The following is a 57,259-nucleotide window of genomic DNA, read 5'->3' as shown; positions in this document are numbered from 1 at the left end:
GTCACCGGTCTGCCCCGCAAGCTCGATCATCTCGGCAATCAGCACGTCGTCGAACCACGCGTCCTCTTCAGACATGAACCGCTCGACCTTTTCATCCAGCTTTTCGGCCTGCCGCAGCGCGCCGTTGGTGGTATCCGCCTCGATCTTGATACGCCGGATATCGAACAGCCGCGCGGGGCTCGACATGTCATAGACCGAGTTCACCAACTCGCCCGCCACCGCATCCCGCGCGGTCAGCGCGAACAGCGCCGGCTCGTTCTCCTCGATGAACTGCTTGAGGATGCCGCGCGATGTCGAAAACTGCGCATTCAGAAGCGGCGCGCGCTTCTGCTCCGTGGTCAGCAGGATGAACTGCCGGTTCACCCCCGCATGGTTGAGGTAGAGGTCATCGCCCAGCTCATGCCCAACCTCCGGCGAATAGCCCGAGATATCGACGTAGAAATCCGTCAGGCTGGTGGTCTTGCCCGTCAGATGCTTCAGCGCGCGATTATACCGCTCCACCAGCGCCGGGCTCGCCACATGCACCAGGTTGCCGAACATCAGGCCGGATCTGATCAGACGTTCCATGCACCACCTCCGTAGGGTGGGTTTCCAACCCACCATCCCCGGCCCGTCACAAACACCCCCGCGCCCCGGACCCGATCCGGGGCCTCTTCGCGGCTGCGAGTGTGAGATCCCGGTTCAAGCCCGGGACGGGTGCCTGAAATAATTGCACGCGCGTCCATCAAGCCTCTCCCCGCACGATATCGCGGTCCCGCAACCGCTCCACGCGCTGCGCCAGGCCCAGCCAGATGAAGACCAGAACCGGACCCCACACCACTACTGCCGCCAGCGAGGTCCGCAGGTACATCCACGCTACTGCGCCCTGCCCGGCAAGCGTCTGCCCACCCAGCAGGCTCCGCTTGTCGAAAAGTGCGAAAACAACCGCGCTCAGCCCCAGCATCAAACCCGCCGACGCTACGACCGACACCAGAACCCGGCCGTGCGACCGGGTTTCCCGCGGCGTGAATAGCCACGGCAACAAAGCCGCAAACCCGCCTATGATCAGCAGAGGCAGGCCCGTGTTCATCAATGTCACGCTCGTATCGTTCATGCCGTCGGGCGCGTGTTTTCACGCACCGCCCTCCTTCTCCGCCAGGTACCGCCGCTTCGCCTCCTCCGTCCGACCGAAATCGCGCACCATGGTCTCGATTGCCACCTCGTCCGACTTGTCCGCATAGCGGAACTCGGAATCCGCGTACCGATTGATTTCCTGAACAACCATCTCGACCGTGATCGGCTGGCGTAATTCCTCGATCATCCCTTTCTTTTCCTCATAGGACTTGAAGAGGAACAGGTCGGGCTTCTCCATCCACTCGTCCGGCAATTCGAAATCCATCGCCCGCACCTTCACCGCGTCGGTAATGTTCTTGATCGCACGGCCCGTGAACCGCTCATCCGCCTCCTGGATACCCTTCAGGTACGTCCCCAGCTTGGCAATCGTGTCCAACTTGCCGATATCCTTCTCCACGCGCTCATAGACCCGGATCAGTCCCTCCTCATGCGGCCGCGCGTGGCTCTCGAACGACGCCGCCACCGCCTTCTTGATCTCCTGCGCGGCATAGAACTCGTGCTGGCCCAGCGGAATGTCGTGGTTCTTTCCCATCAGCAGGTAAAGGATATCGATGTAATCCTCCCGCGTCTGCGGCCCGTCCACCAGGAACCGCGCCCCCGCCCTCTGGCGCAGCGCGTCATCCACGTTCTCGGGGTAGTTCGAGAACATACCGAACGTGCAGTTCCCCCGGACCACCGTATTGGCCCCGGCAAAGCTCTCCATCAGCACGGCGGTGATCTCCAGCTGCCCGGCGCTCGATTGCCGGTCGCCGCGCTTGCCCGCCAGCTGGTCGATATCGTCGATCGTCCCGAACCCGATCACGCCCGGATCGATCACGGTGTTGATGAACGCCTTGGCATTCTGCGCCGACTTGCCCTGATAGCTGTCGATGCTCTCGGTGCTCAGGTTCTGATACCGGAACGGATAGCCTGCGTTGTCGCAATAGCCCTTGATCAGCCCCGCCATCATCTGGATCAGCGTCGTCTTGCCCGTGCCCGGCTTGCCATCCCCCATGAAGGTAAAGATGAACCCGCCCAGCTCCGCGAACGGATTCAGCCGCCGGTCGAAATCATAGGCCATCAGCATCTTGGACAGCTTCAGCGCCTGGTACTTGGCGATATGGTTGCCCACCACCTCGTGCGGCTGCTTGAAGGTCATGGTCAACGTGCTGGACTTGCCTTTGGCCGCCGGCTCGAACCCGCGAATGGTGAAGTCATCCGCCTCCACCCGCCAGCTTGCGCCAGTAAAGGCAGCCAGCCGCCCGGCATTCTGGGCGCGCAGCGCGATCTTCTCCATCAACTGCTCTGCAAAGGCGCTGACCGTCGCCACCAGCCGCGCATCGTCTCCGGCATGGGCGGCGATATCCTGGTCCAGCTCCCACAACGCACCATGCAAAGCCAGTTGAGAATTGTCTGTCAGAACCTCCTCAACCTCGCCCACCTCGACGCTCACCTCGCTGCCAAGCGGCGCCAGCAGGAACGCCGTCGCATTGGCGAAGACATGCCCCACCGCCAGCGCCTCGGCACCCAGAAGCTCGGTGAACTCGGTCTTGCGGTCCGCGCCCAGCGACCCGGCCAGGTTCGCCCGCCGCAAATCGGCCAGCCCCGTGGCGTCGGAAAACTGCTCGCCCACTGCCAGAGCAACGGCAATCGCCCGCCGCAAACCGTGCAGCACCGTGGCCTGCATCGGGCTGACCAGCGGGTCGTCGCCGTCGGCGGCCTCGATCCGCTCCACCAGGTGCACGCCCTCAGGCCGCGCGGTCGAGCGTGTCACCAGCCCCGGCGTCGTCGTCCGGAACCGCCGCCGCGTGCCCAACCCGGCCGATTTTTCCTCCTGCGGCGCGTCGCCCGGCTTGGCAATGCGCGGTGTGTGGTCGAACCCCGCCAACATCGCCGCCGCTGCCGCGTAATGCTTGGCGATATCCTCTTCGCGCAATTCCATCGTGTCTGCCGTCAGGCTCATCTTCTTCTCCCCAATGGTGGGTTTGAAACCCACCCTACAAATCTGGCGTAGGGTGGGGTTTCACCCCACCGCACATCAATACCGCAGCACCCGCCCCCCCGGGCTGACCACGTACTTGGTGACCGACGAAAACCCCGGCGGCGTTTTCTCGGCCAGGACCTGGTAGGGCCGCTCGGGCAGGATGATGCTGCGCTCCATCCGCGTTGCCCCGGTCTCCGCCCCCTGCCCCGAAAACGGGTCCAGCGCGAAGACCTCGCGCTCCACCGTCCCGAACCAGCCCGCGCGCTCCTCGATCACGCGCTCGCTTTCCAGCACCTCGTCCGTCCACGCCAGCGCCCAGTCCTGCCCAACGGGTGCGTCAGCCTGCGCCAACACCTCGCGCAGCGGCCCGCTCTGGCGGGTGAAGGCGTCGCTGTACATCGGGCCGACGTGAAACCGCCGCATCCGCTTGGGGTGCAGATCGTCGAAACTCTCGTCGAACCCCTTGGCGATGGTCAGCAGTTTCAGACCGCCCAAGCTCTGCGCCATCAGATGCGCCTGCACCTCCGGCCAGCGCCGCTCGTCCTTGCCCAGTGGCGCGCGACCGGTATCCTCGACCTCCATCAAGTAGATCGTCGGCAGGTTCACCTGGCTGTCATAGACCGCCCAGTGCAACAGGTAGCGCCGCCGCTCGTCCAGCCCGCTCACCCATTGGATCTGCGGATCGTTCTGCGCCCAGAAAAGGTGTCCGCGCAGCATTTCCTCGTAATAAAGCCTCTGGGAGAGCGCGAATTGCAGCCGCGTCGGGATCGTCCGTTCCGAGATGATCTGCTCGACCATCTCGCGCTTCAGCGTTCCGGTATCCGGCATCCCGTCCAGGTGCCGCCGCGCCTGCGCCGCGTCGTTGGCCATCACCATCAGTTCCGAGAACATGGGAAAACCGCTTTCCTCCACGTCCATCGCCAGAGAGCCGAAAAACTGACCGGTATCGCGCCCGACCAGCAGGTATTTCATGCTCAGCGCCTTGAACGTATAGGCGATCCCCTGAACATAGGTGGTCAGGACCTCGACCTCCTGCTTGCCAAGATTACCTTCGGCCTGCATCACGGCGGCCACGCGATTCAGATGCGCCGTGATCCGCTCGAACTTGGCGAAGTAGCGCCGCGACGCGAAGAGGTCGGTCAGCGCAGCGCGGTCAGATGTCAGGGCGTCGGCGGTCATTCACCTCCCCCGCCACCGTCACCCGACCCACCAGCTCCGTCACTATCAAAGCTGGAGTAGCCAGACCCGGCGCCGGGCTTCACGAAGGCCCAGACCGCCAGAACGATCATCCCGATGACGCCACAGGCCATCATCTCGTCATGTCCCAACCTGTAGCCGCCCAGTGCCATGCCACCCGACACCACGATGCCGAAAAGTAAAACCAGGCCGGATATACGCTCTTTGGACATCGCACTCACGACCCGTTGCCACCATCGCGGCGCGACCGGCTGATCAGCAACAGACCCGCAACGCCGAATCCCACACCGACAAGGTTCACCCAAGCCGGAACGGTAAAGACAAACGACACCACGAGGCAGACGACCGACAGAACAATGGCAAGCGTTCCCAGCCCCATGCCTTAGCCGCCATACGCGTTGGCGTCGTGCTTCTCGATGATCTTGGAGAACCGCCGCGCGAACCGCTCGTCCGCCTTGGCCTTGGCCTCCAGCACCTCGCGGGCAAAAACCATGTGATCTTCGTGCGCCTCCAGCATGTCGGCCATCTTCTGATTGGTGGCCGCGCCGATCCCGGCCATGGCGCTCTGCGCCTCCTGGTCGGTCTGCACGCCGATCTCGTTGATCCGGTGTGCCACATCCTGCTGCTGCGCGGTTTTCAACGACTTGGTCAGCGCATCATACAGCACGACACGTTGTTTCGTGTCGGTCTGCAATTTGTTGATCAGCACCATCTGCGTCGCCGCCTGGTTCTGAAGGCTGTCGACCCAGGTCTTGCCCTTTTCGATATACCGCTCCAGCGTCTGCGACTTGGCCAGCTTGACCTGTTCCTGCTGCACCATCTCGTTATACTTGGCGTTCATTTCCGCCAGCTCGCTTTCCAGCTTGGTGCGGGCCGCTGCGTCGGTCTCGTTGGCGATCTTGTTCTCCAGCTCGATAATCTTGGGATCCATCCCCTGGATATCGGCGCGCAGCGTTTCCAGTTCGCCCACCGTCGCCTCGCGCTCGTCCAGCGTCTCGGTGAGGTTCGTTTCCACCTTCACCTTGTGCTCTTCCAGCGTGCGCAGCTGACCTTCCAGCAATTGCACGATGATGTCTGATTTCGAGATCAGGTCCTGCAACTTGTCGTCGATGCTGGCGGTGCGAATGCGGTCCTGGCGCATGCTGTCGGCCTTGTGCCGGCTGAAAATGCCGACGAAACTTTCCCAGCCCGTCTTGTTGCGCATCTCGTCGAAATCGCGCGAGAACCCTGCCGTCACGTCGTCCAGCCCCATGATCAGCTCGGCGATGTTTGCGTTCATCGTCTCGGTATGCGCGTGCACCTCGTCCAGCGTCGCGTTCTCGATATCGAGGCTCGCATCCTCGCCGCCCTTGATCTTGGACCGCGCGGTTTCGATCTTGCTGGTCAGTTCGGCAATCTTCGCCTGCGCTGATGCGACCTGTTCCTGACTTTCGCGCACCTGCGCATCCAAATTCGCCATCACCGTTCCCCTTCGCGTAAAGTTAATTACCTTAACATCAATATAGGTACGCCATGGCTGATTTGAAGGCGCGCCCGCTCTTTAGGGTTTTCGCAAAACCTTTGGCGCGGAGCAAGAAAGACGTGCGTGCTCAGGGCATCAAAACCTCTTTCCGCCCGAACGCCCCCGCCGCTGTGTCCAGATCATCGTAGAGAATTTCGATCTCGACGCTGTCGACCGACCCGGGCGGAAACGTCCGGTAGAGGACCGTTTCGCTGGTGATGGCGTTGGGTGTCGCAGTCTCGGTCTGGCAGGCCGGCATTTCCCAAACCTCCAGCGTACCGCCATTCACGTCGACACGCATCTGGTGCATCCCGCAGCGCCAGCTCAGCAAATGCGTCAGGTAAAGCCAATCCTGACCATCGTATTCTCGCACCGCGACCCAATTGCCGCGCGTCGCCTCGACGATGGGCTTGATCTCGGTCGCGGTGGTGAACTTGCCCGTGGGCGTCTGATCCTCGGCTTCGAAAGCGCTCGAAGACGGTGCCTCCGCCGATCCCGCCGAAGCCATTTCCTGCCCGCCGGGCTGCCCGCCCAGCGCCACGGCCAGGCCAATGAAAAACCAGTCGATCATCCGAAAATACCTTTCCTTTCAAAAATCTGCGCAACTGCCTCTCGCGCAACCGCACCGCACCGCCTATACTGCCCCGAAAGGGCAGTTCAGGCAGGCGTGACCGGATTATGGCCGCGACAAAAGCGAAAAACCAAGCGTTCAATATCGTGGTTGTCGGCCATGCCGGGCGGCTTCAATTCGAGGCCGTGCTCTTCGCCGCCTCCCTGCGCGCCCGCAGCCCCGGATTTTCCGGCCGCCTTTTCGTGGCCGAGCCTCAGCCCGGCCCTCTGTGGAAGAACGACCCGACCATGCGCGGCGACATCCGCGCCCTGCTGGAAAGCTATGGCGCCGAGATCGTTCCCTTCGAGACGAAGCATTTCGGCCACGCCTATCCCTACGGCAACAAGATCGAATGCCTGACCGCCCTGCCCAAGGACGAGCCGTTCGTGTTCTTCGACACCGACACTCTGATCACCGGCGACCTCTCCCGCGTGCCCTTCGATTTCGACCGCCCCACCGCCTCCCTGAAACGCGAAGGCACATGGCCCGAAATCCAGCTCTACGGTCCCGGCTACACCCAAACGTGGAAGTCGCTCTACGACAAGTTCGGGCTTGATTTCGAATCGTCGCTCGACACGTCGCTGCCCGACGAATACTGGCGCCGCTACCTTTATTTCAACGCCGGCTTCTTCTTCTACAAATGCCCGCATGTCTTCGGTCAGCGCTTCCTCGACTACGCGCTGGCGATCCGCGACGACTCGCCCCCCGAACTGGTCTGCCAGTCTCTCGACCCCTGGCTCGACCAGGTGGCGCTACCGCTCGTCATTCATTCCCTCGGCGGCGGTCGCGACACGCTGCCCGCCGGTTTGCTCGACGGCGAGGTGTCGTGCCATTACCGCCTGCTGCCGCTGCTCTACGCCCGCGAGAACGATGATGTCGTCACCCTGCTGGAAGAGATCAGCGCCCCCAACCCGGTCAAGAAACTGCTCAAGAACCACGACGCCATCAAGTTCATGATCTACCACGGCCGCGGCCACAAGGTGCGCGACCTCTTCGACCGCGAGAACATGCCCCGCAAGGAGCAGGCAATCCGAAACACCATTCGCCGCAACGGCTTCTGGATGCGCTGATGCCCCTCGGCCACGCCCCCGGTCTGACCCGCATCGCCCAAGTCTTCGGCCCGTCCGATGCGATGCTGGTGGTCGCCGCACTCGAGGGCGCAGGCTTCCGCGTCTTCGTGCCGGGCTTCCACACGCTTTCCAATGTGCAATATCTGTCAGTGGCCCTTGGCGGAGTGCCGGTCATGGTCGAGGCCTCGCGCGCCATCGAGGCCGCGGCCTTTCTCGATGCGCTCGAAACCGAGCAGGTCGAATTGCTCGATCCCGACACATTCGACCTCACACCCGAGGACGACCTGCCGCCCCCCCGCCCGCGCAGCCTCTTGCGACGCATCGTCGAAAGCGCTTTCTACCTGCTCACCGGCACCGCGCCCGCGCTAAGGGGCCGTTACGGGCGCACCCCCCGGGGCTAAAGCGTTTCGCCTTTGACCTGAGCCATCAGCGAAAGGCGAAACGCGTGCAACGATTGGCCGTTGTGCCGCGTTTCGCGATAAGTTGTGATCCAAGTTTATCGCAAAACGCTTTAGCCACGCCCCGGCTTTTTCTTGCCGTAAATACTCAATCCGTCCTAGGCCCCAATATGCGGCACCGGCCTTTTTCGCCCCGTCAGCGGCTGTGCCCGCATGGGCAGGCCACCCCCGGCCCGGACGCAATACGCTTGTCCTGCGTCCCGCCATCGCTTACCCAAATGACAAACGCCATAAGGGAGGCTTTCCATGTCCGACGACGACCGCATCCACCAGTTCGGCTTCGACACACTGCAAATCCACGCCGGCGCCCGGCCCGACCCGGCCACAGGCGCGCGCCAGACGCCGATCTACCAGTCGACCGCCTACGTGTTCCGCGACGCCGAACATGCCGCCGCCCTGTTCAACCTTCAGGAAGTCGGCTTCATCTATTCCCGCCTGACCAACCCCACCGTGGCCGTGCTTCAGGAACGCGTCGCCACGCTCGAGGGAGGCGCCGGCGCCGTCTGCTGTTCATCGGGGCACGCCGCCCAGATCATGGCGCTTTTCCCGCTAATGGGTCCGGGCAAGAACGTGGTCGTCTCCACCCGCCTCTACGGCGGTTCGGTCACGCAGTTCAGCCAGACCATCAAGCGCTTCGGCTGGTCGGCCAAGTTCGTCGATATCGACGACATGGACGCCATCAAGGCGGCCATCGACGATGACACCCGCGCCGTCTTCTGCGAATCCATCGCCAACCCGGGCGGCCACATCGCCGACCTGCGCGCCGTGGCCGACGTCGCCGATGCCGCCGGCCTGCCGCTGATCGTCGACAACACGTCGGCCACGCCTTACCTCTGCCGCCCGATCGAACATGGCGCGACGCTGGTCGTGCATTCCATGACCAAGTTCCTTACCGGCAACGGCACCGTCACCGGCGGTGTCGTGGTGGATTCCGGCACGTTCGACTGGTCCGCCTCCGACAAGTTCCCGTCCCTCTCGGAACCCGAACCCGCCTATCACGGCCTGAAGTTCCACGAGACCTTCGGCCCGCTCGCCTTTACCTTCCACGGTATCGCCATCGGCCTGCGCGATCTCGGCATGACGCTGAACCCGCAAGCCGCGCATTACACCCTGATGGGGATCGAGACGCTGTCCCTGCGCATGCAGAAACACGTCGAGAACGCCGAAACCGTCGCCGCCTGGCTGGAAAAGCACGACGCGGTCGAGGCGGTCACCTATGCCGGGCTCAAATCCTCGCCCTATCACAAGCGCGTCAAGACCGTCTGCCCCAAGGGCGCGGGCGGGCTTTTCACCGTCGCGTTGAAATCGGGCTACGAGGGCTGCGTCAAATTGGTGGACAATCTCGAGCTCTTCAGTCACGTCGCCAACCTCGGCGACACCCGCTCGCTCATCATCCACTCGGCCTCTACCACCCACCGCCAGCTGACCCCGGAACAGCAGACGGCGGCCGGGGCGGCGCCCAACGTGGTGCGTATCTCGATCGGCTGCGAGGATGCGGACGACATCATCGCAGATCTGGAACAGGCTCTGGCCAAGGCCAGCGCCTGACCGCCGGGGGTCTCCGCCGATCGCGAAATTCGTGATCGGTGTTTGCCTTTCCCTCGGCGGTAAGCTGCTGTAGAATCCAACGGCGGCAGGGGGAACCCCCTGCCGGGTCCGTGGTGCCAGAGCGTTGTAAATGAAACCGAATTTTGCCCTGACCCTGTCCTTTGAAGGCATCAGCCTTCTGCATCGTGCCTTCCCCGGCTGGCACATGGTGGGTGAGGTCAGCCTCGACAACACGGACCTGACCGGCGCGCTCTCGGACCTCCGCCAGCGAGCGGAAGACCTCGACAGCAATCCTATCCGCTCCAAGCTGGTCGTCCCCAACGACCAGATACGCTTTATTCAGTTCGACTCGGAAGGGCTCGAAGCGGACGAGATCGCCCCTGCCGTACACCGCGCGCTCAACGGAGCGACACCCTACGCGGTCGACGATCTGGCCTATGACTGGTCGATCTCCGCCGGGCAGGTGCATGTCGCCGCCGTCGCCCGCGAAACCCTGACCGAGGCCGAGGCCTTCGCCACCGAACACGGCTTCAACCCGCTTTGTTTCGTCGCTGTTCCCGAGGGCCGCGATTTCGTTGGCGAGCCATGGTTCGGCGAAACCAAAGCCGCACCCTCCCTTCTGCCTGAAGGCGGGCGCATCGACCGCGACACCGCCGCGATCCGCGTCATCGGCATCGCCCCCATGCCCGCCGCAACGGCGGACGCCGCACCCGAGGCCGACCTCGAAGGCGCACCCGAAGCCGGCGCATCGCCCGATCCGGAGGTGCCGCCAACGCCCGAACCCGACCTCCCGCCGCCGCCACGGCCCGAGGTACCGCCTGCGCCACAGCCGGACCTTCCGCCACAGCCCGAACCCGAGGTTCCGCCCGTACCCGGCACGCCCCCCGCGCCGGACCCCGAGATCGAGCCCGACACCGATCCGGTGCCTGACATCCCGCCCGAACCGACGCCGACACCGGACCCGGACATTCCCCCAAGCCCCACACCAGGGCTTGGCGACGAGGATGCTGTCACACAGGCCAGCCCCAAGGACACTGGCCCTGAAACGCAGAACGAAGGTGCCGAGGCTGTCGCGGAAAAGCCCGCCGACCCGCCCGCGCCCGATGCCGCGCCAGCCGTCGCCTTCAGCTCGATCCGCGCCCGGCGCGACGAGCTGCCCACGGTACCGCGCCGCCTGACCGGTGCAACACGCGATGCCGCGACCCCGTCCGCCGAAACACCAGCCAGCGAGGCGCCCCGCGCCGAACCCACGCTTACCGCGGCACCGCCCCCGACCGCCGACACCGCCGCCGCCAAGGTAACCGGCAGGCCTCAGGACGCACTGCCGGCGGACGCCGCCGCGCGAATCGGCGCATCGCTGCGTCCCTCCGACGACAGCCGTCTCGCCCCGGCGGATGACGACCTGCCTCAGGACGACGGAGTGGCGGCCGCGCCTGTCCCCGATGACCCTGACGATGGCGCCGACATTCCCCCGCCGCCGGCCTTCATGGCCGACCGCACCGACCCGGCGCCTTTCGATCTTCCCGATGATACGCCCAATGCCCCCCTCGCGGCACCCGCAGTTGCGAGGTCGTCCCCCTCCGCCGCGCCGCCCTCCGGCCCGCTCTCCTTCTTCTCCCGCCGAAAGGCCCCCAAGCCCGACAAGCGTCAAGCCGCGCGCACCGCCACGCGGCCCACTCCCGAGGCCCAGCGCGAGCAGGAACGCCAACGCATGACCGTCTTCGGCGCGCGCAAATCCGCCTCCGTCGGGGGCAAGCCGCGCTTCCTCGGTCTGATCCTCACCGCCGTTCTGCTGATCTTCCTCGTAGGTGTGGCCGCCTGGGCCTCGATCTTCCTCGAAGACGGCATTTCTCGTGTCTTGCGCGGCGATCCCGATCCCCAGGAACAGATCGCCGCCACCCCCGACGCCGAACTGCCGCCCGGCGACACCGCCACCGCGCCCGAAACCGAGGCCGAAGAGGACGGCGAAAGCGTTCTCGCCGCCTTGCCCGGCGTCACCTCCGACGGCGCAGAGCCAACCCGCGCCGACCCGCAGCCAGAGCCAAGCCCGGCCGAACTGACCGATCAGCAGGCACGCACCCGCTACGCCGTCACCGGCATCTGGCAACGCGCCCCGGACGCGCCCTCCGATCCCGGAGCACAAACGCTCGACGATTTCTACCTTACCTCGATCGATCCGAAAGTCGTCGAACAGGACGCCGTCGCCCTGCCCGCCCCCGAAAGCCTGCGCGGCGACACACGCCCCGACACCCCCGCCGATCCGGCCGCCGCCGACACCATGTTCACCATGGACACGCGCGGCCTCGTTCAGCCAACCCCCGAAGGCGCAACGAGCCCCGACGGCGTGTTGGTCTATGCCGGTCAGCCCGCGCTCGTGCCCCCTGACCGCCCGGCAGAAACCCTTGCTCAGCCGGGCGAGGACCCGGCCGAGGCCGCCGCGCGCATCGAAGCGCTTGAACGCATCGCCGCGCTGCGTCCCCGCGTCCGCCCCGGCGACCTTGCCGAAACCAATCAGCGCGAAACGCTCGGCGGTCGCACCCGGGACGAGCTTGCCTCCCTGCGCCCCCGCCTGCGCCCTCAAAGCGCCCAGCAATTGGCAGAACAGGCTGCCGCCGAAGCAGCTGCGGCGGCCACGTCAGAGGCAGTCTCGCCCGACCCCGAGGCGGTCAACGCCGCGGTCCAGGCCGCTGCCGCGGTTCCCGCCCCCGACCCCTTTGCCGGGGCGACGGCCCAGGCGGTCAAGGTGTCGGTCAAGCCCAACGTCCGTCCCCGCAACTTCGACCGCATCGTCCAGCGCAGCAAGCGCCTTGCCGAACAGCAAGAAGCCCGCACCGCCGCCACTGCCGTGCCCCGCAATCAGCGCATTTCGCCCAGCGGCCCTACGCCGACCACGGTCGCCCGCGCCGCGACTGAAAAGAACGCGCTGCGTATGCGCCGGGTCAACCTGATCGGCGTCTACGGCAGCAACTCCAACCGCCGCGCCCTCGTGCGGCTGGCGAATGGCAGCTACAAGAAGGTCAAGGTCGGCGACCGGCTCGACGGCGGGCGCGTCGCCGCCATCGGAACCAGCGAACTGCGCTACGTGAAATCTGGGCGCTCGGTCACGCTCACCATGCCGCGCGGCTGACCCCGTCCCCGACTGACAGTCGCATAGTTGGTTTGCCCGAAAAGCAAGGCACACCCGCTATTTTATATACTCTGAACATCGGCAAAAGGCGCACCGAATGGACCAGTGGCTAAAAAAACAGCGGCCACGTTCCGATCCAGTGCCAAGCCGTTTGCACAAGTGTCACCCGCAACGCATACTCTGACCGTGGCGGCGCGTCGCCCCACTCCCGAAAACTTCGCAGGAGTCCCATGGAAGGGTTTTTCTTTCAGGCCACCGTTTTCCTCGCCGCCGCCGTGATCGCGGTGCCGCTCGCCGCCCGGCTGGGGCTGGGCTCGGTTCTTGGCTATCTCGCCGCCGGTATCGCCATCGGCCACATTCCCGGCCTCCTGGGCGGCCACGACGCCGAGGAATTGCAGCATTTCGCCGAGTTCGGCGTGGTCATGATGCTCTTCATCATCGGGCTGGAGCTGGAACCCAAAGCGCTCTGGGACATGCGGCACAAGCTGATCGGACTGGGGGGCCTCCAGATCACGCTGACCACTGCAGCGGTGATGCTTGGCTGCATGGCGCTCGGCGTGGTGTGGTCCGTGGCGCTGGCCATCGGCATGGTCTTCGCGCTGTCCTCGACCGCCATCGTTCTGCAAACCCTGTCGGAGAAGGGCCTTATGCAAACCGGCGGCGGGCGATCGACCTTCTCTGTTCTGCTGACACAGGACATCGCCGTCATCCCGATGCTGGCTTTCCTGCCGCTTCTGGCCCTGCCCAAGACGCCGGACATGATCTTGGGCGAAACCCTGCAACGGCTGGCTGACGAGGGCCACACCGCCGAGGGCGACCACGGAGGCGCGCCGGTCCAGGTTGCGCAGTCCATGATTGACAGCCTGCCCGCCTGGGGCGTGACCCTTCTGACACTGGGCGCGGTGGCCGGCATCATCATCTTCGGCGTCTACGCCACCCGCCCGGTGTTTCGTTTCATCCATCACGCCCGTCTGCGCGAAATGTATACCGCGCTGGCGCTGTTGATCGTCGTGGGCATCGCTTTCGTGATGAACCTCGTGGGTCTCTCACCCGCTCTCGGCGCTTTCCTCGCGGGCGTCGTCCTTGCCTCGTCCGAGTTCCGGCACGAGCTGGAAAGCGATATCGAGCCTTTCAAGGGCCTGCTTCTGGGCCTCTTCTTCATCACCGTGGGCGCGGGCATCAACTTCTCGATCCTCTTCGCCTCGTTCTTCACGATCATGGGGCTGGCCTTTGCCATCATCCTGATCAAGGGCAGCATCCTCTACGGGCTGGGCCGGATCTTCGGCCTTAAGGGGCGCAACCTCTGGCTCTTCACGTTGGGCCTTGCCCAGGCAGGCGAGTTCGGCTTCGTGCTGATCAATTTCTCGGGTCAGAACAACGTGATCCCGCCCGAACTGCGCGAGACGCTGCTGCTGGTCATCGCCATTTCCATGCTAATCACGCCGCTGCTCTTCATTCTCTACGATTATCTGGCCCCCCGCATGATCGATCCGTCCGAGGCCCAGGAACCCGACGAGATCGACGCAAAAGGCCCCGTGATCATCGCCGGCATCGGTCGCTTCGGGCAGGTGGTCAACCGCATGGTCCGCTCCTCGGGGTTCGAGACGGTCGTTCTCGATCACGACCTTGCCGCGATCCAGCGGATGCGCCGCTTCGGCATCAAGGGCTTTCTGGGCGATCCCGGCCGGCCCGACCTGCTGCACGCGGCTGGTCTTGCCGATGCCAAGGTGCTCGTGGCCGCGCTCGACGACGCGGACGCCACCACCCGCCTCGTGGCCTTTGCCCGGCGCGAGCGGCCCGACCTGCATATCGTGGCCCGCGCCCGCGACCGCACCCACGTTTTCCGCCTTTACAAGGCCGGCGCAGACGACATCGTGCGGGAACTTTTCGACAGCTCCCTCCGGGCCGGGCGCTATGTGCTGGAAAACATGGGGCTCACGGAGTTCGAGGCGGCAGAGTTGCAAAAGACCTTCTACCACCACGACCGCGACTCTGTCCGCGACCTCGCCGCCTTGTGGGACCCCAACATTCCAACCATCCAGAACGGCGCCTATATCAAGCGCGCCAAGGAGTTGGAGGCGGAATTGCAGACCATGCTTCTGTCACAGCTCGAGGAGAAGGCCGCAGACGACATTTCCAACGACCGCAAGGAAGCATAGGCTGGCGTTTTACCTGCGCATACATGGTCATCAAATGCGATCCCGGACTTGATCCGGGATCTCTCCGATCAGCGCAGAAAAGAAAAGGCCGCACCCTTCGGCACGGCCTTTCCCTTCAATTTCCGATCCGTATCAGGCCGCGCGCGAGATCAAGACCTCGTCGACTTCCTTGGCCGCCTGCACCTCGTCGCCACCGCTGACGGCGGCCACTTCGCGGGTCAGACGCTCCAGCGCCGCCTCGTACAACTGGCGCTCGGAATAGCTCTGCTCGCGCTGGTCGTCCGTGCGATGCAGGTCGCGCACCACCTCGGCAATCGCGATCAGGTCGCCCGAATTGATCTTCTGTTCGTATTCCTGCGCCCGACGCGACCACATCGCCTTTTTCACCTTGGCCTTGCCTTTCAGCGTGGTCATCGCCTTCGACACCACGTCGGGGCTCGACAGGCTGCGCATGCCGATTTCGGTCGCCTTGTGGGTCGGAACCCGTAGCGTCATCTTGTCCTTTTCGAACGAGATCACGAACAGTTCCAGTTCGATCCCGGCGATATCCTGCTTCTCGATCGACATGATCTGGCCAACGCCGTGCGCAGGGTACACAACGTAATCGTCAGGGCGAAACTCGGACTTCTTCGATTTGCTCATTCAGGTTTTCCTCGCAAGCTTCCCAGTTCAAACTTGGCGGAGCATCTCCCGGGGCGGCGGGCCATCAGGGTCTGGCGTCAAGCACAAAGAAATCCACCTCCCATGCGTCAGCGCGGGCAGATGGATAATATATGGGCGGTGTCTACATTTGTAACGATAGTGTATCACAAAAAACGGGCCACAGAAAGCGGCCTCTACGCATCAGACTGATTACACCTGAAACGTCAGGGTGTTACAGCGATCTCTTCAGGCAAAACATGAGGCCCTGATCGTTTGATCAAACGAATCGGTTTAATCTGAACGAAGCACCTTCAGCCGCCTTCGCCCGGCGCTTCCGAGAAGTACTTCTCCAGCTTGCCCTCTTCCCCGTCGCGCTCGTCCGCCTCCGGCAGCGGATCCTTCTTCGTCACAATCACCGGCCACATTTCAGAGTATTTGCGGTTGAACTCCACCCATTTCTCCATGTCTGGCTCGGTGTCGGGACGGATCGCGTCTGCCGGGCATTCAGGCTCGCACACGCCACAGTCGATGCATTCGTCGGGGTGGATCACCAGCATGTTCTCACCCTCGTAGAAACAATCCACGGGGCACACCTCGACGCAGTCGGTGTATTTGCACGCGATGCAACTGTCATTGACGATATAGGTCATCTTTCGCCCCGGTCCTGATCTGTTCAGGGTCACGTAATCCAGTCCGGCGGATCATTCAAGCGCCAGACGCGCAATCGCGGCTCACGAACGCGTTTCACGATCCATCTTGCGTCGGTCCTTTTTCGTCGGGCGCCCCTTGCCCTCGTATCGCGGGGTGTGCGGCTCGGCCAACCTGTCCCGGGGCTTTGGCGGGTCAAGGTCGTCATACAGCGCCTGCGCCTCGGGCGCCGGGCCTCTGCGTTCGCCCACCGCAAGGATGCGGATCACGCGGATGTCGTGCTCTTTGGGAAAGGTCAGAACATCTCCGGGCCGTACCGACGCGGACGCCTTGGACACCCTTTGCGCGTTGACCCGCACATGCCCGCCGGTCACCAATTTCGTGGCCAGGCTGCGGGTCTTGAAAAACCGCGCATGCCACAGCCACTTGTCCAGCCGGATCTTCGGCTGGCCCGGATCGCTCATGTCAGGACTTGTCCTTCAGCCCCATAAGGGCCGCTGCGAACGGATTGTCGGGGTCGATCTTGTCTTTCTTCGCGGGCTTGGAAGAAAAGCTCTTGGCCCCCTCCTCACGGCGCGGCTTGCCCTTGGGTTTACCGCCTTTGGGACGGGGCTTGCCGCCCTGCGGCTTGCCGCGGCCCTCGCCCCGGGGTTTCGCCGCGCGCCCGGCCCATGTGAAGGTGTAAAAGACCTCCATCTCGGTCTCGTCCTTGGCAGCGTCCGGCACCTCGCCCAACGGCACTTCGGTTTCGGACACCTCGGGAATATCCGCCTCGACTTCCGGGTCTTCGGGCGGCACTTCCGTCACCGGCGCCAGCCCGTCCTCGGGAATTTGCTCGCCAGCATCCTCCGCCGTGTCCGCCTCCTCCCCGGCACCGGCCTCGGACGGCTCCGGCGCGTCGTCCAGCGCCGCATCCACCGGCTTGACCTTTTCACGCTCGCCCTGCTCCGCCTTGTAACCAAGGCCCTGCATCAGGTCGGCAAATTGCTCCAGCGTCATGCCGGTGATCGACAGCATGTCGGCGTTGGCCTCAAAGCCACCGCGACTGTCCTCGGAGCGCAGCATGTCCGCCAAACGCTCCAGCATGTCGATACGGATCGCCCGTTCACCGGCAGCGCGGTAGCCCGACATCGAATGATATCCGCCCGGCGCGCTGGTGCCCGCGGGCACCGTCACCAGCCCCGGCGGCGGCGCCTCGGGGAATTCCAGCAGCCCCATTTTCAAAGACCAAAGCACCAGCCGCAGGCGCGTCGGCGCGGGTTTCAGCAGAAGCGGCATGAAAATCGTGAACTGGCCAAAGCGCACACCGTGCTTGCGCAGTTGCCCACGGGCATCCTGATCCAGCGCCTTGACCTCGTCGGCCACCTCGCCGCGCGGGATGATCCCGAAATTCTCCACCAATTGGAACCCGAAGCCGCGCGCCAGCCCTGTCAGCTCCTCGTCGCGTTGAATGTTCAGCAACGGCTCGAACAGCGTCGCCACCTTGCGGTCGATGAAATGCTGCAACCGGCGCTGCACCTTCTGCATCACCTCGGGCCCGGCGGTGTCGTCCACGAACGCCTCGACCTGTGGCTTCAACGGATCGGCACCCGCCACCAACTTGCCCACGGCGCTTTCGCCCCACATCAGGCCGCCTTGTTCGGTGAAATCGATCTCGGTGTCGGGCGCGTTGTAGAACTTGTCCGCCCGCAGATGGAAATGCGGCGCCAGCGCCTGAAGGCTGGCCTGCGCGACCGCCTTGGCCTCCTGTCCGCCCGCCGTCTTGTCCTGGCGGAACCGGAACCCTTCCAACCGTCCGACGAATTCGCCTTCGACGGTCACTTCACCTTTGTCATTCACTTCGGCCACGATGGCGTCCTTCTGCTTGAGCCGGCGCATCAGCACGCTGGTGCGCCGGTCCACAAATCTTTGCGTCAGCGCGTCATGCAACGCGTCCGACAGGCGGTCTTCTACAGCGCGGGTCGTTCCGCGCCAATGGTTTTCGTCCCCGACCCAGCCCTTTCGCTGGGCAACATAGGTCCATGTGCGGATATATGCCAAACGCTTGGAGAGCGTGTCGATATCCCCGTCCGTCCGGTCGATCCGCGCCACGTGCCCGGCCAGCCACTCCTCGCTGACGCGGCCATGTTCATGCAGGTCACTGAATATACGCTCGAGCAGCCCCGCATGTTCCGCGTGGCTGATCCCGCGAAAATCCGGCACCCGGCACACATCCCACAAAAGCCGCACCGACGCCCCGTCGCTGGCCCGCGCGGCAATCTCGGCATCTTCGGCCAGCGTGCGCAGCACGACAAGGTCATCCGCCTCACGGGCGCGGGCCAGCCAGTCATCCTCGGGCTTTTGCTCCAGCGAGGCGATCAACGCGTCGACCGACCCGAATTGCAGCGCCGCGTTGCGCCATTCCAGCTTGCGAATGGGGGTAAAGCGATGATCCATGATCGCCTGTGCCATGTCGTCCGGCAGCTCCGGCGCCTCGCCCGTCACCCCGAACGTGCCACTGGTCATGCCCCGCCCCGCACGCCCGGCGATCTGGCCCAGTTCATTGGGAGCAAGATTGCGCATCCGCCGCCCGTCGAACTTCGTCAGGGACGAGAACGCGACGTGGTTGATATCCAGATTCAGCCCCATCCCGATGGCATCGGTGGCGACCAGGTAATCCACGTCGCCATTCTGATAGAGATCCACCTGCGCATTGCGTGTCCGGGGGCTCAGCGCGCCCATGACGACCGCCGCACCGCCCTTCTGACGGCGCAAGAGCTCGGCGAAAGCATATACATTTTCAACCGAAAATCCCACGATCGCCGAGCGCGCGGGCATCTTGCTTATCTTTTTCGAACCTGTGTAGGTCAGTTGGGACATTCGCTCGCGTCCGACGAATTCCACCCCCGGCACCAGCGCCGAAATCGCGCCGCGCATGGTATGGGCGCCCAGAAACTGCGTCTCTTTCTGCCCCCGCATCCGTAAAAGACGGTCGGTGAAGACATGCCCCCGTTCGGGGTCGGCACATAGCTGGATTTCGTCCACCGCGACGAAATCCGCACCCATCCCCTCGGGCATCGCCTCGACCGTACAGACCCAGTATTGCGTCCGCGGCGGCACGATCCGTTCCTCGCCGGTGACCAGCGCCACCACCGACGGGCCGCGCACCGCGACGATCTTGTCATAGACCTCCCGCGCCAGCAGGCGCAGCGGCAACCCGATCACGCCGGTGCGATAGCCCAGCATCCGTTCAATCGCGAAATGGGTCTTCCCGGTATTCGTCGGGCCCAGGACCGCCAGGATCCTCGACTGCTCGCCCATGGGCTTTGCCCCTTGTCGTCTCGTGCTTACAGGTCCCGGCCGCCGATTTCGCGTTCGACCAACGGCAAGACCTGTTCCACGTCTTGATGATGCGGATGCAACGCCAGCACAAGGTCGAATGCCTGCTTGGCCTTCTCATAGTTCTCGACGTGGTAAAGGATCCCGCCAAGGCTTGCGATGGCGTTGTAATGTCGCGGGTTCAGCGTCAGCGCCCGTTCGATGTCGGCCAGCGCGGGCCCGAACTTCTCGGCATCAGCATAGGCCATCGCCCGCATGTGGAACCCTTCGGCGAAATCCGGCGCATGATCGGTCAGCGCCGTGAAATGCTCGATCGCCGCCTTGGTGTCGCCCGCCTCCAATGCATCGCGCCCCCGTTTCAGCAGCAGGTCCGCCGTGGCAGAGCCCGACCGCGTCCAGGCCAGCTCGATTTCCTTGGATATTCGGTTGGCCTCCTGTGGCTCGGCCTCTTTCAACTGCTCGAAAAGCGGGTCGAGCGCCGAATCCTGCGCCGCCGCGGGTAAGGAAAACATGACTAACGGCAAAACTGCCGCGACGATATATTTGGAAAGTCGGTTCATAACGCCCATAACGTACCCAGTTTAGCGCGCATGGCCGGGAATCAAAGCCCCCGGTCGATCAAATCTGGAGGAACTGACATGAGCGACGTAACGAAATCCGCGGTCGAGGCCCTGTCCGCCAAGATGAATGGCAGCTTCGACGGCAGCGCCAAGTTCGTGATCGAGAACGAGGGCTCCATCGTGATCGACGAATCCGGCGTGCGTGAAGGCAATGACGAAACCGACGTCACCATGACCGCCGACGCCGACACGTTCCAGTCCATCCTCGAAGGCGATCTCGACCCGACCGCCGCCTTCATGTCCGGCAAGCTGTCGGTCGACGGCGACATGGGCACCGCGATGAAACTCGGCTCGGTCCTGTCGTAACCCCCATGCTGACGGACGCGCCCTTCTTCTCCGATATTGCCGATGGCCCCGACGGTGGCCGCGCCTTCTGGTGCGACACTGCCGACGGGGTGCGCATCCGGCTCGGGCTCTGGCGTCCGCAGGACGATTCGGGCGAAAGCGCAGGCACGCTCCTGCTCTTTCCCGGTCGTACCGAGTATATCGAGAAATACGGCCGCACCGTCCGGCAATTCGCCGCCGCGGGCCTGACCACGCTGGTCGTCGACTGGCGCGGTCAGGGCTTGGCCGACCGTCTGATCGAAGACAAGATGTCGGGCCACGTCCTGCATTTCGACGACTACCAGCACGACGTCGCCGCCATGGTTGACGCCGCGCAAAAGCTCGACTTGCCGAAACCGTGGTTCGTTCTGGGCCATTCCATGGGCGGCGGCATCGCGCTCAAATCGGTGATGGACGGTCTGCCCGTGGCGGGCGCGTCCTTTTCCGCGCCGATGTGGGGCATCCGTATCTCGGCTGCGCTGCGCCCGGTTGCCTGGTCACTGGGATGGAGCAGCCGCAGCGTGGGCTTCGACCATGTCTACGCCCCCGGGACCTCGCCCCAAAGCTACGTGCTGGTCGAACCGTTCGAGAAGAACCGCCTGACCACCGACGTCGAAAGCTACCAGCACATGATCGCCCAGGTTACCGCGCACCCGGAACTGACCATCGGTGGCCCGTCCCTGCGCTGGCTCTACGAATCGCTGATGGGCACGCGCCAGATGTGGCGCCGCCCGTCCCCCGACCTGCCCTGCCTGTGCCTGCTTGGGTCGGACGAGGATATCGTCGACGTCTCCCGCGTTCATGACCGCATGTCACGCTGGCCCGGCGGCGAACTGGAAATCGCCGAAGATGCCCGTCACGAGGTACTTCAGGAAGCGCCACAGATCCGCGACGCCCTTATCGGCAAGCTGATCGACTTCTACGCGAGCGTCAGGGATCGGCACGCACCGTCTGGCGCTGACGCCCAAGCCCCCGGATCTCCAACTCCATCACGTCGCCAGGCTTGAGGTAACGCTTGGGGTTGCGCCCCATCCCCACCCCCGGCGGCGTGCCGGTGGCGATGACGTCTCCGGGCTCCAGCCGCATGACCTCGCTCAGATGCGCGATGATCTGCGCCACCGTGAAAATCATCGTCGAAGTGTTGCCGGTCTGCATCCGCTCCCCGCTCACATCCGCGGACATATCAAGGCTTTGCACGTTGCCCACCGCGTCCGGCGTCACCAGCCACGGCCCGATCGGCCCGAACGTGTCGCAACTCTTGCCCTTGGTCCACTGCCCGCTGCGCTCGGTCTGGAAATGCCGCTCGGACACATCGTTGACGATCGTATAGCCCGCGACGTAATCCAGCGCCTCAGCCTCGCTCACGTATTTCGCCTCGCGCCCGATCACCACGCCAAGTTCCACTTCCCAATCCGCATGGGTCGATCCGCGCGGCAGCACCACATCGTCATCCGGTCCCACGATGCTGGAAGTGGCTTTCATGAAGACAACCGGCTCGGCCGGCGGCTCGATCCCGATCTCCGCGGCATGATCGCTGTAATTCAACCCGATACCGATAAGCTTGCCGATTCCCGCAACCGGCGGCCCCAGCCGTGGCGTGCCGTCCACCAGCGGCAGCTTTTCGGGGTCCAGCTTCGGCAACGCTCCCAACGCGGCACCGGAAATCTCGGCCATCACGCCGCTCAGGTCCCGCACCCGCCCTTCGGCGTCCAGCATTCCGGGCTGTTCCCGCCCCGGTGCCCCGTATCTCACGAACCGCATTCTTCGTCCCCTGTCTCGTTTCACCCGACGATAGCGGGCCTGTTCGTCACGGCAAGCATTCATCCTCTGGCCTACGCGCGCCGGCACGCTAATTCCCCGACATGGTTCTGGAATTCAAACCTCAGGGCATCTACTGCCCCGCCGGAGATTTCTTCATCGACCCGTGGCGCCCCGTCGACCGGGCGCTCATCACCCATGGCCACGCCGACCACGCCCGGCCCGGCCACGCCCGCTATCTTTCGACCGCCGCCGCCGCGCCCGTCATGCGGCACCGCCTGGGCGAAATCACCCTCGACACGGTCAATTACGGCGAAACGCGCCAAATCGGCGGGGCGCAGGTGTCTTTTCACCCCGCCGGCCACGTCCCCGGCTCGGCCCAGATCCGGGTCGAAGTCGAAGGCGAGGTCTGGGTCGTCTCCGGCGACTACAAGACCGAAGCGGACCGCCTGTCCGAACCGTTCGAGCCGGTGCCATGCCACAGCTTCATCACCGAATGCACCTTCGGCCTGCCGGTCTTCACCTGGACGCCCGAAAAGGACGCCGCACGTGAGATCAACGACTGGTGGGCCGCCAATGCCGCCGCCGGCACCTTCTCGCTTCTTGGGGCCTATTCTCTCGGCAAGGCCCAGCGGGTCCTGTCGCTGCTCGATCCTTCGATCGGTCCCATCCTGACGCACGGCGCGGTGGAAAACACCAACGCGGTCCTTCGCGATCAGGGGTTCGCTCTGCCGGATACCCTGCATGTCACACCCGACCTCAAGGCCAAGGATCACCCCGGCGCCCTCGTGCTCGCGCCGCCCTCGGCCCTGGGCAGCACATGGGCCCGCCGCTTCCGTCCGGCCTCCACCGGCTTCGCCTCGGGCTGGATGCGCCTGCGCGGCGTCCGCCGCCGCCGTTCCGTCGACCGCGGGTTCGTCATGTCCGACCATGCCGACTGGCCCGGCCTGCTCGATGCAATCAAGTCAACGGGCGCCGAAAATATATACGCAACACATGGTTACACCGATATCTTCGCGCGATACCTGAGCGAGAATGGCTGGAACGCCCAGGTTGTCCCCACAGAGTTTACCGGCGAGTCCCTGGATGCCACGGACGACGCAGAGGGCGCGGCATGAAAGACTTCACAACCCTCTTCACCACCCTCGACCAGACCACCAAGACCAACACCAAGGTCGCCGCGCTGGCCGACTATTTCCGCACCGCGCCCGATGACGACAAGCTCTGGACCGTTGCGCTGTTTTCCGGCCGCCGCCCCCGCCGCGCCATCACCACCACGAAACTGCGCGAATGGGCCGCCGAACGCGCCGGCATCCCGCTCTGGCTCTTCGAGGAAAGCTATCCCATCGTCGGCGACCTGTCGGAAACCATCGCCCTCGTCCTGCCGCCCCCGGCGCGCGACCATGACGACAGCCTGTCCACGTGGATCGGCCGCCTCCGCGCCCTCGACCATGAAACCGAGGACGCCCGCAAGGCCGCCATCCTCGACGCCTGGGACCAGATGCAGCCTCATGAACGTCTCGTCTTCAACAAGCTTCTGACCGGCGGTTTCCGCATCGGAATCTCGCGCAAGCTGATGACCCGCGCCCTGGCGCAGGCCACCGACCGGGACGAGGCGGAACTGGCCCACCGCCTCATGGGCGACTGGACCCCCGACAGCACGTCCTGGAACGCATTGATCGAGGCGCATGACGCCACCGCCGACCTCTCGCGTCCCTATCCCTTCTGTCTCGCCTACGGGCTTGATGACGAGGAACCCGAGTCGCTGGGCGATCCCGCCGACTGGCTGGCCGAGTGGAAATGGGACGGCATCCGCGGTCAGCTAATTCTGCGTGGGGGCGAGCACTTCACATGGTCCCGCGGCGAAGAACTGATGACCGACCGTTTCCCCGAACTTGCCCGCGCCCGCGACTACCTGCCTCCCAGGACCGTGCTCGACGGCGAAATCCTGGCTTGGCAGGACGATGGCCCGATGTCCTTCAACGCCCTGCAAAAACGCATCGGCCGCAAGACCGTGCCGAAGAAGTTGCTGAAGGACGCCCCGGTCATCCTCTACGCCTACGACCTGTTGGAGGAAAACGGAACCGACCTGCGCGACACACCCTTCGCCGAGCGTCGCGCCCGGCTTGAGGCCATGTTGCACGACCTTGCACCCGAAGCGCCCATCCGCCAATCCCCGCTCATCTCCTTCCAATCGTGGGACAATCTGCGCGAGATCCGCACAAAAGCCAGGGACGCGCGCGCCGAAGGTCTCATGCTCAAGCGCAAGGGTTCGCCCTACCACTCCGGCCGCAAGAAAGGCGATTGGTGGAAATGGAAACTTGATCCCCTGACCATCGACGCCGTGATGATCTACGCTCAACAGGGCCACGGCCGGCGCGCCAACCTGTTCACCGATTTCACCTTCGCCGTGCGCGACGGCAACGACCTTGTGCCGTTCACCAAGGCCTATTCCGGGCTCACCGACACCGAGTTCCGCAAGATCACTGCATGGGTCCGCAAAAACACCCTGCAACGCTTCGGCCCGGTGCGGCAGGTCAAACCCGAGCATGTCTTCGAGATCGCGTTCGAGGGGATCATGGAATCGACCCGCCACAAGTCCGGGGTGTCGCTTCGCTTCCCCCGCATGAAACGCTGGCGCCACGACAAGCCGGTGCAGGAGGCCAACTCACTCGAAGACCTTCACGACATGCTGGCCCACTACGGATAAAGAAAATTCGTACGAATTTTCTCCGCCAAGATTCTTCGTACGAAGAATCTCGACCCCCTCACCGCAACAGATCGTCCTCGAATGGAAAGCGCGACAACAGCTCCACCCCGGTTTGCGTGATCAGAACCTGCTGCTCCAGCTTCACGCCCTCCGTACCGCCTTCCGCGCCAATATAACTCTCGACGCACAGCGTCATGCCCGGTTCGATCACCCCGTCATACCCCGCATCCGGGAAATCCCCGTGGTGATAGAGATACGGATATTCTCCCGTCATCCCGCAGCCATGCGCCGACAGGTAATAGCGGTTGGCGTAATACTGCTCCGGAATATCCCAGGCCGCATCGGCATAGTCGCGGAACGTCATGCCGGGCCGCAGGATGCCCATGTTATGATGCACCTGCTCATGGGCCACCTTGTAAAGCTCCCGCTGGGTGACGCTCGGCTTGCCCGGGCCCGAATGGAAGGTGCGCGAGAAATCGGAGTAATACCCGTGGCACCCCACCACGTCGGTATCCAGCGCGATCAACTCATTGGTGCCGATCACGTTATCCGTCGTCTCCTGAAACCATGGATTGGTCCGCTCCCCGGCATTCAGCAGGCGGGTCTCCACGTAGTCCCCGTTCTGCGCGATCACCGACTGGTGCAGCACCGACCACAGCTCCGCCTCGGTCATCCCCGGCCGGATCGCCTCGCGCAGCTTACCCACGCCGATCTCGGTCGCCCGCAGCGAGGCATTGACGCATTTCATCTCTTCCGCCGACTTGATCGCCCGCGCCATCTCGACCGGTTCCTGCGCATCCACGATCCGCAGCCCTGCATCGCGCAGGGCAATCGCGCTGCCGGCATTCAACCGCTCGATTCCCAGCGTCGCCCCCTTGCCCACCAGCGAGGTCACAAGATCCGCCATCTCGACGGCCCAGGCCCGTTCCCGCCTGGCAATATCCGGCCCGGCCGCCACGAAACTCGCTGTACGCGCCGCGCGCACCTCGTCAATCGTTTCCAGCCCGTCGGCCAGGTGCGCACAGCCGGTGAATTCGAACAGGATCGAGCGGTTTTCAGTCAATAAAAGGTACCGCGACGGCGCGTTTCTCTGGCTGAACACCTGCATGTTCCGCGCCCCAGTGGCGTAGCGGATGTTCACCGGATCGGACAACAAAACCGCCGCGATATCCCGCTTCCGCATCTCCGCCCTGACCCGGCCCAACCGGTAGCCGCGCACCGCCGCAAGGTCGATCCCCTCGTCCTCCGGCACCCGGTCCAGCAGGGCGAGATCCGCAAGGTCAGCCCGCTCCGCGTGCCAGTCCAGTTCCGCCATGTCACCCTCCTCGGCTTGAAGTCATGCATTCCATACCCGACCCAATGCACTTCGAAAACGCTGGAAATTCTCGCGCTCTTGGATAACCTCAAGGAATGAATCGGAACCGTCGAGACCTTCCCCCTCTGGAAAGTCTCATCTTCTTCAACACCGTGATGAAACGGGGCGGCTTCTCCGCCGCCGCCCCCGAGCTCATGGTCTCCCAGGCAGCCGTCAGCAAACGCATCCGCCAGCTCGAAGACTGGCTCGGCACGCCGCTTTTCGACCGCGGCGCGCGCCACGCGGTGCCCACTGACACCGCCCGCCGACTGGAAGAGCCCGTGCGCCTCGCGCTCGACTACCTGACGGCGTCCCTCGATACGGCGCGCGTCACCGACACCGGCACACTCCGGATCGCGGCCAACGGCGCGGTCTCGATGTTCTGGCTCTATCCCCGGCTCCAGGCCTTCGCCACCAGCTCGGATGCCTGCAATGTCAATGTGCTGACCGCCGACGATCCCTCGACCCTTACCGCGGACACGCTCGACCTCGCTATCCATTACGGCGAGGCCCCGCCCACTGGCTGGACGGGCACGCCGCTTTTTGACGAGACGATCATTCCAGCCGCCGCGCCCGCCATCGCGTCCACGTTTTCCGACCGGCCCGACCTGCCTCTGCTGGACTATCCCCGCCTCGCGCCCGACTGGATCAACTGGCGCATATGGCACGACCGCAAGCCCGGCTCTCCCCTCTCCGCGCGCCCGGTCCAAACCTGCCGCAGCTACGGCCACAGCATCGGCCGCGCCCTGGCCGGGGATGGCATCGCCCTGGCCAGCGTGCCGATGCTCGACACCCTCGTCAGCAGCGGCCAGTTGGTCGCCGTTGGCGACGACACCCTGACCACCACCCGCCGCTACTGGCTGAACCACCGCGTAACCGCGCCGCTCTTGCCCAATGCCCTGCTCCTGCACCGTGCCCTTGTGGGATCCGACACCATCTGAGGCGCGCCGCGACTCTCGCCAATCGACCCCGCGTCCAATCCGCCGCTTGAGCCTGCCCGCCCCGACCCCTATGTCTTGGCCAGCCACGCATTTCAGGAGATCCGCATGTTCCAGCTCCCCAAACCCGCCTTCGACGTCAACGCCGCCTCCGGCTCCGACAACCTGGGCGACCTGCCGGAGTGGAACCTCGACGACCTCTACACCGGGCAGGACGCGCCCGAACTCAAGCGTGATCTCGACTGGCTGGAACAGGCCTGCGCCGACTTCGCTGCCGATTACGAAGGCAAGCTGGCCGATCTCGACGCTGCAGGCCTCCTCGAATGCATCCAACGCAACGAAAAGATCTCTTCCATCGCCGGTCGCATCATGTCCTTCGCCGGCCTGCGCTATTACCAGCAGACCACCGATGGCGAGCGGGCCAAGTTCCTCTCCGACTGCCAGGAGAAGATCACCAATTACACCACGCCGCTGGTGTTCTTCACGCTCGAGCTAAACCGGCTCGACGCCGACATGCTCAAAGCGATGTATGCCGAGAACGCCGATCTCGCCCGCTACGCCCCCGTCATCCGCCGCATCCAGGCGATGAAACCCTATCAGCTTTCCGACGAGCTGGAGAAATTCCTGCACGACCTCGGCGTCGTGGGTGACGCCTGGGAACGGCTCTTCGATGAAACCATCGCGGGCCTCACGTTCGACGTCGATGGCGAGGAACTGGGCATTGAGTCCACCCTCAACTTGCTCACCGAACAGGACCGCGAAAAACGCGAATCCGCTGCGCGCGAGCTTGCCCGCACCTTCCAGGCCAACATCCGCACCTTCGCCCGTGTCCACAACACCACCGCCAAGGAGAAAGAGGTCATCGACCGCTGGCGCGGCATGCCCACCGCCCAGACCTCACGTCACCTCAGCAACGATGTCGAGGCCGAGGTAGTCGAGGCCCTGCGCAACGCCGTGGTCGACGCCTACCCCAAGCTCAGCCACCGCTACTACGAATTGAAACGCAAATGGCTCGGCCTCGACCGGATGCAGGTCTGGGACCGCAACGCCCCCCTGCCGATGGAAGCGCCGCGCAAGATCGACTGGCCGACCGCCCGCGGCATGGTCATGGACGCCTATTCCGATTTCGACCCGCGCATGGGCGACCTGGCCGAGCCCTTCTTCGACAAGGGCTGGATCGACGCCGCCGTCAAGCCCGGCAAGGCCCCCGGCGCCTTTGCCCACCCCACCGTTACGGACGTGCACCCCTACGTCATGCTGAACTACCTCGGCAAACCGCGCGACGTCATGACCCTCGCGCATGAACTCGGTCACGGCGTGCACCAGGTACTGGCCGCCGAACAGGGCGAACTTCTCTCCTCCACCCCCCTCACCCTTGCCGAAACCGCCTCGGTCTTCGGCGAGATGCTGACCTTCCGCAAACTGCTGGATGCGGCCAAGGACAACGCCGAACGCAAGGTCCTGCTCGCCGGCAAGGTCGAGGACATGATCAACACGGTTGTCCGCCAGATCGCCTTCTACGATTTCGAATGCAAACTGCACGATGCCCGCCGCGGCGGCGAGCTGACGTCCGAAGACATCGGCGCCCTCTGGATGTCCGTGCAGGGCGAATCTCTCGGCTCCGCCTTCGACTTCATGGAGGGCTACGAAACCTTCTGGGCCTATATCCCCCACTTCGTCCACTCGCCCTTCTACGTCTATGCCTACGCCTTCGGCGACGGTCTGGTGAATGCGCTCTACGCGGTCTACGAGGAAAACCCCGACGGCTTCCAGGACAAGTATTTCGACATGCTCAAAGCGGGCGGCTCGATGCACCACAAGGAGCTTCTGGCCCCCTTCGGCCTCGACGCCTCGGACCCCGCCTTCTGGGACAAGGGCCTGTCGATGATCTCCGGCTTTATCGACCAGCTGGAGGCGATGGAGGACTAGACCCTGCCCCGTCCCCGCGGCCCCCACAGCCTGCGCAACCGCCTGAAACGCGCCCTCGTGCGCATCCGGTCGCGCGTGCCCCCGGGGCTGCGGCTGGTGCTGGGCATCCTGCTCATCATCGGCGGGATCTTCGGCTTCCTGCCGGTGCTGGGCTTCTGGATGATCCCCCTCGGCGTCGCCGTGGCCGCGCTCGACGTGACCCCTCTCTGGCGCCGTCTCACCGGCCGCGCACCAAGGCGCTGAGCCCACCTCTTCTTCTGGCCAAAAATATCCCGGGGGGAGCGGTGAAACGCGGTTTCGCCGTGGGGGGCAGAGCCCCCAGCAACACCCGACTACTTGAGCTGACTGTCTTTCGAGCCGCGCCGATTGATCCCGCCCCGCGCCTGCTGCGCGCCGTCGCGCTCCTGGCTACAATCGATGCACAGCTTCACGCCCGGCAACGCCTCGCGCCGCGCCTGCGGGATCTCTTCCTCGCATTCGGCACAATGCGTCAGGCTCTCGCCCACGGGGCGTTTCGCGGCCTTCATCCGCGCCAACTCATCCTCGATCGAGGCTTCGATCTGTTCACTCACCGCGCCGTCGCGCGCCCATCCACCGGCCATGGTTAAAATCCTCCTGAACGGCAAATATAGGATGCCGCAGGCTCCGTGTCACGGCTGCGCGGTCAGCACCATGTAGTCCTCGAATGCAGCCCGGCCCAAGGATGCCTGCTCCAGCATCCCGTTCAGCACCGAAATCGCCGAAGGCGAGGTGATCGCCACCGCGTGGTCCAGCCCCTCGCCATCCGCCAGCGCGGTAAAGTCGATCACCTTGACCGGCAGGCCCGCCACCGCCTCCGGCCCGTCGATCACGCCCAGCCGCTTCTTGCGCCCGGTTATCAGGCTGGCAAGGCTCAGCGCCCGGTCCTGCTGCGTCACGAAAATCAGGAACGGCTGTGGCAACTCCCCGATCGCCTCTGCCTGCCTGCGAAAGATATCCGGGTCGATATCCGGCGACATCAGCACCACGCCGCTGATCCGGTCCAGCAGACGCCGGTCCCCCTTCAGCGCCGCCTGCCGCATCACCTCCATCACAAGATGCGCGCCCATGGAATGCGCCAGCAATGTCACTCGGTCCCCCGGCCCGCTGGTCAGCCGGGCCAGCAGGTCTTCCAGGTCGTCCCGGGCATAAAGCACGCTGTCGCGGTCATAGACATACCCCCGCGGGTCCCCGGCCGAGGCCCAGGCGAACAGCACCGACGGCTCGGCCACCTCGAAATCCTCGCGCATCTGCGCCAGCCGGTACAGACCATCGGAAAGCGTCACGTTGTAGCCATGCACGAAAACCTGGGTTTCCCGCCCCGGGCGCGCTGCCTTCACATCCCCGACAAAGGCCGCGCCGGACGGGTAGACATCCGTCGCCGCCACCACGAAATCCGTCGCAGCATCCGGCGGTCCCTCGGGCCATTCCACATGGCCCGGCCGATGCGTCGGCGGGATCGAGATATCGGCCCGGAAATAGCGCATCTGGCCCGTGCGTTTCGCGCCAAAGGTCCACCCGGTATGGTCCAGCGCCTTTTGCGTGGCCACATAGAGCGTCTGGAGATGCGCCTCGGGCACCGTCGGTGCGTATTCCGCGGCAGGGCGCGGCGCACAGGCGGCCAGCACGGTCACACAAAGTATCGACAGCGTACGCAACGGACGTCCCCTTTCGTTTCCGACTCACCGGAAACAATAAGGCCCCCTCCGCCATGCGGAAGGGGCCAATTTTCGTGACCGTACCGATGTGTCGCAAAATCAGGCCGTGGCCATCATCCCTTTCTCGGCGGCAAGGCTGCGCATGCGCTTCTGCAGTTTCTCGAACGCCCGCACCTCGATCTGGCGGATCCGCTCGCGGCTGACATCGTACTGCCCGCTCAGATCCTCCAGCGTCACGGCCTTCTCGTTCAGCCGCCGTTGCGTCAGGATATCCTTCTCGCGGTCGTTCAGCACGTCCATCGCCTCTGCCAGCAGTTCGCGCCGCGCCTCCAGTTCGTCGCGCTTCTCGTAGTCACCGGCCTGGTCGGCATCCTCGTCCTCCAGCCAGTCCTGCCACTGCATCGTGCCTTCGCCCTCGGTACCGACCGTGGCGTTCAGCGACGCGTCGCCCCCGGACATCCGGCGGTTCATGCTGATCACCTCGTCCTCGGTCACACCCAGGTCGGTCGCGATCTGCTTCACCTTGTCGGGATGCAGGTCTCCGTCCTCCAGCGCACCGATCCGGGCCTTGGCCTTGCGCAGGTTGAAGAACAGCTTCTTCTGCCCGCTTGTCGTGCCCAGCTTGACCATCGACCAGCTGCGCAGGATGTACTCCTGGATGCTGGCCCGGATCCACCACATCGCATATGTGGCCAGGCGAAAGCCTTTCTCGGGGTCAAAGCGCTTGACCGCCTGCATCAGGCCCACATTCGCCTCCGAGATCACCTCGGCTTGCGGCAGGCCGTAGCCACGATAGCCCATGGCGATCTTCGCCGCCAGGCGCAGGTGGCTGGTGACCATCTGGTGCGCGGCATCGGTGTCCTGTTCCTCGACCCAGCGCTTGGCCAGCATGTATTCCTCTTCCGGCTCCAAAAGCGGAAATTTCCGGATTTCCTGCAAATACCGGTTCAGCCCGGCTTCGGGCGATGGCGCAGGAAGATTTGCATAATTGCTCAACCCTGTGACCCTCCAATGTTTATCGTCTTAACATCCATATGGGCAGCCATCAGCCCGGATTCAAGACAGGTGAACCGAATGGTTTAATTATTTATGAATCAAACCGGCCCGGTTTTCCAGTGATGTGACGTTTGCTCACGCACACGTGCTGTGCTGTCATATTAACGTCAGGCCGGCGCGCCCAGTTCCTGCAGCAGGTTGGCCATGTCCTCCTGCAGCGCCGCCTCAAAGCGCAGCATCTCCCCCGTACCCGGATGCTCGAACCCCAGCAGCGCCGCATGCAACGCCTGTCGCGGGAACACCTGCGTGGCCGCCAGCGCCTCGGGCGACAGCGCCCGCGCGTTCAGCTTGCGCCGGCCACCATAAACCGGGTCGCCGATCAGACCATGCCCCGCATGCGCCATATGCACCCGGATCTGGTGCGTACGCCCCGTCTCCAGCCAGCACTCGATCAGCGCCACCTGCGGCGGAGCGCCGAACGGGGTGACAACGCGCGCCCGCGTCACCGCGTGCCGCCCGCCCTCGAACAACACCGCCTGCCGTTGCCGGTCGGTCTTGTGCCGCGCCAGCTGCGTCGTCAGTTTCAGGATGTTGCCCGACTCGAAACTGGCCCCGCGCACGCCGCGCAGCCGCGGATCGGCGGCATCCGGCACCCCGTGGACCACCGCCAGGTACTTGCGCTCCACGCTATGCGCCTCGAATTGCGCGGCCAGACCGTGATGCGCCCGATCGGACTTCGCCACCACCAGCAGGCCGCTCGTGTCCTTGTCGATCCGGTGCACGATGCCGGGCCGTTTCTCGCCCCCCACGCCCGACAGCGTGCCGCCGAAATGGTGCAACAGGGCGTTCACCAGCGTTCCGTCCGGGCTGCCCGGCGCCGGATGCACCACCATCCCCGCAGGTTTGTTGATCACGATCAAATCGTCATCCTCGAACACCACGTCCAGCGCGATCTCCTGCGCCACCACGTCCACCTCAACCGCGACGGGCACGCTGATCTCGACAATGTCCCCCTCGGCCACCTTCGCCTTGGGGTCCGCCACAACCGCACCGCCCACCCGCACCGCGCCCTCGGCGATCAGCCTTGCCAGCCGCGTACGCGACAGCGACGCTGCCTCTGGCACATCGCGCGCCAACGCCTTATCAAGGCGCGGCGGCGGATCGGCCCCGATCCGCACGGTGACACTGGTTTGCAAGGGGGCTGCGCCCATGAACGACACTCCTCAGCCGCCGTCGCTGGACCCCAAAATGGTGCGCTACCTGCGCACCCTCGTGACCGTCCTGACGGGCGTGATGATTCTCGGGTTTCTAGTGATCGTCGCGCTCTTTGTCACCAAGTTCTCCAGCGCCTCCGACCCGGCCCTGCCCAAGGTGATCACTCTGCCCGACGGCACGACGCCCACCGCCTTCACCCGCGCCAATGGCTGGTACGCCGTTGTGACCGAAGCCGACACGATCCTGATTTTCGACGAGACCACGGGCGAGTTGCGCCAGACCATCGAGGTCACGACGGACTAGCCGCGCGGGTATTACCAGTCCGAAAAAGGGAGATGGTACCACCTCCCCGGCTCGAACGGGGGACCTCCTGATCCACAATCAGGCGCTCTAACCAACTGAGCTAAGGCGGCACGCGGCACGGATTTAACTTTCCCGGCCCGCGATTGCAAGCCTCTTCGACACGATCTCGCCCATTCCAACCCGCTTGCCTTCGCGCGGCCAAGGCGCTAGGCCATCGCGAATATTCAAGCGTTTCCGGGAAACACTGAATCGCATTTCGCTGTCTCTGCGAACGCAAAATAGCGATGCATTTTTCAGACTGACCCGGAATCGCTATAGGAGGCCGCCATGGGCATCAACGACGAACGCGACATCGAGGCGAATCTTCAAATCGGCCCCACCGACCAGGGCATGGTCCGCCTGTTCATCATGGCAGGCCCCACCGAAATCCCGATGGATTTCGAGCCCGACGAGGCCCGCGAAATCGCCGAGGAAATCCTCGCCGCCGCCAAGGCCGCCGAAGCGAAACGCTAGCCGCGCGCACCCAAAAATTGCGAAAATTTTGGAATAGAAAATACGCATTTTCTATTCCGTTTTCTTTGCAAGAAAACGGCCCCTTCAAAGCCCCGGATCGCGCGCGCCCTGCAACCGCAGCGCCGCCTGCCGCGCGAAGCGTCGCGTCAGCGCCGTGCGCCGCGCGCCGGCCAGCTTGTGCTCCGGCGCCATCCGGATGATCTGCGCGTCATAGGCATCCGCGATGATCAGTCCCGTGCCCTCGGGCAACAGACCGGTCGGAAACGCCTCGTCCACCGCCCAGAAATACCGGTCGCACCATTCAAGATAGCCATCCCACTTGAGATCCGACGTGAAATCCGCACGGCTCGACTTGCACTCCACCACCCAGATCTCGCCCTTGGGTCCAAGCGCCATCACGTCCACGCGCTTGCCCCGCTCGGGCGAAAATTCCTCCACCGTTGCGAAATCGTAGCCCAGCAGATGCCGACACACGCCCCGCGCCAAAAGCTGGCCGGGCTGCATCGCAATTATCTCGCTGACATGGTCCTGCATGACGCCAATTTATGAACAATACGTGAACATTGACAACCCCCTGCACGGGAATTGCTTATCACGCAGGCTTGTCTTGTGTGATTGATTAACCATTTCATAGTGATGTCCCCGGGGTCTGGCACGTTCGCGCCCCTCTTTCGCTGCAAAAAGGTGCGCCATGCCCGATCCGAAAACAGACTCCTCCCGCACCCGCGGCGCCCGCTATGCCCGCGATCTCGAAGGCCATATCGACTGGCTGGAAACCTTCTCGGGCACCGCCCTCGGCGTTTTGGCCGTGGCTTCGGGCATCTACACCTATCTCGGCGTCTCCTCCCTGCTGGACGACACCGGCGCCATGTCCACCTTCGCGGCGCTGGCCTATTCCGTCGCCGTTTCGGTCGGCATCTTCGTCTTCTGGTCCTACCTTCTCCGCCTCTTCCCTGCCGTCACCTCCGCCCGCGCCCGCGTCGGGCTCCTGGGCGCGATGGGCCTCGGTTCGGTCGCCATCATCGCCATGTCCAGCTGGCTCAACGCCGCCGCGCTGGCGGGCTCGGCTGCCGTCGAACAGCACCTGGCAGAGACCGTGCAGGACTACCAGCAAAGCCTGGAACGCGCCCACGAGATTGCCCTCACCGGACAGGCCCTGGGCCGCGACGTCGCCCGCGTCCGCCAATCCTTCGAGGATCTCAGCGAACAGGAAGCCACCGGCAACCTCTCGGGTCTCGCCGGCCGTGGCGCCGTCTTTCGCGTGCTGCGCCAGAAATCCGCCGAACTGGCCGCGCTCGAGGAACAGATCGCCGAACAGACACCGCTCGTCGACACCGCCTTCGCCGAGGGCAATACCATTCTCAGCCGCATGCGCGCTCTGACGGTCGAGCCCGGGCCCGTCGAGGCCCGCTCGGTCGAGTTTTCCGAGGCCGCCGTGCGCCTGCAGGGCCTCATCACCCAGATGCGCCAGCTTACCGTCGCGCCACTGGTGGAGCGCGCCGCACAGGATCTCTCGGCCTCCGTCGTTCTGCCAGAGCTCGACAGCCGCACTGAGGCCGGGCGCGGCGACCAGGCCGCCACCATCACCTCCGTTCTCGAAGTCCTCGGCCAGCGCGCCGCCACCCTGGAAAACGCCGCCCAGGAGGTGGCCGCACTCGAACCCGCGGCAGAGGTCACATACACGCCCATATCGTCGGCCGACGCGGTCATCCTCTATGCCCGCAACTTCGTGCCTTCCTGGGCCGGGGCCATCGCCATCGACCTTCTGCCCGCCGTCCTGGTGCTGATCCTGTCGATCACCCACGGCATGATCCGTTCGATGCGCGACGGCACCGATATCGAGGACTCCATGACCGTGGCCGAACTGCGCGCTGCCATCGCCGTGGCGCATGAAATCGAGGACACGCCCGCCCCGCGCAAACCCGGCGAGGATGACACGCGCGAGGACCGCAACAAGGTCAAGCGCATCACCGGAACCACGCCATGAGCGACGACGACACCGGGAACGGCCCGACCGAAAAGCCCAAATCCAAACACGGCCCGCCCGTGGCCCGCATCCTCACCGGCGCGCTGATCTTTCAGATCGGCATCGGCGCCATGCTGGTGCTGGGCGATGTCAGCGCGTCGGGTTTCCGGCTGCCGGGCATGGCTCCCGACGCCCCCCGGCTGACCGAACCCGTGCGCCCCGGTGACCAGCGCCGCCTCTTCCGCCCCGACCGTGACCGCCCCGCCACGCGCCCCGCGCGCGACCCGGGCGAGTTGCCCGAACGGCTTGTGCTCACACAGGAAGACGGCACCACCTACCGCCTCGAAGGCGGCATCGCGCCCGGCGACGCGGACCGCATCATGAAGCGGCTGGAGGAAAGCACACCCACGCCCGAAGCCCTGATCCTGCAATCCCCCGGCGGCACCGTGACCGAGGCGCTGGCCCTCGGGCGCCATTTCCGCGAAACCGGCCTCACGACACAAATGCTCTCCGGCGAATACTGCTTCTCCGCCTGCCCCTACATGCTGGCCGGTGGGGCCACCCGCGATATCGACGACGCGGCGCAGGTCGGCGTCCACCAGCACTATTTCGGCGAAAGCACAATCCTGCCCGCCTCCTTCGCCGTCGAGGATATCCAGGCCGGCCAGGGCGAGGTCATGCTCTATCTCGACGAGATGGGAATTGATCCGATGGTCATGACCCACGCGCTCGCCACCCCGCCCGACGAGATCTACGTGCTCCTGCCCGAGCAGCTGCGCGACTACGGATTTATTTCGGATGCTTCGGAATAGCCCCTTGCCGCACCGCCCCCGACGTCTTACCTCAGTCTGGTGACGGGTGCTGCCCTTCTCGTGAACGGTTGCATTCCGGTGGCCTTAAGCAATTCCGAGGGAGCTGGCTCTGTCCGGGCCCTGGTCCGGTTACCCGGCGCCCACCTGTATATACAGGTCCTCGGGAATGAGATAACCAAACGGTTGCGTGCGGGCCCGTCACACCTTTTGCCGCCACGTAGGTTGGGTGAAAACCCACGCGCCGCAACGTCTATGCGGCACCCGACGCAACCCGCCGTGCGCCTCTCAGCCTTTCAAACCGGATACGCTTTCTAGCGCTTGCTCCAGAACGGACGCTCGCCCTGGTCCGCGCGCACAGGGATGGTCGCATGATCCTGCCGCATGACATGCTGGCGCAACCCGCCACCGGGGCCGTCATCATCGTCGTCGTCCTTCATCCGCATCACCGCGATGCCGAACTGTACGCCCGCAAAGACAATGCCGTTCGACACCCACAGCAGCAGAACCGCAAGCCAACCCTTGTCGGAATGGCTGACCAGATGCCAAAGGTTCGCGATATCGAACCACAGCAACATCCCCACGAACACCGCCGCGAGGCCGAAGCCGATGGCGACGTTCACGATATACATGCGGATGAGCTTGGGCATTGGACGACTCCTTTGCGCTTCACCTGTAATATTAGCACATTGGCCCCCATCCTCAAGGGAAAGCCCCGGCATCACCGGTTGATCGTTGCCATTCCGCCGCGACATCTCGTCCGTCACATCCGCCCGAACGCGTCAGCCGGACACCATAACCCGACATCCCCTCTGGCCTTCCGCACACCCCTGCGCTATCTGGCGGGCCTGTAACCCCAGAGGCGCCAGATGTCCGAAACCCAAGCCTTCGAAAAACCCGGGCCCGTCGAGGCCGAACTGCGCTCCGCGATCTCCCCCACCAAAGAGATTATCGCCGAGGCGCGTGCCGGCCGCATGTTCATCCTCGTCGACCACGAGGACCGCGAGAACGAAGGCGACCTGGTGATCCCCGCCGAATTCGCCACGTCCGAAGTCATCAACTTCATGGCCACCCACGGCAAGGGTCTCATCTGCCTGCCCATGACCTCCGAGCGCATCGACCGCCTTGGCCTGCCGATGATGGCCGTGAACAACTCGTCGCGGCACGAAACCGCCTTCACCGTCAGCATCGAGGCGCGCGAGGGCGTCAGCACCGGCATCTCGGCGGCCGACCGCGCGCTGACCATCTCGACCGCGATCAACGAGCAGAACACCCAGGCCCATATCGCCACACCGGGCCATGTCTTTCCCCTGCGCGCCCGCAACGGCGGCGTGCTCGTGCGCGCCGGCCATACCGAGGCCGCCGTCGACATTTCCCGGCTCGCCGGCCTCAACCCCTCCGGCGTGATCTGCGAGATCATGAAGGACGACGGCACCATGGCCCGCCTGCCCGACCTCGTGGAGTTCGCCAAGACGCACGGCATGAAGATCGGCACCATTTCCGACCTCATCGCCTATCGCCACAAGCACGACAACCTCGTGCGCGAGGTCCGGCGCGAGACCGTCAACTCGTCCCATGGCGGCGAATGGGACATGCGCATCTTTGCCGACCAGATCACCGATACCGAGCATGTTGTTCTGTCCAAGGGCGACATCACGGACGGCAAGCCCGTGCTGGCCCGCACCCACGCGCTCAACGCGCTCGAGGACGTGCTGGGCATCGGCCTTGACGCCAAATCCGAAGGTCCCACCGGCAAGCTGCCCCGCGCCATGAACATCATTGCCCGCGAAGGCCGCGGTGCCGTCTTCCTCTTCCGCCAGCCCCGGCCCAGCCTCGCCTCGGAAATGGAAGAGGACGACACGCCGCGCACCATCAAGCAGACCGGTCTCGGTGCTCAGATCATGTCCACCATGGGCCTGCACGAACTGATCCTCGTGACCGACAGCCCGAAGACGCGCTACCTCGGGCTCGACGCCTACGGCATCAGCATCGTCGGCACGCACCCCCTCAGCGAAGGATAACGCCATGGCCGGAACCGAATACACCCTGCCCCGCGCCACGTTCGACAAGCCGGTAAAACTGCTGATCGTCGTGGCCCCCTTCTACCGTGACATCGCCGACATGATGATCGCAGGCGCCCGCGCCGAGATCGAAGCCTCGGGCGCAACTTTCGACCTCATCGAGGTCCCCGGCGCCCTGGAAATCCCTACCTCCATCGGCATCGCCGAGCGCCTGTCGAACTTCGACGGCTACGTGGCGCTTGGCTGCGTCATCCGCGGCGCCACCACCCACTACGAGACGGTCTGCAACGATTCCAGCCGCGGCATCACCCTGCTTGGCCTGCAGGGTCTTTGCATCGGCAACGGCATCCTTACGGTCGAAAACCGCGATCAGGCCGTGGAACGCGCCGATCCCGAGCAGATGAACAAGGGCGCAGGCGCCGCCGCCGCCGCCCTGCACCTTATCGCCCTCACCCGCAAGTGGGGCACCCGCAAGGGCGTCGGCTTCATGCCCGACGCCGAGGAATACAAGCTCGCAGGCGAGCTCAAGGACAACCCCACCGCATGACCGAACTATCCGGCAACCAGAAACGCAAGATGCGCTCCGCCGCGCGGCTCTACGCCGTGCAGGCGCTCTTTCAGATGGAGCATTCCAGCCAGTCCTACGAGACGATCATCCGCGAATTCCTCGATTTCCGCTTTGGACAGGAATTCGAGGAAGGCATCGAAATGGCCGACGGCGATATCGACCTCTTCCGCAAGCTGGTCGAGCAAGCCGTGAACTGGCAATCCAAGATCGACCAGATGACCGACCGCGCATTGGTGGCCAAGTGGCCCATCGCGCGCATCGACCCCACCCTGCGGGCGGTGTTCCGCGCCGCGGGGGCGGAATTCCTCGAAGGCGAAGCGCCGGTCAAGGTCGTCATCAACGAATTCGTCGATGTCGCCCGCAGCTTCTATCCCGAGGGCAAGGAAGGCAGCTTCGTCAACGCGGTGCTCGACCACATGGCACGCGAGGCCAAACCCGAAGCGTTCTGACCGGGCCGAGGCCACTCCCTGCGCCGTCCCCGACTTGATCCGGGACATCAAACGCCGACGTAGGGTGGGGTTTCACCCCACCTCGGCGCGCACCTCAATTGTCCTTGTCGTCGTCCTCACCCTGCTCGGCCGACCACGCGCCCGCCGCCTCGACCACGAAGGCCGACGAGGCCGGCAGCACGCCCAGGTAACTCTCGGTCTCCTCCACCGGCGTCGCCGCCCGCTTCGTCATCCGGTATGCGGCATAGACCGCAATCGCCGCGAACGCCGCCGCCAGCACCAGCCAGAACGCGGACGGCCCCGCCACGTCCATCACCCAGCCCGCCGCCAACGGGCCAAGGATGGCCCCGATCCCGAAGGTCAGAACCAGCCCGCCCGAGGCCGCCGCCATGTCCTCGACCGGCAGGAAATCGTTCGTATAGGCCAGCAGCAGCGAATACAGCGGCGTCGTCACGCCCCCGGTCAGGAACGCCGCCGCCATCAACGGCCAGTACGTGCCGCCCATGGCCCACCCCAGCAGGCAGAACGCGGCCCCCAGTGCCGCCGCGCCGAAGATCACCTTGCGCCGGTCGATTCGGTCCGACAGCCAGCCGATAGGGTATTGCAGCACCAGCGCGCCGCCGAACAGCATCGCGATGAACAGCGCGATCTCGCCCTTGCCCATCCCGATCTGCGCGCCATAGACCGCGCCCATCCCCGATTGCGTGGCATACAGACTGCCCAGCAGGAAAATCCCCACCGTGCCCAGTGGCGAACCCGTGAACAACTCGCGCAACGGCATCGCGCGGATCACCTCCGCCGCCGGTACCGGCGTGACGGATAGAAGGATCGGCGCAAAGGACACCGACACCAGGATCGACGCCCCGATGAACAGCGACGCCCCCGCCGTCTCGCCCAGGTTCAGCAGGCCCTGCGCCCCGATGATGCCCAGCGTCTGCGCGATCATGTAGGCCGACAGGATCTTGCCGCGCGTCTCGTTCGTGGCCGCGTTGTTCAGCCAGCTTTCCGCGGTGACATAGATCCCCGACATGGCGAACCCGATCAATACGCGCAAGAGCGTCCACGCCCACGGCTCGGCCAGCAGCGGGAAGGCAATCAGTCCGGCCGACATGAAGCTGCCCAGTGCCGCGAACACCCGCACATGCCCGACCCGACGGATCAGGCGCGGCGCATACCGCGCCCCCAGCAGGAAGCCCACGAAATAGCCGGATGTCACGACCGCCAGCTCGCCCGAGGAAAACCCCTCGATATCCCCGCGCAGACCGATCAGCGTAAAATGCATACCGTTGCCCAGCATGATCAGCACGATCCCGATCAGCAGCGCCCAGATCCCCGCAAAAGCCTGAAACATCACGTGCCCCTTTCGATTCGGCAGCCCCTGTGCCCCTTCGCCACTCCTGTCAGCTTCGCCGACCTCCGTCGTCCCACCGACGCCGCTTTGGCTTCGCCCCGCGACACCGCGTCGGGTTGGCAAGACCCACGGCGCTAGTCCAACTTCTCGCGCACCCGCTTGATCATCCACCACACCGCCGCCACCACCGGCAGCGCCACGATCGCCGTCAGCATCTCCTTCGACAGCCCCGTCGGCTCGGTCAGCGGGTAGAGCACGTACCCCGCCAGCGACACCGCGTAGTAACTGATCGCCACCACCGACAGCCCCTCGACCGTGCGCTGCAAGCGCAACTGCATGTCTGCCCGGCGGTTCATGCTCTCCAGCAGGTCCTGGTTCTGTGCGCTGCGCTCCACGTCCACCCGCGTCCGCAGCAGTTCGCCCGCCCGCATCGCCCGGTCCGACATCGCGTCCAGCCTTTCCTTGGTAGACAGAACCGTGCGCATGGCCGGATCATAGCGCCGCATCATGAACTCGCCAAAGGTCTGCCGACCGTTGAACCGCTCCTCGCGCAGCACGGTGATGCGCTGCTTCACGATCTGCTCATAGGCCGAGGTCGCGCCAAAGCGATAGGACGACCGCGCCACCATCCCCTCCAGCTTGGCCGAGATCTCCAGCAGGTCGTCCAGCGTGTCCTCCGCGGCCACCGACCCGCCCGGCATGTTGCTGATCAGATGCGTCAGCCGCTCTTCCAGCGCGCCCATGTCGGGCCGCATCTCGCCCACCCGGGCAAAGCCCAGCATCGACATGGTCTTGTAGGTCTCAATCTCGAACAAACGCTGCACCACGCGCCCCATCCGCCGCGTGCCGATATCGGCCGAGGCATTGACCATGAACCGCAGATGTCCCGCCGGGTCGATCCGGAAATCCCCCGCGATGATCGCACTGTCATCCAAGACCCGCGCCACGGCCACGCTGTCGGCCACGAACCAGTCGTGGATGTTTTGGCGCACCGTGTCTTCGTCCTTCTGCGTCTCGATCCGTACCATGGCCGAGGTCATCCGGTGCCCCGGCGCCTCGCTCAACCAGTCGGCGGGAAACACCTCGAAATCCGCCGGATCGAAGGGCCTGTCGCTGACCCCGTCGCGGAACGCGGTATAGGTGACGAACTCGGTATGCCGCTCCCACTTCAGATGGTGCTTGCCGATATCGCCCGAATAATGCGAGGCACCCGGCTTTGGATGCGCCGCGCCATAGCGGTCCAGCAGCGCCGTCAGATGCGCCAGGTCATCGCCCCTGTCCCGCGCCGCCGCCCCCTCGACCCGCTTGATCGCCAGGAACACGCCGGTCGCCGGCGCGCTCAGATTGGGAAACGGCCGCGCGTGCAGTTCGTTGGACAGCTCGAATCGCAGCGGATGATCTTCAATTGGCGGCATGGCTCTCGCGTCCTGTCGTTTCCGGGGACATTAGCGATACGGCCCAGGGATGAAAATAGTTTTAAATGCGCTTTCAATGACTTAGCGGAATGCAACGGTATACTGGCGCAAATTTAGCCATCTGCAATGGCACCTGCATCATCATCCATCCCGACGCGGGAAATCAAGCGACCCTCGTAGGGTGGGTGAAAACCCACGCGCCTCAAACCCACCGCGACAATACTTCCCTCGTCCCGGACCTGATCCGGGACCTCTGCCTCGGGCCCAACGAAAAAGGCCCGCCAACCGGCGGGCCCTCTCCAATTCCAAACGAGCGGAGATTACCCGATCTTCGACAACAACGCCGTCACGCTGTCCTTGGCGTCGCCATAGAACATCCGCGTGTTGTCCTTGAAGAACAGCGGGTTCTCGATGCCGGAATACCCCGTGCCCTGACCGCGCTTGGACACGAACACGTTCTTGGCCTTCCAGACCTCCAGCACCGGCATCCCGGCGATGGGGCTGTTGGGGTCATCCTGCGCGGCAGGGTTCACGATGTCGTTCGAGCCGATCACGATCACCACGTCGGTGTCGGGGAAATCGTCGTTGATCTCCTCCATCTCCAGCACGATGTCATATGGCACCTTCGCCTCGGCCAGAAGCACGTTCATATGCCCCGGCAGACGCCCCGCGACGGGGTGAATGGCGAACCGCACTTCCTTGCCCTGCGCCCGCAGCTTGTTGGTCAACTCGCTGACCGCCTGCTGCGCCTGCGCCACCGCCATGCCATAGCCCGGCACGATGATCACGCTGTCGGCCTCGTTCAGCGCGTTGGCCACGCCGTCGGCATCGATCGGCACCTGTTCGCCCTCGACTTCCGCCGCCGGACCACCCGCGCCGCCGAAACCGCCCAGGATCACGCTGACAAAGGACCGGTTCATGGCCTTGCACATGATGTAGCTCAGGATCGCACCCGAGGAGCCCACAAGCGCGCCCACGACGATCAAGAGGTCATTGCCAAGGCTGAAGCCGATAGCCGCCGCCGCCCAGCCGGAATAGCTGTTCAGCATCGAGACCACCACGGGCATGTCCGCGCCGCCGATCCCCATGATCAGGTGATAGCCGATAAACAGCGCCAGCAGCGTCAGCACAACAAGCGTCCAGCTGCCCGACCCGCTCAGGTACATGATCGCCAGCACCAGCGACAGCGCCGCGGCGGCCGCGTTCAGGATATGCCCGCCCGGCAGCTTCGTGGCCGCCGAGTCAACCTTGCCGGCCAGCTTGCCATAGGCAATCACCGACCCGGTGAAAGTCACCGCACCGATCCAGATGCCCAGCACCAGTTCGACCTTCAGGATCGACACTTCCACCGCCGTCTTCTTGGCGACGATCGCGGCGAACCCGGTGAACTGCTTGGCAAAGGCCACGCCTTCCGCCGTCACTTCCTCGGGCCGCGGGAAGGGCAGGCCCGCATCGGCAAACTGCGCCGCCACGCGCCCCAGCTCGATATCGGCGTTGAAGCCCACGAAGACCGCGGCCAAGCCGACGAGAGAGTGCATGATTGCCACCAATTCGGGCATCTGCGTCATCTGCACCTTGGTGGCCAGCTGATAGCCCACCACGGCACCGCCCGCGATCATGATCAGCGACACCAGCCACAGCCCCGCGCCGGGGCCGATCAGCGTCGCCAGAACGGCAATCGCCATACCGGCAATGCCGTACCACACCGCGCGTTTCGCGCTTTCCTGCCCGGACAGACCGCCCAGGCTGAGGATGAAGAGAACTGCCGCGACCGCATAGGCCGCAATGGTAAATCCGAAATCCATCGTCCCTTACCCCCTTACGATTTCTGGAACATGGCGAGCATGCGCCGTGTCACCAGGAAGCCGCCGAAAATGTTGATTGCCGCCATGAAGATGCCGAGCCCGGCCAGCAGCGTGATGAGGTAGGAGGTCGAGCCGATCTGCATCAGCGCGCCCAGGATGATGATCGACGAAATCGCGTTCGTCACGGCCATCAGCGGCGTGTGCAGGCTGTGCGCCACGCCCCAGATCACCTGGAACCCGATAAAGACCGACAGCACGAAGACGATAAAGTGCTGCATGAAGCTCGCCGGCGCCACGGTGCCGACCAGCAGCACCAGGAACGCGCCGACACCCAGCAGGCCCACCTGGTTCATCGTCTGTTTCTTGAAGGCCGCCACCTCCTGCGCCTTCTTCTCTTCCGGCGTCAGTTCCTTTGGCTTTTCCTTCTTCGGGGCCGCCGCGATGGCGGACACCTTGGGCGGTGGCGGCGGATAGGTGATCTCGCCGCCATGCGTCACAGTGGCGCCCCGGATCACGTCGTCTTCCATGTCGTGCACGACCTTGCCGTCCTTCTCGGGCGTCAGGTCGGTCATCATGTGACGGATGTTGGTGGCGTAAAGCGTCGAGGACTGTGTCGCCATCCGGCTGGGGAAGTCGGTGTAACCGACGATGGTCACGCCGTTGTCGGTGACGATCTTCTCGTCCTTCTGGGTCAGCTCGCAGTTGCCGCCGCGCTCGGCGGCCAAATCCACGATGACCGAACCGTTCTTCATCATCTCGACCATGTCCTTGGTCCACAGAACCGGCGCGGGCCGGTTGGGGATCAGGGCCGTGGTGATGACGATGTCCATGTCGGGCGCCATCTCGCGGAATTTTTCCAGCTGCTTTTCCTGGAACTCGGGGCTGGACGGCGCGGCATAACCGCCGGTTTCCGATCCGTCCTTTTGATCTTCCTCGAAATCGAGGAACACGAATTCCGCCCCCATCGATTCGATCTGCTCGGCCACTTCGGGCCGCACGTCGAACGCATAGGTGATCGCGCCCAGGCTGGTCGAGGTGCCGATCGCGGCAAGCCCCGCCACACCGGCACCGACCACCAGCACCTTGGCCGGCGGCACCTTGCCCGCGGCGGTTACCTGGCCGGTGAAGAAGCGGCCGAAATTGTTGCCGGCCTCGATCACCGCGCGATAGCCGGCGATATTGGCCATGGACGACAGCGCATCCATCTTCTGCGCACGGGAAATCCGCGGCACTGATTCCATCGCGATGACGGTCGCGCCCTTCTCGGCGGCGATCTTCATCTGCTCTTCGTTCCCGCCCGGGTTGAAGAAGGAAATAAGGGTCTGGCCCTTGGTCAGGCGCTTGACCTCGGTATCCGTGGGAACGCGCACCTTGGCGATGATGTCACAGGCTTTCCACAAGGCTGCGGGCGACTTGATGATCTCGACACCGGCCTCCTTGTAATCCGCATCCGTGAAACCCGCGCGCTCTCCCGCTCCGGTCTCGATGGCGCATTCATGGCCCAGTTTCTGAAGTTGCAGGGCCGAGTCCGGCGTCATCGCAACGCGCGCCTCACCCTCCATCACCTCTTTTGGTGTTCCGATCTTCAACTTTCACTCCCCCCGTTTTCTGACGGTCACATGTGGCGGCCTCTCGGCCTGTCGTTTTCTGAACCCTAATGGTCGGGCACGGCTTATCACACAATTTTTACCCGCTTGAAATGTAGCGATTGTCGCATCCTGTCAAATCACCATCGTGTCTTTTCACAGTATCGCGCAAAATTCATTCGAAACTTTCGTCGCAGCCAGCCGCGCCGGTCCCCGCCGAGAGCGAACCCCGCCAGACCGACCACCGCCGGCCCGGATACACCCCGTGCGCCGGTCGCCTTCTCGCAAGGTACATAGATCCATCCCAGCATCATAGCCACACAGCTGCCTCTTCGGAATCGCCCGACATCTGGTATAGAGTATACCAGTTTGCCTTGCCAGTCCTTCCAACGCGGCTCTTGGCAAGCCGCGCGCCCTGCGGCACAGTTGCGCTCATGACGCTTACAGGAAAACACGCTCTTGTCACCGGCGGCGGCACCGGCATTGGCCTCGCCATCGCCTGCGCCCTCCAAAGCAGCGGCGCAGACGTCACCATCACCGGCCGCCGCCCCGAGGTTCTAGAAGAGGCCGCCAGTTCCCACGGCCTGCACGCCCAGGTCATGGACGTGCGCGACGAGGCCAGCGTGGTCGAAGGCATTGCCGCCTCCGTTGCCGAACGCGGGCCCATCCAGGTCTGCGTGCCCAATGCCGGCATCGCCGAAGGCCGCAGCCTGTCGAAAACCGACACCGATTTCTGGCACCGCACAATGTCCACGAATCTCGACGGCGCGTTCTGGACCATCCGCAGCGCCATGGCCTCGATGAAAGGCACCGACTGGGGCCGCGTTGTGGCGATCTCTTCCATCGCGGGCCTCAGGGGGCTCAAGGGCGCCGCCGCCTACTCCGCCTCCAAACACGGCCTGATCGGCCTCGTCCGCGCCCTCAGCGAGGACTACTTGGGCAGTCCCTTCACCTTCAACGCGGTTTGCCCCGGCTATGTCGACACCGACATCGTCACCCGCAACGTCGACGCCATCAGCGCCCGCGCCGGGGTCGATGCCGACACCGCCCGCTCCATGATGGTCGACGCCAACCGCCACAAGCGCCTCATTCTGCCCGAAGAGGTCGCCGCCGCCGTCACCTGGCTCTGCGGCCCGGGCTCCGAAAGCGTGAACGGCCAGACCATCGAGATCGCCGGCGGCCAGGTCTGATGCTACCCCGCGACGCGTTCATGACCTTCTGCGCGTCGCTGCCGGCCACCGCCCATGTCGTGCAATGGGGCAACGCCGACGTCTGGAAGGTCGGCGGCAAGGTCTTTGCCATCGCCGGGTGGAACGACGGCCGCGACGCCTACACGTTCAAGGCCACCGACATCGCCTTTGAGGTCCTGCAGGATCAGCCGGGTATCTGCCCGGCCCCCTACCTTGCCTCGCGCGGGATGAAGTGGCTGCAAGTCCACGATGATCCCGGCCTTTCGGATGACAGCCTGAAAGAGCATCTTGCTCTGTCCTACGACCTGGTGACCGCCAAGCTGACCAGGAAAAAAAGGGCTGAACTGGGCATTTGAGCCTGAAACACCACGTCCAGAACTTGCCTTAATTCACCTAAAATTCGCCTAAAACCCCCCGCTTTCCGGCCACGGACACTCTGTATCCATTCTGGAAACAACCGGCGACAGAGCAGCAAAAGACGCGCCGGGGGTCACGCGGCACAGACCGCGGACTGACAAAGGAAGGCAGGAAGACCATGGCCACGTACGAGGTCAATTTCTACGATTACAACCCGGCCGGCAACATCCCGACCGGTACCGGCAGCACCTTCACCTGGGGCGGTCCCGGCACCGCTGCGGGCACTGCCGTCATCACCGACAACGAGACGGGGATCCAGGAATTCACGCTCGACGACGACAGCGCCGGCGGAGAAACCGCCACGGCCGATGTCACGCTGGGCAACGACACCTCCGTCAACACCACTGTCGATGCCGAACTTGTCTGGACCCTGCGCGACACCGTTACCGGCCAGACCTTCCAGGTCATCCAGTTCGACGTCGAGAACGGCGCCGCAGCCGGACTCTACACCCTGTCCGAGGTGCCGCTGGTGGCCGGCCGCAGCTACCAGGTGCAGGCTTACGACAGCAACCCCAACGCCGCCGCGGGCGATATCGCCTTCAACGCGCAAGACTATACCGACCAGATCGTCGACGGCACCGAAGGCGACGACACCATCGACGGCAGCTACACGGGCGACCCGCAGGGCGACGTGGCCGACGGCGGCGACGGCACCGGCGCGGGCCTCAACGCCGACCTCATCCATGCCGGCGCGGGCAACGACAGCGTCGTGGCAGGTCTCGCCGACGACACCGTCTATGGCGGGTCCGGCAACGACACGATCCTGGGCGGCGACGGCAACGACCTGATTTATGGCGACAGCGATCCGCGCGAGACCAGCTCGATCGGCGGCACCAACACGCCGGGCAGCACCTTCACCGTCATCAGCCTCGGCTCCGCCCCCGATGTGGACCCGACCGAGACCAATACCGCCAGCGAAAACGCCACCGCCCTTCAAGGGACCTACGGCGACGCCGGCAACCCGCTCTTCGAGCAGTTCCTCGACGCCCAGACCTTCGACAGCAACAGCGACGGCACGCTGCAGGACAACGACAACGGCCAGACACCCGAGAACATCGTCATCGGCGGCACAAGCTACCAGATCGATTCCGGCCTGGTCTACAGCGCCACCGTCACCTTCGTCGACGGGTCTTCACAGGATTTCACCGCCGTGGTCATCCAGACCACCACCGGCGACGTTTTCATGCTGCCCGAACTGAGCAACAACGCCGACAACACGATCCTGACCAGCCAGCCGATCGAGTCGATCACGCTAAACAGCGTCGACAGCGACAACGCGACCATCGGCGCGAACCGGGTGGACGCCGACTACCAGATCGGCGAGGGCGACCCCGGCGACGACAGCATCGACGGCGGCTCCGGCAACGACACGATCTATGCAGAGGGCGGCTCCGATACCGTCACAGGCGGCGACGGCAACGACCTGATCTATGGCGACGACGCGCCGGCCGCAGGGCAATGGGACTATCAGGTCTACAACCACGATTTCACGGACGCCAACGGGCAGGCCTTCGACATCGAGTCGGGAACACTTGTCGGCTCGGGTCAGTCGGATGGCTTCAATTCGGCAGCCCTCGTGCACGAGGCCCGCGGCACGACCGGCGACGCCAATGACTTCGGCGTGATCTACACCTCGCAGTTCCTGGCGTCCGAAGACGGGACCTACACGTTCTCGACAACCTCGGACGACGGCTCGACCATCCGGCTGCTGGATGAAAACGGCGACCCCCTGACCTTCACCAACCAGGGTGGCGGCACGGCCGATTTCATGGACAACGACTTCCACCAGAGCGCGACAACCCGTTCGGGCACCGTCGAACTGGAGGCGGGGCGCATATACACCATCGAGGTGCGACACTGGGAAAATGCCGGGGGCGAAGTCATCTCGGGACAGGTCACCAGTCCGAGCGGCACCACCGAGGCCCTTGCCGACAGCAGCCAGGTCATGGGACCGGCCACGGCTTCCGGCGGCGACGACAGCCTCAGCGGCGGTGCCGGCGACGACGCTATCTTCGGGGGCGGCGGAAACGACACGCTGACCGGCGGCACCGGCGCCGACAGCCTTTATGGCGGCCTCGGCGACGACGAGATGTACCTGGCCGAAGGCGACAGCGCCTTTGGCGGTGACGGCGACGACCTTTTCGTGCTGGGCGACCTGGGCGAGGCCGGGTCCAGCACCATCACCATTGTCGGCGGCGAAGGCAACGAGACGAATGGCGACACGCTGCAACTCACGCCCGATGTCACCTTCGACGACATCACCTTCACCAACACCGATGACGGCGCGGGCGGCCTTTCGGGCAATTTCTCGCTGGCCGACGGCACCACGGTAAACTTCTCGGAAATCGAGAACATCATCTGCTTCACCCCCGGCACACGCATCCTGACACCCCAAGGCGAACGCGCCATCGAGACGCTCCGGCCCGGCGACCTGGTCATCACGCGCGACAACGGCCCACAGCCGATTCGCTGGCTGGGTCAACGCACGGTCGAGGGCCGCGGCAAGTTCGCTCCCATCGCCGTCAACTCCACCATCATGCAAGGCGCCCGCCGACCGCTTCTGGTCTCACCGCAGCACCGGCTGATGTTCTCGGGCTACCGCAGCCAGCTGCTCTTTGGCGAAAGCGAAGTTCTGGTGGCGGCCAAGCACCTTGTCGACGGACAAGATGTGCGCATCGCCGAACGCAGCCTTGTCACCTATTTCCACATGATGCTCGACCAGCACGAAATCGTCTATGCCGAGGGCGCCGCAACCGAAAGCTTCCTTGCCGCAGATGTAGGCGTCGGTGCGCTCTCGGATGCCTCCCGAGAGGACATGTTCCGCGCCTTTCCGCACCTGCGGGGCGATCTCTCGGCCTATGGTGACACCGCCCGGCTGTGCCTCCGCGCGCACGAGGCGCGCCTCTTGGTTGAACCACGTGCCGCGCTTGTAATGGCGGCGTGATAAATCACTTAATTTTAAGGAAAAATCTTACTCTCGCCACATTCCATCCGAATTCAGGCCAAGCCCGGATTCTAATGTCGCTCCCAACGTCGGACATCAAACGAACCGACCACGACTAAGCGGATCGAGTAGGATTAATGGTGATCAGGGTTAACAGATGCCCCCGTCCGGGGGCCTTGCGTGAGGCATCGCGCCCGCGTGCGCGGCGCCAGCGGCGCGCACCATGACCACCTACACCGTCACCACGGCCAACTGGAACGACCCGGCCTTCTGGGCGGCGGTCTCGGAATCCGCGGGCGGCAACACACTGGATTTCTCCGCCCTGCCGGAACCCTATGCCATCGACATCGACAAGGCGACGGGCCGGATCAGCCTCACCGACGGCGCCTCGACCTTCACCGTGGGCGAGGCGGGCTATGGCGGAGCCTCCGACGCCAGCTTGGGCGGCAGCACCCTGCTGGACCATTTCGAAACACTGACTTTCGGCGACGGCGATCACACCGTCACCGGCGATGCAGACTCCGAAACCCTCACGACCGGCACCGGCAACGACACGATCACCTATGGCGACGGCGCCGATACCGTTCATGCGGGCGATGGCGACGACCTTGTCGACGATGCCCCCGGCATCAACTCGACAGGTACTGGCAGCCGCGTTCATGCCCAGGGCGGCAACGACACCGTCTTCGGCACCGGCGGGAACGACACGCTGGACGGCGGCTCCGGCAATGATCGGCTGAACGGCGAAGCCGGAGACGACCACATCTTCGGCGGCGACGGCGCCGACACCATCCTGGGCGGCACCGGCAACGACCGCATCTCGGCCGATGACTTCGTGCCCACAGGCCCCAACCTGATCGTCAACGGCTCCTTCGAAGACACCACCGGCATGACCCCCGTGGGTTTCGGCTTCCAGGGCACCGGCGGCACCGTCCCCGGCTGGACCGACGCCAATGGCAGCTCCGTCGATTTTCACAATGACGGGCGCGGCGGGCTCACCGCCACCGATGGCGCCAACTGGCTCGACATGGAAGGCGACGCGGGCCAGCAACTTGTGATCTCCCAGACCGTCACGGGCCTTCAGCCTGACGGGATCTACCAGCTCAGCTTCGACGCGGGCGATCTGTCCAACGCCGATGACGGCACGGCGCAGGACAACACGATCGACGTCTACTGGAACGGACAGCTGATCGACAGCATCGATCCCCCCGATGGCGGATGGCAGACCTACACCTACAACCTCGTCGGCGGGGCGGGCGACGGCACCGGCACGCTGGAATTCCGCGGCGCCGGGGCCAGCGATTCCGAGGGCCCGTCACTCGACTCGGTCGAACTCTACGCCACGACCGAAACCACCGGCGCGAATGACTTGGTGACCGCCGGGGACGGCAACGACACGGTTTTTGCGGGTGCCGGGGCCGACACCGTCACGGGCGGCGCGGGCGATGACAGCATCGACCTGGGCGCGGGCGACACCGCCACCGACACGGTCGTTGTCTCCGACGGCGACGGCGCCGACACGGTGACCGGCTTCGAAGGCCCGGTCGACAACGGCTACGGGACTTTCACGGGAAAGGATCAACTGGATCTCTCCGGCGCGACCGACGCCGCCGGCAACCAGCTCAATACCCGCGACATTACCGTGGGGGACGACGGATTCGGCAACGCCTTGCTCAGCCTGCCCAGCGGCGACAGCATCGTGCTCGTCGGCATCGCCCCCGCCGACCTGTCCGATGAAGACGCACTCGCCGCAATGGGCGTCCCCGCACCCGACGACATCGTCGAAGGCACCGCAGGCGCAGACAGTATCGACGCAAGCTATACCGGGGATCCCGAAGGCGACGCCGTCGACGCTGCCGACAACGCCACCGGCACGGATGCCGATTCCATCATGGCGGGCGCGGGTAATGATACCGTCCATGGGGGGGCCGACAACGATACCGTGCGGGGCGGCACCGGCGACGACCAGATCGACGGTGGCACCGGCAACGACACCCTCTACGGGCAAGGCGGCAGCGACAGTCTGCGCGGCGGCGATGGCCACGACCTTATCGACAGCCGCGGCGGTGACGGCTACGGCCTGCCCGACACCGGCTATACCGATCCCGGCAATCCCGGCCTGAACTACGCCTCGGATCCCGACCCGTTCGATGACCGCGACACCGTCGATGGCAGCCTCGGCAATGATCGCATCCTGACAGGCGACGACGACGACGTCATCACCGGCGGCGCGGGCAACGATACCATCGACGCGGGATTCGACGCCGACAGCATCACCGGCGACGTGGGCGCGGACCTGATCGAAGGCAATGCCGGGCGCGACACCATCGACGGCGGCACCGAGGACGACCTGATCTACGGCGACGTCTCGGCCTCCAATCCGCTCTATCCCTACTACCCGCTCTACAACCTGCCCAACGACGGCACCGACCAGAACCCCGGCGACAACGCCGACAGCATCCTTGGCGGCGACGGCGACGACACGATCTTTGGTCAGGACGACGACGACACGATCTCGGGCGGTCAAGGCCACGACGTGATCGACGGCGGCCTCGACGCCGACATCATCACCGGCGGAGACGGCAACGACAGCATCGACGGCGGCGACGGTGCCGACAGCGTCGACGCGGGTGCCGGCAATGACAGCATCACCGTCGATCAGGGCGATACCGTCACCGGCGGCGACGGCGACGACACCTTCACGCTTCGGGATCTCGACACCACCGGCACCGGCAACGGCGCCATTTCCATCGCGGGTGGCGAAGGCAATGAGACCAATGGCGACACGCTGATCCTCACCCCGGACGTGGGCCGGAACGACATCACTTTCTCCGACAGCGATCCCGGCACCGGCATGTCGGGCAGCTTCACCATGGCCGACGGCACGTCCGTCACCTTCTCCGAGATCGAGAACATCATTTGCTTCACCCCCGGCACGATGATCCTCACCAGCCATGGCGACCGCGCGATCGAAACCCTGCAACCCGGCGACATGGTCGTGACGCGCGACCAGGGCCTGCGCCCGATCCGCTGGATCGGCAAACGCACCGTGCAGGGCCACGGTCGCTTCGCCCCCATCCGCGTCGGCGCCAACGCGCTCGACCCCACGCGCAAGGGCCTTTTGGTGTCACCCCAGCACCGCATCCTCTACACCGGCTATCGCGCCGAGCTTCTCTTTGGCGAGTCCGAGGTGCTGGTACCCGCCAAGCATCTCGTCGACGGGCGCGACGTGCTGCGCCAGCCCCGCGACGAGGTCACGTATATCCACCTGATGTTCGACCACCACGAGGTCATCTACGCCGAGGGCTTCGCCACGGAAAGCTTCCACGCCGGCGACGTTGGCTTGGGCGCCATCGAAGAGGCCGCCCGCGAGGAACTGTTCGCCCTCTTCCCCGAACTGCGCACGGCGCCCGGACACCACCTGGAAACCGCCCGTCCCTGCCTGAAGAAACACGAGGCCGCGCTGCTGATCGAAGACACCGACGGCCCGCATTACTGAGGCGTTTCGCAATATGCTTTAGGCCGTCGCAGCCTTGGCCCATGCCGTCACGACCCGGCGCAAGCCATCCCAATCGGTGTATTCCGTGTCGCAATGCGGATCGACCGTTTCGCCTTTTACCGCCGCGATGTAGCGCATCGCCCAGGCGCGAAAGAAATCATACTCCGTGAATCGAAACGCACCCGCCACCTGTTCCACCTCTGCGGGACGATACCCCGTGTCGTCGCAAAACGCCGCCACGATCCGCTCCAGATCGGCCCAATCCTGCGCGTCGTCCCCTGCGGCGGCCAACGACACCGACAAAAACAGCGACGGATGCGCGCTCAACGCGGCGCCGTGCTGCGTCGCGAATTTCATCATGTCCTTCTGAAACCGCCCCAGGTGGATCGACGCCGCCAGAAGGCTCGCGTCATAGCGCGCCGGGTCAAGGTCACGGGTCCGCCCGCTGACCTGCAACAGCTCCACGCTGTGTCCCGCCTCGATCAGCAGGTCGGCGCAAAAGCGGCATATCTTCCGGGTCTGCCCCTCGGTCGTGGCATAGGCAATCAGGATGTTCATCGCAGGATCCTCCCATCTGGAACGGAAAGGATCGTCTCACGGCACCACAGCGCGCGCCTTGTCCTGCATCAATGTCCCGGACCTGCTTTAACGGGCCTCAGGCCGAGCGCAGCGCCGGCCCGCGCTCACCCGCCTGCCACGCGCGCGCCGCATCGCCCAGCGCCTCGAACAGGCACCGGCTGACCGGGTCGTTCGCCGCATTCCACTCCGGGTGCCACTGCACCGCCAGCGCAAAGCCCGGCGCGCCCTCGATGTAGACGGCCTCGGGCGTACCATCGGGGGCATAACCGTCGATCACGACGTTCTTGCCTTCCCGGATGATTCCCTGCCCGTGCAGCGTGTTGGTCATCACCTTCTCGGACCCCATCAGCCGATGGAAAACGCCGCCTTCGACAAAGCTCACCTCGTGGCGCAGCGCGAATTTTTCCTCCAGCGTGCCGTCAGGCGGCATCCGGTGGTTGTCACGCCCCGGCAATTCGCGGATCTCGGGATGCAACGTCCCGCCCATCGCCACGTTGACCTCCTGGAATCCCCGGCAAATCCCCAGGATCGGCTGTCCACTGGCCACGCAGGCCCGCACCAGCGGCAGGGTCAGCGCATCGCGCTCACGGTCAAACGCGCCATGCGCCTCCGTGGCGTCCTCGCCATATTCTTCGGGATGAATATTGGGCCGCCCGCCAGTCAGAACGAACCCGTCGCAGATCTCCATCAACTCGTCGACGCTCACCAGCGCGGGGTCGCTCGCCACCAGCATCGGGATACAGTCCGACACCTCCGACACCGCCTCGGAATTCATCCGCCCCACCGCGTGTACGGGATAGCGGTCGTCGATGGAGTAGCTGTTGCCGATAATGCCGATCACGGGGCGCGTCATGTCTATCCTTCACCTGCTGCGATTACGACCTAAGGATAATATCCCGCACAGATAAGAAAACCTCAACATGCGCACAAGCGGGACTGCAAATTTGCCGCCCCGTTAACTATTTCCAAACCCGCACCGCCTAGTTTCAAGGCGCAGGCGGAGGTACCACCCCCGACGCGCCACTTTGCATCCCGGCGCGAGGGGGGCCAAGGCGCGTCCGTCTGTACCAGCGCCCCCGTTTCCGCGTTGCCTCCCCTGCCGCATCGCCCTACCCTCCGCGCAAACCCTGCACAGCCGGAGAGACACGCGATGAAAGACGCCGCCCCGCAAGCCATCTACCTTGCCGATTACACGCCCCCCGCGCACCTGGTGGATCACGTCTCGCTCACCTTCCGGCTCGACCCGGAAAAAACCCGCGTGATCAGCAAGATCGCCTTCCGTCCCAACCCCGACGGCCCCGGCGGCCCCCTGCGCCTCGACGGCGAGGACCTTACGCTCATCTCCGCCCGCATCGACGGGGCCGAGGTCACGCCCGACATCACGCCCCGCGGCCTGACCATGCAGGCCCCCGACGCCCCCTTCACCTGGGAGGCCGAGGTCGAAATCGCGCCTATCGAGAACACTGCCCTCGAAGGTCTCTACATGTCGAACGGCATGTATTGCACCCAGTGCGAGGCCGAGGGCTTTCGCAAGATCACCTATTACCCCGACCGCCCCGACGTGATGGCCACGTTTGACGTCCGCATCGAAGGCGACGCGCCGATCAAGCTCTCCAACGGCAACCCCCGCGGGTCCGGTGACGGTTTTGCCGAATGGCACGATCCCTGGCCCAAGCCTGCCTATCTCTTCGCGCTCGTGGCGGGCGACCTGATCAACCACCCCGACACGTTCACCACCAAGTCCGGCAAGCACGTCGACCTCAACATCTGGGTCCGCCCCGGTGACGAACACAAATGCGCCTTCGGCATGGAAGCTCTCAAGAAGTCCATGAAATGGGACGAGGACACCTATGGCCGCGAATACGACCTCGACATCTTCAACATCGTCGCAGTCGACGATTTCAACATGGGCGCGATGGAAAACAAGGGGCTGAACATCTTCAACTCCTCCGCTGTTCTGGCCAGCCCCGAAACCTCGACCGACATGAATTTCCAACGGATCGAGGCGATCATCGCGCACGAATATTTCCACAACTGGACCGGCAACCGCATCACCTGCCGCGACTGGTTCCAGCTTTGCTTGAAGGAAGGTCTGACCGTCTTCCGCGACGCCCAGTTCACCGCCGACATGCGCTCGGAACCCGTCAAGCGCATCGACGACGTCATCACCCTGCGCGCGCGGCAATTCCGCGAGGATAACGGGCCTCTCGCCCACCCCGTCCGCCCCGCCAGCTTTGTCGAGATCAACAATTTCTATACCGCCACCGTCTACGAAAAGGGCGCCGAACTCATCGGGATGCTGAAGACCCTCGTGGGGGATGAGGCCTACTACAAGGCCCTCGACCTTTATTTCACCCGCCACGACGGCGACGCCGCCACGATCGAGGACTGGCTCAAGGTGTTCGAGGACACCACAGGCCGCGACCTTGCCCAATTCAAGCGCTGGTACGAGGACGCCGGCACCCCTCGCGTCGCCGTGTCCGAAGACTATGCAGACGGCACCTACACCCTCACCTTCGAGCAATCGACGCCCCCCACCCCGGGACAGGACGACAAGCCACCGCGTGTCATCCCCATCGCCGTCGGTCTCCTCTCGCCGAACGGCGACGAGGTGCAGCCCACAAAAGTGCTCGAAATGACCGAAACCAAGCAAAGCTTCACCTTCGACGGCCTGTCGTCGAAACCCGTCCCCTCCATCCTCCGCGGCTTCTCCGCGCCCGTCATCGTCGACCGCGACACCACAAACGACGAACGCGCCTTCCTGCTCGCCCACGACACCGATCCCTTCAACAAGTGGGAAGCGGGCCGCGACCTTGCCCGCGACGCCCTTGTCGCCATGATCCGCGACGGTGCTGCGCCCGACGAGGCCTATATCGACGCCGTGCACACCATGGCCCGCGACGACAGCCTCGACCCGGCCTTCCGCGCATTGGCCCTCGGCCTTCCCAGCCAGGACGACCTCGCCCAGAC

51 protein-coding genes and 1 tRNA gene (2 of these 52 only partly in view) are annotated in these 57,259 nt (G+C 64.5%); 24 read left to right on the top strand and 28 right to left on the bottom strand.

Translation table 11 applies throughout. The features are described 5' to 3' along the window. The 8 genes from RBB18_RS11830 to RBB18_RS11795 form a co-directional block, all read right to left on the bottom strand. Nucleotides 1–567: the 5' portion of a DUF6638 family protein gene (locus RBB18_RS11830; RefSeq protein ID WP_103762427.1), read on the bottom strand. 822 nt of this gene lie to the left of the window's left edge; 567 of the gene's 1,389 nt are visible here — the first part of the coding sequence; its start codon is at nt 565–567; the stop codon falls past the left edge of the window. Nucleotides 568–724: 157 nt separating this feature from the next. Continuing rightward, the gene (locus tag RBB18_RS11825) at nt 725–1,093 is read right to left on the bottom strand and encodes a hypothetical protein (protein ID WP_306111822.1); all 369 of its coding nucleotides are present in this window, start codon (nt 1,091–1,093) and stop codon (nt 725–727) included. 18 nt (nt 1,094–1,111) lie between these two features. Then, nucleotides 1,112–3,055, bottom strand: coding sequence for an ATP-binding protein (locus RBB18_RS11820; RefSeq protein ID WP_306111821.1), 1,944 nt, complete (start codon nt 3,053–3,055; stop codon nt 1,112–1,114). 75 nt (nt 3,056–3,130) lie between these two features. Further along, nucleotides 3,131–4,255, bottom strand: coding sequence for a hypothetical protein (locus RBB18_RS11815; RefSeq protein ID WP_306111820.1), 1,125 nt, complete (start codon nt 4,253–4,255; stop codon nt 3,131–3,133). Then, nucleotides 4,252–4,485 (bottom strand): hypothetical protein, encoded by a 234-nt coding sequence (locus tag RBB18_RS11810; RefSeq protein WP_306111819.1) that lies wholly within the window; start codon nt 4,483–4,485, stop codon nt 4,252–4,254. The genes RBB18_RS11815 and RBB18_RS11810 overlap by 4 nt, the downstream gene beginning before the upstream one ends. Nucleotides 4,486–4,490: 5 nt before the next feature. Further along, nucleotides 4,491–4,652 (bottom strand): hypothetical protein, encoded by a 162-nt coding sequence (locus tag RBB18_RS11805; protein ID WP_170067152.1) that lies wholly within the window; start codon nt 4,650–4,652, stop codon nt 4,491–4,493. 3 nt (nt 4,653–4,655) lie between these two features. After that, entirely contained in the window at nt 4,656–5,732 is a 1,077-nt protein-coding gene (locus RBB18_RS11800; RefSeq protein WP_274592407.1) for a hypothetical protein, read from the bottom strand. A gap of 130 nt (nt 5,733–5,862) precedes the next feature. Next, nucleotides 5,863–6,345 (bottom strand): hypothetical protein, encoded by a 483-nt coding sequence (locus RBB18_RS11795; RefSeq protein ID WP_306111818.1) that lies wholly within the window; start codon nt 6,343–6,345, stop codon nt 5,863–5,865. A gap of 107 nt (nt 6,346–6,452) precedes the next feature. Between RBB18_RS11795 and RBB18_RS11790 the strand changes: the two genes are divergently transcribed. From RBB18_RS11790 to RBB18_RS11770, 5 genes are all read left to right on the top strand, one after another. Then, complete coding sequence (locus tag RBB18_RS11790; RefSeq protein WP_306111817.1) at nt 6,453–7,454, top strand: hypothetical protein; 1,002 nt, start codon at nt 6,453–6,455, stop codon at nt 7,452–7,454. Continuing rightward, nucleotides 7,454–7,855, top strand: a complete 402-nt coding sequence (locus RBB18_RS11785; protein WP_103762420.1) for a hypothetical protein — start codon at nt 7,454–7,456, stop codon at nt 7,853–7,855. Before RBB18_RS11790 ends, RBB18_RS11785 begins: the two co-directional genes overlap by 1 nt. Before the next feature lie 303 nt (nt 7,856–8,158). After that, nucleotides 8,159–9,460, top strand: coding sequence for an O-acetylhomoserine aminocarboxypropyltransferase/cysteine synthase family protein (locus tag RBB18_RS11780; protein ID WP_103762419.1), 1,302 nt, complete (start codon nt 8,159–8,161; stop codon nt 9,458–9,460). A gap of 130 nt (nt 9,461–9,590) precedes the next feature. Beyond that, complete coding sequence (locus tag RBB18_RS11775; protein WP_306121249.1) at nt 9,591–12,587, top strand: hypothetical protein; 2,997 nt, start codon at nt 9,591–9,593, stop codon at nt 12,585–12,587. Between the two features lie 230 nt (nt 12,588–12,817). After that, a complete protein-coding gene (locus tag RBB18_RS11770) occupies nt 12,818–14,746 on the top strand; it encodes a cation:proton antiporter (RefSeq protein WP_103762417.1) in 1,929 nt (642 codons plus the stop codon). 132 nt (nt 14,747–14,878) lie between these two features. Here the strand turns inward: RBB18_RS11770 and RBB18_RS11765 are convergent, their stop codons facing one another. The 5 genes from RBB18_RS11765 to RBB18_RS11745 form a co-directional block, all read right to left on the bottom strand. After that, nucleotides 14,879–15,388, bottom strand: coding sequence for a CarD family transcriptional regulator (locus RBB18_RS11765; protein ID WP_103762416.1), 510 nt, complete (start codon nt 15,386–15,388; stop codon nt 14,879–14,881). Between the two features lie 311 nt (nt 15,389–15,699). Next, nucleotides 15,700–16,038: a ferredoxin FdxA gene (gene fdxA / locus RBB18_RS11760; protein WP_103762415.1), complete on the bottom strand. Its 339-nt coding sequence runs from the start codon at nt 16,036–16,038 to the stop codon at nt 15,700–15,702. An 81-nt stretch (nt 16,039–16,119) separates the two neighbouring features. Then, nucleotides 16,120–16,500: an RNA-binding S4 domain-containing protein gene (locus tag RBB18_RS11755; protein WP_306110690.1), complete on the bottom strand. Its 381-nt coding sequence runs from the start codon at nt 16,498–16,500 to the stop codon at nt 16,120–16,122. Between the two features lies 1 nt (nt 16,501). Then, on the bottom strand, nt 16,502–19,336 hold the full coding sequence (locus RBB18_RS11750) for a helicase-related protein (protein ID WP_306110689.1): 2,835 nt from the start codon (nt 19,334–19,336) through the stop codon (nt 16,502–16,504). Between the two features lie 26 nt (nt 19,337–19,362). Beyond that, a complete protein-coding gene (locus RBB18_RS11745; RefSeq protein ID WP_245890433.1) occupies nt 19,363–19,866 on the bottom strand; it encodes a tetratricopeptide repeat protein in 504 nt (167 codons plus the stop codon). A 126-nt stretch (nt 19,867–19,992) separates the two neighbouring features. Here RBB18_RS11745 and RBB18_RS11740 point away from each other — a divergent pair, with 126 nt between their 5' ends. Next, nucleotides 19,993–20,280, top strand: coding sequence for an SCP2 sterol-binding domain-containing protein (locus RBB18_RS11740; RefSeq protein ID WP_057792812.1), 288 nt, complete (start codon nt 19,993–19,995; stop codon nt 20,278–20,280). Nucleotides 20,281–20,285: 5 nt separating this feature from the next. Beyond that, on the top strand, nt 20,286–21,305 hold the full coding sequence (locus RBB18_RS11735) for an alpha/beta hydrolase (protein ID WP_342749718.1): 1,020 nt from the start codon (nt 20,286–20,288) through the stop codon (nt 21,303–21,305). Here the strand turns inward: RBB18_RS11735 and RBB18_RS11730 are convergent. Further along, nucleotides 21,229–22,059, bottom strand: coding sequence for a fumarylacetoacetate hydrolase family protein (locus RBB18_RS11730; RefSeq protein WP_103762412.1), 831 nt, complete (start codon nt 22,057–22,059; stop codon nt 21,229–21,231). The genes RBB18_RS11735 and RBB18_RS11730 overlap by 77 nt on opposite strands. A 101-nt stretch (nt 22,060–22,160) precedes the next feature. On the opposite strand from RBB18_RS11730, the gene RBB18_RS11725 reads away from it, so the two are divergent. After that, the gene (locus RBB18_RS11725; RefSeq protein WP_306110688.1) at nt 22,161–23,174 is read left to right on the top strand and encodes a ligase-associated DNA damage response exonuclease; all 1,014 of its coding nucleotides are present in this window, start codon (nt 22,161–22,163) and stop codon (nt 23,172–23,174) included. Next, on the top strand, nt 23,171–24,766 hold the full coding sequence (locus RBB18_RS11720) for an ATP-dependent DNA ligase (protein ID WP_306110687.1): 1,596 nt from the start codon (nt 23,171–23,173) through the stop codon (nt 24,764–24,766). Before RBB18_RS11725 ends, RBB18_RS11720 begins: the two co-directional genes overlap by 4 nt. A 58-nt stretch (nt 24,767–24,824) precedes the next feature. Here RBB18_RS11720 and RBB18_RS11715 read toward each other — a convergent pair whose 3' ends face one another. After that, a complete protein-coding gene (locus tag RBB18_RS11715; protein ID WP_306110686.1) occupies nt 24,825–26,081 on the bottom strand; it encodes a Xaa-Pro peptidase family protein in 1,257 nt (418 codons plus the stop codon). 95 nt (nt 26,082–26,176) lie between these two features. Between RBB18_RS11715 and RBB18_RS11710 the strand changes: the two genes are divergently transcribed. The 3 genes from RBB18_RS11710 to RBB18_RS11700 all read left to right on the top strand — a co-directional run bounded on the left by RBB18_RS11710 (nt 26,177) and on the right by RBB18_RS11700 (nt 29,230). Then, on the top strand, nt 26,177–27,061 hold the full coding sequence (locus tag RBB18_RS11710; protein ID WP_306110685.1) for a LysR substrate-binding domain-containing protein: 885 nt from the start codon (nt 26,177–26,179) through the stop codon (nt 27,059–27,061). A 105-nt stretch (nt 27,062–27,166) separates the two neighbouring features. Then, nucleotides 27,167–28,987 (top strand): M3 family oligoendopeptidase, encoded by a 1,821-nt coding sequence (locus tag RBB18_RS11705; RefSeq protein WP_306110684.1) that lies wholly within the window; start codon nt 27,167–27,169, stop codon nt 28,985–28,987. Between the two features lie 96 nt (nt 28,988–29,083). Then, entirely contained in the window at nt 29,084–29,230 is a 147-nt protein-coding gene (locus RBB18_RS11700) for a hypothetical protein (protein WP_245890432.1), read from the top strand. Between the two features lie 89 nt (nt 29,231–29,319). On the opposite strand, the gene RBB18_RS11695 is transcribed toward RBB18_RS11700, so the two are convergent. The 4 genes from RBB18_RS11695 to RBB18_RS11680 all read right to left on the bottom strand — a co-directional run bounded on the left by RBB18_RS11695 (nt 29,320) and on the right by RBB18_RS11680 (nt 32,870). Beyond that, nucleotides 29,320–29,589: a DksA/TraR family C4-type zinc finger protein gene (locus RBB18_RS11695; RefSeq protein WP_103762405.1), complete on the bottom strand. Its 270-nt coding sequence runs from the start codon at nt 29,587–29,589 to the stop codon at nt 29,320–29,322. A gap of 48 nt (nt 29,590–29,637) precedes the next feature. Continuing rightward, complete coding sequence (locus RBB18_RS11690; protein WP_306110683.1) at nt 29,638–30,663, bottom strand: alpha/beta hydrolase; 1,026 nt, start codon at nt 30,661–30,663, stop codon at nt 29,638–29,640. 99 nt (nt 30,664–30,762) lie between these two features. Beyond that, nucleotides 30,763–31,659 (bottom strand): RNA polymerase sigma factor RpoH, encoded by an 897-nt coding sequence (gene rpoH, locus RBB18_RS11685; protein WP_103762404.1) that lies wholly within the window; start codon nt 31,657–31,659, stop codon nt 30,763–30,765. A 167-nt stretch (nt 31,660–31,826) separates the two neighbouring features. Then, on the bottom strand, nt 31,827–32,870 hold the full coding sequence (locus RBB18_RS11680; protein ID WP_306110682.1) for an RluA family pseudouridine synthase: 1,044 nt from the start codon (nt 32,868–32,870) through the stop codon (nt 31,827–31,829). Between RBB18_RS11680 and RBB18_RS11675 the strand changes: the two genes are divergently transcribed. Continuing rightward, entirely contained in the window at nt 32,869–33,177 is a 309-nt protein-coding gene (locus RBB18_RS11675) for a DUF6476 family protein (protein WP_306110681.1), read from the top strand. The two genes, RBB18_RS11680 and RBB18_RS11675, sit on opposite strands and share 2 nt — an antisense overlap. 33 nt (nt 33,178–33,210) lie before the next feature. On the opposite strand, the gene RBB18_RS11670 is transcribed toward RBB18_RS11675, so the two are convergent. Continuing rightward, nucleotides 33,211–33,287, bottom strand: a tRNA-His gene (locus RBB18_RS11670). 217 nt (nt 33,288–33,504) lie between these two features. Here RBB18_RS11670 and RBB18_RS11665 point away from each other — a divergent pair. Continuing rightward, a complete protein-coding gene (locus RBB18_RS11665) occupies nt 33,505–33,690 on the top strand; it encodes a DUF6324 family protein (RefSeq protein ID WP_306110680.1) in 186 nt (61 codons plus the stop codon). Nucleotides 33,691–33,774: 84 nt separating this feature from the next. Here the strand turns inward: RBB18_RS11665 and RBB18_RS11660 are convergent, their stop codons facing one another. Further along, nucleotides 33,775–34,224: an MmcB family DNA repair protein gene (locus tag RBB18_RS11660; protein WP_306110679.1), complete on the bottom strand. Its 450-nt coding sequence runs from the start codon at nt 34,222–34,224 to the stop codon at nt 33,775–33,777. A gap of 157 nt (nt 34,225–34,381) precedes the next feature. Between RBB18_RS11660 and RBB18_RS11655 the strand changes: the two genes are divergently transcribed. Both RBB18_RS11655 and RBB18_RS11650 read left to right on the top strand, forming a co-directional pair. Beyond that, a complete protein-coding gene (locus RBB18_RS11655; protein WP_103762400.1) occupies nt 34,382–35,677 on the top strand; it encodes a hypothetical protein in 1,296 nt (431 codons plus the stop codon). Next, nucleotides 35,674–36,468, top strand: coding sequence for a hypothetical protein (locus RBB18_RS11650; protein WP_306110678.1), 795 nt, complete (start codon nt 35,674–35,676; stop codon nt 36,466–36,468). The genes RBB18_RS11655 and RBB18_RS11650 overlap by 4 nt, the downstream gene beginning before the upstream one ends. Nucleotides 36,469–36,779: 311 nt before the next feature. On the opposite strand, the gene RBB18_RS11645 is transcribed toward RBB18_RS11650, so the two are convergent. Next, entirely contained in the window at nt 36,780–37,115 is a 336-nt protein-coding gene (locus RBB18_RS11645; protein ID WP_274592425.1) for a hypothetical protein, read from the bottom strand. 219 nt (nt 37,116–37,334) lie between these two features. Between RBB18_RS11645 and ribB the strand changes: the two genes are divergently transcribed. Genes ribB through nusB form a run of 3 tightly spaced genes read left to right on the top strand, consistent with a single transcriptional unit; the run spans nt 37,335 to nt 39,503 of the window. Beyond that, nucleotides 37,335–38,486 carry a 3,4-dihydroxy-2-butanone-4-phosphate synthase gene (gene ribB, locus RBB18_RS11640; RefSeq protein ID WP_306110677.1) on the top strand — a complete coding sequence of 384 codons (1,152 nt, stop codon included), beginning with the start codon at nt 37,335–37,337 and terminating at the stop codon, nt 38,484–38,486. A 4-nt stretch (nt 38,487–38,490) separates the two neighbouring features. Continuing rightward, nucleotides 38,491–39,033 (top strand): 6,7-dimethyl-8-ribityllumazine synthase, encoded by a 543-nt coding sequence (locus RBB18_RS11635; protein ID WP_306110676.1) that lies wholly within the window; start codon nt 38,491–38,493, stop codon nt 39,031–39,033. Continuing rightward, complete coding sequence (gene nusB, locus RBB18_RS11630; RefSeq protein ID WP_103762395.1) at nt 39,030–39,503, top strand: transcription antitermination factor NusB; 474 nt, start codon at nt 39,030–39,032, stop codon at nt 39,501–39,503. Before RBB18_RS11635 ends, nusB begins: the two co-directional genes overlap by 4 nt. Nucleotides 39,504–39,597: 94 nt before the next feature. Here the strand turns inward: nusB and RBB18_RS11625 are convergent, their stop codons facing one another. From RBB18_RS11625 to RBB18_RS11610, 4 genes are all read right to left on the bottom strand, one after another. Continuing rightward, nucleotides 39,598–40,854 (bottom strand): MFS transporter, encoded by a 1,257-nt coding sequence (locus tag RBB18_RS11625; RefSeq protein WP_103762394.1) that lies wholly within the window; start codon nt 40,852–40,854, stop codon nt 39,598–39,600. A 134-nt stretch (nt 40,855–40,988) separates the two neighbouring features. Then, nucleotides 40,989–42,269, bottom strand: coding sequence for a DUF3422 family protein (locus RBB18_RS11620; RefSeq protein ID WP_274592427.1), 1,281 nt, complete (start codon nt 42,267–42,269; stop codon nt 40,989–40,991). A 320-nt stretch (nt 42,270–42,589) separates the two neighbouring features. Continuing rightward, the gene (locus tag RBB18_RS11615) at nt 42,590–44,074 is read right to left on the bottom strand and encodes an NAD(P)(+) transhydrogenase (Re/Si-specific) subunit beta (RefSeq protein WP_274592428.1); all 1,485 of its coding nucleotides are present in this window, start codon (nt 44,072–44,074) and stop codon (nt 42,590–42,592) included. A gap of 14 nt (nt 44,075–44,088) precedes the next feature. Next, complete coding sequence (locus RBB18_RS11610; RefSeq protein WP_103762391.1) at nt 44,089–45,663, bottom strand: Re/Si-specific NAD(P)(+) transhydrogenase subunit alpha; 1,575 nt, start codon at nt 45,661–45,663, stop codon at nt 44,089–44,091. Nucleotides 45,664–46,094: 431 nt separating this feature from the next. Here RBB18_RS11610 and RBB18_RS11605 point away from each other — a divergent pair, with 431 nt between their 5' ends. The 4 genes from RBB18_RS11605 (at nt 46,095) to RBB18_RS11590 (ending at nt 53,710) form a co-directional block, all read left to right on the top strand. Continuing rightward, the gene (locus RBB18_RS11605; RefSeq protein ID WP_306110675.1) at nt 46,095–46,850 is read left to right on the top strand and encodes an SDR family NAD(P)-dependent oxidoreductase; all 756 of its coding nucleotides are present in this window, start codon (nt 46,095–46,097) and stop codon (nt 46,848–46,850) included. Beyond that, nucleotides 46,850–47,206, top strand: a complete 357-nt coding sequence (locus RBB18_RS11600; RefSeq protein ID WP_306110674.1) for an MmcQ/YjbR family DNA-binding protein — start codon at nt 46,850–46,852, stop codon at nt 47,204–47,206. Before RBB18_RS11605 ends, RBB18_RS11600 begins: the two co-directional genes overlap by 1 nt. Nucleotides 47,207–47,385: 179 nt before the next feature. Next, a complete protein-coding gene (locus RBB18_RS11595; protein WP_306110673.1) occupies nt 47,386–50,211 on the top strand; it encodes a Hint domain-containing protein in 2,826 nt (941 codons plus the stop codon). Between the two features lie 223 nt (nt 50,212–50,434). Beyond that, entirely contained in the window at nt 50,435–53,710 is a 3,276-nt protein-coding gene (locus RBB18_RS11590) for a Hint domain-containing protein (protein WP_306110672.1), read from the top strand. Nucleotides 53,711–53,728: 18 nt separating this feature from the next. Here the strand turns inward: RBB18_RS11590 and RBB18_RS11585 are convergent, their stop codons facing one another. Together RBB18_RS11585 and RBB18_RS11580 are read right to left on the bottom strand one after the other, a co-directional pair. After that, complete coding sequence (locus tag RBB18_RS11585) at nt 53,729–54,268, bottom strand: flavodoxin domain-containing protein (protein WP_274592432.1); 540 nt, start codon at nt 54,266–54,268, stop codon at nt 53,729–53,731. A gap of 97 nt (nt 54,269–54,365) precedes the next feature. Beyond that, on the bottom strand, nt 54,366–55,142 hold the full coding sequence (locus tag RBB18_RS11580) for a gamma-glutamyl-gamma-aminobutyrate hydrolase family protein (RefSeq protein WP_306110671.1): 777 nt from the start codon (nt 55,140–55,142) through the stop codon (nt 54,366–54,368). A 297-nt stretch (nt 55,143–55,439) separates the two neighbouring features. Here RBB18_RS11580 and pepN point away from each other — a divergent pair, with 297 nt between their 5' ends. Then, nucleotides 55,440–57,259 carry the 5' portion of an aminopeptidase N gene (gene pepN / locus RBB18_RS11575; protein ID WP_103762386.1) on the top strand. 733 nt of this gene lie beyond the right edge of the window, so the window shows 1,820 of its 2,553 coding nt (coding positions 1–1,820); its start codon is at nt 55,440–55,442; its stop codon lies beyond the right edge, outside the window.

Origin of the sequence: Roseovarius sp. MMSF_3298 (assembly GCF_030733705.1) — a bacterium.
GTDB lineage: Bacteria > Pseudomonadota > Alphaproteobacteria > Rhodobacterales > Rhodobacteraceae > Roseovarius > Roseovarius confluentis.
Note: the sequence above shows the minus strand (reverse complement) of the source record. Positions and strands in the feature narration are given on the sequence as shown.

What these genes read in the sequence shown, in the direction of transcription:
- RBB18_RS11635 (WP_306110676.1), top strand. Translation starts at nt 38,491, where the DNA reads ATGGCCGGAACCGAATACACCCTGCCCCGCGCCACGTTCGACAAGCCG.
- RBB18_RS11735 (WP_342749718.1), top strand. Translation starts at nt 20,286, where the DNA reads ATGCTGACGGACGCGCCCTTCTTCTCCGATATTGCCGATGGCCCCGAC.
- RBB18_RS11750 (WP_306110689.1), bottom strand. Translation starts at nt 19,336, where the DNA reads ATGGGCGAGCAGTCGAGGATCCTGGCGGTCCTGGGCCCGACGAATACC.
- RBB18_RS11785 (WP_103762420.1), top strand. Translation starts at nt 7,454, where the DNA reads ATGCCCCTCGGCCACGCCCCCGGTCTGACCCGCATCGCCCAAGTCTTC.
- RBB18_RS11680 (WP_306110682.1), bottom strand. Translation starts at nt 32,870, where the DNA reads ATGGGCGCAGCCCCCTTGCAAACCAGTGTCACCGTGCGGATCGGGGCC.
- RBB18_RS11745 (WP_245890433.1), bottom strand. Translation starts at nt 19,866, where the DNA reads ATGTTTTCCTTACCCGCGGCGGCGCAGGATTCGGCGCTCGACCCGCTT.
- RBB18_RS11580 (WP_306110671.1), bottom strand. Translation starts at nt 55,142, where the DNA reads ATGACGCGCCCCGTGATCGGCATTATCGGCAACAGCTACTCCATCGAC.
- RBB18_RS11705 (WP_306110684.1), top strand. Translation starts at nt 27,167, where the DNA reads ATGTTCCAGCTCCCCAAACCCGCCTTCGACGTCAACGCCGCCTCCGGC.
- RBB18_RS11790 (WP_306111817.1), top strand. Translation starts at nt 6,453, where the DNA reads ATGGCCGCGACAAAAGCGAAAAACCAAGCGTTCAATATCGTGGTTGTC.
- RBB18_RS11655 (WP_103762400.1), top strand. Translation starts at nt 34,382, where the DNA reads ATGCCCGATCCGAAAACAGACTCCTCCCGCACCCGCGGCGCCCGCTAT.
- RBB18_RS11725 (WP_306110688.1), top strand. Translation starts at nt 22,161, where the DNA reads ATGGTTCTGGAATTCAAACCTCAGGGCATCTACTGCCCCGCCGGAGAT.
- RBB18_RS11800 (WP_274592407.1), bottom strand. Translation starts at nt 5,732, where the DNA reads ATGGCGAATTTGGATGCGCAGGTGCGCGAAAGTCAGGAACAGGTCGCA.
- RBB18_RS11650 (WP_306110678.1), top strand. Translation starts at nt 35,674, where the DNA reads ATGAGCGACGACGACACCGGGAACGGCCCGACCGAAAAGCCCAAATCC.
- nusB (WP_103762395.1), top strand. Translation starts at nt 39,030, where the DNA reads ATGACCGAACTATCCGGCAACCAGAAACGCAAGATGCGCTCCGCCGCG.
- RBB18_RS11780 (WP_103762419.1), top strand. Translation starts at nt 8,159, where the DNA reads ATGTCCGACGACGACCGCATCCACCAGTTCGGCTTCGACACACTGCAA.
- RBB18_RS11695 (WP_103762405.1), bottom strand. Translation starts at nt 29,589, where the DNA reads ATGGCCGGTGGATGGGCGCGCGACGGCGCGGTGAGTGAACAGATCGAA.
- RBB18_RS11665 (WP_306110680.1), top strand. Translation starts at nt 33,505, where the DNA reads ATGGGCATCAACGACGAACGCGACATCGAGGCGAATCTTCAAATCGGC.
- RBB18_RS11590 (WP_306110672.1), top strand. Translation starts at nt 50,435, where the DNA reads ATGACCACCTACACCGTCACCACGGCCAACTGGAACGACCCGGCCTTC.
- RBB18_RS11675 (WP_306110681.1), top strand. Translation starts at nt 32,869, where the DNA reads ATGAACGACACTCCTCAGCCGCCGTCGCTGGACCCCAAAATGGTGCGC.
- RBB18_RS11755 (WP_306110690.1), bottom strand. Translation starts at nt 16,500, where the DNA reads ATGAGCGATCCGGGCCAGCCGAAGATCCGGCTGGACAAGTGGCTGTGG.
- RBB18_RS11720 (WP_306110687.1), top strand. Translation starts at nt 23,171, where the DNA reads ATGAAAGACTTCACAACCCTCTTCACCACCCTCGACCAGACCACCAAG.
- RBB18_RS11585 (WP_274592432.1), bottom strand. Translation starts at nt 54,268, where the DNA reads ATGAACATCCTGATTGCCTATGCCACGACCGAGGGGCAGACCCGGAAG.
- RBB18_RS11620 (WP_274592427.1), bottom strand. Translation starts at nt 42,269, where the DNA reads ATGCCGCCAATTGAAGATCATCCGCTGCGATTCGAGCTGTCCAACGAA.
- RBB18_RS11600 (WP_306110674.1), top strand. Translation starts at nt 46,850, where the DNA reads ATGCTACCCCGCGACGCGTTCATGACCTTCTGCGCGTCGCTGCCGGCC.
- RBB18_RS11740 (WP_057792812.1), top strand. Translation starts at nt 19,993, where the DNA reads ATGAGCGACGTAACGAAATCCGCGGTCGAGGCCCTGTCCGCCAAGATG.
- RBB18_RS11645 (WP_274592425.1), bottom strand. Translation starts at nt 37,115, where the DNA reads ATGCCCAAGCTCATCCGCATGTATATCGTGAACGTCGCCATCGGCTTC.
- RBB18_RS11605 (WP_306110675.1), top strand. Translation starts at nt 46,095, where the DNA reads ATGACGCTTACAGGAAAACACGCTCTTGTCACCGGCGGCGGCACCGGC.
- RBB18_RS11825 (WP_306111822.1), bottom strand. Translation starts at nt 1,093, where the DNA reads ATGAACGATACGAGCGTGACATTGATGAACACGGGCCTGCCTCTGCTG.
- RBB18_RS11810 (WP_306111819.1), bottom strand. Translation starts at nt 4,485, where the DNA reads ATGTCCAAAGAGCGTATATCCGGCCTGGTTTTACTTTTCGGCATCGTG.
- RBB18_RS11660 (WP_306110679.1), bottom strand. Translation starts at nt 34,224, where the DNA reads ATGCAGGACCATGTCAGCGAGATAATTGCGATGCAGCCCGGCCAGCTT.
- RBB18_RS11820 (WP_306111821.1), bottom strand. Translation starts at nt 3,055, where the DNA reads ATGAGCCTGACGGCAGACACGATGGAATTGCGCGAAGAGGATATCGCC.
- RBB18_RS11805 (WP_170067152.1), bottom strand. Translation starts at nt 4,652, where the DNA reads ATGGGGCTGGGAACGCTTGCCATTGTTCTGTCGGTCGTCTGCCTCGTG.
- RBB18_RS11765 (WP_103762416.1), bottom strand. Translation starts at nt 15,388, where the DNA reads ATGAGCAAATCGAAGAAGTCCGAGTTTCGCCCTGACGATTACGTTGTG.
- RBB18_RS11715 (WP_306110686.1), bottom strand. Translation starts at nt 26,081, where the DNA reads ATGGCGGAACTGGACTGGCACGCGGAGCGGGCTGACCTTGCGGATCTC.
- RBB18_RS11815 (WP_306111820.1), bottom strand. Translation starts at nt 4,255, where the DNA reads ATGACCGCCGACGCCCTGACATCTGACCGCGCTGCGCTGACCGACCTC.
- RBB18_RS11615 (WP_274592428.1), bottom strand. Translation starts at nt 44,074, where the DNA reads ATGGATTTCGGATTTACCATTGCGGCCTATGCGGTCGCGGCAGTTCTC.
- RBB18_RS11595 (WP_306110673.1), top strand. Translation starts at nt 47,386, where the DNA reads ATGGCCACGTACGAGGTCAATTTCTACGATTACAACCCGGCCGGCAAC.
- RBB18_RS11770 (WP_103762417.1), top strand. Translation starts at nt 12,818, where the DNA reads ATGGAAGGGTTTTTCTTTCAGGCCACCGTTTTCCTCGCCGCCGCCGTG.
- RBB18_RS11710 (WP_306110685.1), top strand. Translation starts at nt 26,177, where the DNA reads ATGAATCGGAACCGTCGAGACCTTCCCCCTCTGGAAAGTCTCATCTTC.
- RBB18_RS11625 (WP_103762394.1), bottom strand. Translation starts at nt 40,854, where the DNA reads ATGTTTCAGGCTTTTGCGGGGATCTGGGCGCTGCTGATCGGGATCGTG.
- ribB (WP_306110677.1), top strand. Translation starts at nt 37,335, where the DNA reads ATGTCCGAAACCCAAGCCTTCGAAAAACCCGGGCCCGTCGAGGCCGAA.
- RBB18_RS11775 (WP_306121249.1), top strand. Translation starts at nt 9,591, where the DNA reads ATGAAACCGAATTTTGCCCTGACCCTGTCCTTTGAAGGCATCAGCCTT.
- RBB18_RS11730 (WP_103762412.1), bottom strand. Translation starts at nt 22,059, where the DNA reads ATGCGGTTCGTGAGATACGGGGCACCGGGGCGGGAACAGCCCGGAATG.
- fdxA (WP_103762415.1), bottom strand. Translation starts at nt 16,038, where the DNA reads ATGACCTATATCGTCAATGACAGTTGCATCGCGTGCAAATACACCGAC.
- RBB18_RS11795 (WP_306111818.1), bottom strand. Translation starts at nt 6,345, where the DNA reads ATGATCGACTGGTTTTTCATTGGCCTGGCCGTGGCGCTGGGCGGGCAG.